Here is a 56,854-nt window from a genome sequence, read left to right as displayed (position 1 = left end):
ATTACCATAGCCTCTGCCAGAATTTCCGCTGTCTCGCCATCCTGCATCTGTTCGAGATAAAAGCTGTCATAAGCTATTGCCGCCTGAGTAAGTCCATCCTTTTGTAGTTGCTGGAATAAACTACCGAAGGCTTTCTTCAATTTGAGCTTTGTCAATTCTTTCTTTTTACCAAGCCCAAGAAAGTAAACACGTTTGGCTGGCACCTTTCCATAAGTAAGAATTTTGGACACGGCTTTATAATGATTAGAAATATCATTGCTTTTTACGTATGTATCCAGGTTTTCATCAAACTTGTCATTGAGCATCTGATAAATCGGCTGCTGGTTTTTATTTTCATGAAACAACCCTACTACCAATGCCTCGTCTTGCTCCAATAAAGATTTACGGACTTTGAACATTGTACAGCACCTCCAAATAATAGTATACATGAATTGTTCTTTCTCTTTTTTATTACTCCAGATACAAATAGAACTGCGGTAAACAGGGAAGCGAAGACCATTCATCACGGGCATCTTCTATTGGAAGTTGTGATATAATAGTCAAGCAATCATCTATATAAGAAATCACCTCATTTATCGCTATCCCCCAGTGGATACCATCATATCGTGACAGATATTGGCGGGCCGTCAGGAGCATAGACCTTGAACCTTTCAAATTGCCATAACTATAGTGATATAGTGCTACACAAAAGTGAAGCATTCCTTTAATGAAAAGATTACTGCGATCTGTCAGCCAAATATCTTCCAACAGATCATGGCACGTATAATAATCCCCTTCATTGAAGGAGATGAAAAACTCATAGTAAGCCATTGGATAGGAAATGCACATGGCCGGCCTCCATTGGTTGTAAAATTCATGTTACATCTATCATATCAAAGGGAACATTAAAATTTATAGTCTTACAAGCTGGAAAGGATGACTGGATAATATGGAGTTGTTTTATAACTTCCCATTATGGGCTGCTATCATAGCGATTTTATTCGCACAGGGTGTCAAAGTTCCCATCCGCATGATTGCTACAAGACATTTCAACCCCGGACTTGCTTTCAGTACAGGCGGTATGCCCAGCAGCCACTCTGCAGCAGTGACAGCATTAGCGACAGCTGTGGGGTTACAAGAAGGTTTCGATTCCTCTATATTCGGGGTAGCCGCTGTTTTTAGTATTATAGTCATGTTCGACTCGACTGGCGTTCGAAGACAAACCGGTGAACAGGCTATTGTATTGAATTTATTGATGAGCGATTTTCAACGATTTGTTGACGAAGCGAAAATATGGAATAAAAAGCAGGAATTCGAAAAACGGGAAGAACTGAGGGAACTGCTTGGTCATCAGCCAATTGAGGTGTTTTTCGGCGGCCTTACCGGAATTTTGCTGAGTATTATTTTATACTACACTATTATCTAATAAAAATTGCCCGTCTGTATCCGCACATACAGACGGGCTTTTACTTAATTTTTCAGTATATCTTCTCTGAAAACTTGTAATGCTTCATCATTATTCCAATCGTGAAATTGTTCTTCTGTCAATGTTCCGTCTCCTTCTTCAATCACATATACATCGACTGTCTGTTTTCCCCACTGATTATAAACATCATCGACAGTGTTGTAATAAAGGTCAATTTTATTTCCTTTGATCGCAGAGCCTTTATCAGCCACAACACCATAACCATATCCAGGTATAAACAAAATCGTGCCTATAGGAAACACATCCAAATCAGCAGCAATCGTAGAATATAAATCTCTTTTCACTTTAATGCCAGAATAAGTGATACCATAACCAGGATGGTCCGGATTTTTACCTGTAGATTCTACTCCTGCCGTGTAACCAGTAGCTACTACAGTGGTACTTGGATATTTTTCCAGGTCTACTGTATCCTCAAGGGTTTTCGGCATTCCAGTAGATGCATTGCTTATATACTGTTGATCTGGAAGTTTGTGTTTCAAAGATTTTTCATTTAACGCAGTATTTCTATGATCCAGCATATTGCTTTCTAATGAGACCATTTGATGTTTTTCAGTAAACCATAATTTCAAATCACTAGCTGAGACATTGGATATGTTCGTAGCCGTTGTATACAAGGCCCCCACAAATAATAAATTGAATACAACTCTGAATATCCATTTTTTCCATTTCATTGCTAACACCTCTCTCGGTGTCATCATGTCCAATGAATCCAGAATTTATTCATATGATTACAAGCAAAAGCGACAGTTCTTCGAATATAAAAACACCTCCCTGCTGTGATAAGCAAGAAGGTGAATAATCATCAAAACATTTGATAACCACTTTTTCTGAGCATTCGGATAACAATCCCCGCTGCAATTGTACCTGCGAAGCCACCGGATAAAATCAAAATATCAAATAGTTTCAATTCGCTAATCATACCAAGCACTTTCGGGAATGCCCAGGAAGGGTCTGTGAAATATTTTCCCATGGAAAAATCATCGACAATCAGAAAGATAATTACTGGATAAACGGCAGCCATGAACCATGTCGATCTCAACAACATGTTTAAAATGAAAGCTATCGAAAAAAACAACACAAAGTATAAAATTATTCCTATTACTAATTGAACAAAATCCAAAATGCTCCCCCTCTATGTAAGTACATAAGGCTATCTTAACGACCACCCAGGCTGAAAGATTTTACAAGCTGATTTCCAATCTACATTTTATTATGAGTTCAAGAAAAAAGCAAAGGCGGAATACCGCCTTTGCCTTGGATTAACGGAAAATATTGAACTTTCCTTTTTTAAGCAAGAGTCCGATTCCGCCAAGCTTTAGGAGGTAGCGGTTATCGATGACCTTTTTCATTACGGAAGCAGACCAGCCGAATAATTTCTTGTCATCAAATACTACGCCGATCGCATCGTCATGGCCCAAAGAAGCTACAGTCCCTTGAATGTTAGGCTCGAATGGTTCTAACTCTTTTTCACCTCTAGCCAGTACTTTGACGTTATGAGCAACTGTATCTGCCTGCTGAATGGCCATTTGAGCAGTAGGCGGGTATGGACGATCTGTTTCTTCGTTGATAATCAAGGCACAATCTCCTACTACAAATACATCATCATAATCAGGAGTACGCATGTCTTCGCGTACCTTGACACGACCGCGCATCGCTTCGAAACCAGACTCTTCCACAATGGAGTTGCCTCGTACGCCGGCAGCCCATACTACTGTATTAGAAGGAATTTCTACACGTTGTTCATCTTTCTCATACACGAGACCTTCCGGTGTCACTTCTTTGATCATGGCACCAATTTTAAATTCAACACCACGGGATTCTAATGAGTTCATCGCGTACTCTACCAGAGCAGGGTCAAAACCTGGAAGTGCTGTAGGGGCAGCCTCAACATTAATGATTCTCACTTTTTCACGCGGAATATCATATTCTTTACATAGTTCAGGCACACGATTTGCCAGCTCACCTACAAATTCAATACCGGTAAATCCAGCGCCGCCTACTACTATATTGAGAAGCTCTTCACCTGGATTCTTTAAATTATTATATTTTGCGAAGTTATATTCGATATGTTGACGGATAAGTCGGGAGCTATTGATATTTTTAATACCAAAGGCATGTTCTTTTAGACCAGGGATACCAAAAGTCTCTGCTTCAAAACCTAGTCCAATGACAAGGTAATCATAGTCGAGTGTTGTGTTCTCCAAGGTTACCTTTTTTTCATCTGGCTGGATAGAGATAACAGTATCCTGGATGAAATTAACCTTACTGGTATCAATGACGTCTTTTATCTGGATACGTGTGCGATCATGATGCAACGTACCTGCTGCATTTTCATGTAGCCAGGTAGTTTGATAATGATAGCTGTGTTTATTTACTAAAGAAATATTCGCCTCATTAACACCCATGCTTTTTTGTAATTTGACAGCAGTCATGATACCGCCATAACCTGCACCTAAGATGACAATATTAGGTTTCTTCATGATTATCACTTCCAATTAGTATTTTTCTGCATGATCTCCTACTCTGTTACGTAGAGATATACCATGTATGTGACTGTTTTCACACACGCTTCCATAAAAAAAGAACACAAATTCTATGATATATTGTCACAAAATCGTAATAACTTTTTTCTAGTCACCATCTTAGACCCTTTTAAAATAATTTTCAACCCTTTCTCAATTTATCCGAATCTTAAGAATTCTGATTCATAAACGACATAATCATCAGGGGAAATCACATAAGGTGTAATTTTATGATAAAATGGAAAAGGTTGCAACAATTTAGTTGGAATAGGGGGAAAAGTTATGAGCAATCAAGTACATGACATTACGGTCATCGGGGGAGGACCAGTCGGCTTGTTTACTGCTTTTTATGGCGGTATGAGGCAGGCAAGTGTCAATATCATTGAAAGTCTTCCAGAACTTGGCGGACAATTGACGGCTTTATATCCAGAGAAATACATCTATGATGTAGCAGGCTTTCCTAAAGTCAGAGCTCAGGAACTGGTTGATAATCTGAAGGAACAGGCAATGGCATTCAATCCAACTGTTTCTCTTGATCAATCTGTAGAAAAAATTGAACGTCTTGAAGATGACACGTTCAAACTGACCACAACAAAGGGAGAGCATTATTCCAGAACAATTATTATTACAGCTGGTAATGGCGCGTTCAGTCCGCGTAAACTGGAGCTTCCAAATTGTTCCGATTACGAGGGAGTCAACCTTCATTACCACGTGCCCGATATGAATAAATTCGCAGGCAAGAAAGTGATGGTCTGCGGAGGCGGAGATTCTGCTGTCGACTGGGCGTTAATGCTAGAACCGATTGCAGAGGAAGTAACGCTTGTACACCGACGTGATAAATTCCGCGCCCATGAACATAGCGTCGAAAAACTGATGGACTCTAAAGTCAATGTAAAAACACCATTTTCTCCACAAGAAGTGATCGGTGATGATTGCATCAGGCAGGTTGTGTTGAAAGAGACGAAAGGCGACCGTGTCGAAACAACAGATATTGATGACCTTATCATCAATTATGGTTTCATTTCTTCTTTAGGTCCGATCAAAGAATGGGATCTGGAAATAGAAAAAAACAGTATCGTAGTCAATTCTAAAATGGAAACGAACATTCCTGGCATTTATGCAGCTGGCGATATTTGCACCTATCCCGGTAAAGTCAAATTGATTGCATCAGGTTTCGGTGAAGGCCCAACGGCTATAAATAATGCCAAAGCGTATTTGGATCCAGACGCCCGGGTGCAACCGAAGCACTCTACGAGCATGTTTGGCCAATAGAACATAAACATATAAAAAGCCGCGACCTTATAGGCGCGGCTTTTACATGTTTCATTTATAGTTCATGTTCGAATAGCAGGGTCAGCAGTTTTCGTCAGGCGTACCTGCATTTGTAGCTGTCTTGAACGAAGAACCACAACCACAGGAAACAATAGCGTTCGGGTTATCGATCGTAAACCCTCCGCCCATCATGTTTTGTTTAAAATCAATGGTAGTGCCTTCAATAATCGGTACATCCTGACGATGGATGACAACAGGAATGCCATTATTATCTTCTATGACATCAAGCTCTTCATTGATATCCTCTTCAAATCCCATAGCGTAGGATAATCCACTGCAGCCTCCACCTTTGACACCGAAACGCAGACGAATGTTATCTGACTCTTCTTCCTTCATCATTTCCTGGATCTGCGAGCTGGCAGCATCCGTAATATTGAGAATCATCCGTGTCTCCCCTTTCTTATCGATATAATAAGTATACTAAATATCATCCGTATCATTCAAATATGCTGGATTAATAATAAAAAGTGCCTGTAGCTATTATGTCGGCAGGTCCTGTCATCCACACCCTGTCATCTTCATCCCAACGGATGACAAGGTCGCCTCCACTCAAATGTACAAGGATTTCTGTATTTTTATCAGAATAACCGTTCAACACCGAAGCCACTCCAGCAGCACATGCCCCCGTTCCACAGGCCTGAGTCACTCCAGACCCCCGTTCCCACACACGAAAATGCAACTCTTTTTTTGAAACCACTTCAACAAATTCTACATTGATTCCTTCTGGAAAACGTCGATCTTCTGTAATGATCGGTCCTAATTCATATAATGGAGCGGTATGAATATCTTCTACAAAGAAAACCGCGTGGGGATTTCCCATCGATACAGCTGTCAATTCAAGCGGATGATGACTGACTTGAAACGACTCTGCTACTACCTGATCCTTTTCCTCACCAGCCATAGGTATTTGCGAACGGGACAAAAAAGGTTTACCCATATCTATCGTGATACTGGAAACTTTTTTGTCTTCCACTGTCACGGAAGCATCTACCACACCAGACTTCGCTTCGATAGTAAAAGATCTATCTTTCACTAAGCCATAATCATAGGCATATTTAGCAACACATCGAAGTCCATTACCACAATTACGGCCTTCAGATCCATCTTTGTTAAAGATACGCATTCCCACTTCCGCTTGGTCGCTGGGGTGAATCAAGATAAGACCATCGGAGCCGATGCCGGTATAGACATCTGACACCTTTCTAGCGAGTGCAGGTAAGATTTCTTCTTCTAAATTAAATTCAAATGTATCCACGAATACGTAATTATTTCCTAGTCCGTGCATCTTAATAAACGGTATTTCCATAGCAGCCACTTCCTCATCTGATTATGATATAAAAATAAGCCGCACAGCTGGTGCACGGCTTTCTGATGCTTATCAAATAGTAGAACGGGCACTTAAAAAAGGGGATTCTCTTCTAGGTGCTGATAAATATTTTCCACAAGCTCGTCAGCACTATCTGCCGTTACCCGCTCTCCATTGACTAAAGCGAACAAACTTTGAGCGCAAAGCCCACAATGACTTAAGCACCCGTATTCTATAACATCAAGATCTGGATCTTTTTCCAGCTCTTCCATTGCCTTTTGAGAACCACTTGCTAAGTTGTTGATGCAAAATTCAATAATTGGATTCATCTTCGTCACCTCTTTAACCTAGATGAACCCCCCACTAACCATCAATATTAGCATATCCTGTTTTGATAGGACAACACTGAGGTATCAGGAAATAGGCTGAAACCCTTTTTCATCCAACGCCTGGTAAATGGTTTTTAACCGTGGATTCCCTTCCCCGACTATTTCACCATCCAATACGACAAGAGGGTAAAATAATTCATCCTCAAGTAACTGTTGAATATATGACTGGTGTGTTTCATCTTCCTGCTCGGAGTGAATATCGATATACTGGTAATCAATGCAATCTTCCCCATATTTTCGGGAAATAGCCGCCTGAAGCCATTCATACGTCTCTTTTGATCCAGGTGAGTTTACGCAGCTTGCACAAATCTGATCAGCTCCGTAGACAGTAAGCTGCACCGGGTCCTTCTTCATATAACCGCCTCCACAATTGTTCTGTACCTATATTTCCATTTTACAAAATAACCAAAAAAAGATAAAATGAAAATAGTTCTCAATACTAAGAAAAGCGAAAGCGCTTGTTTAGTGGCGTATGAACTGGACGGACCCTGACGAGATTAGATGAACTTGAGTTTTTGCCAATAAAGGCGAAACTCTAGAGAATCTTATGCTCGTAAGCGAAAAGGAAACACGATGAGCGAAGCGAATCGATGATGACTTATCGTAGGAAGGAGCCGGAAGTTCACTAGACACTAAGCGCTGCAGCTGGCCATTCAAAAGCGGAGGCGACCGCTTTGCGACGATTGGTGCGAGAACATGAAAAAGAGTATAGCCATAGAGAAATTAAAACCAATAGATAGATTTTTACATGAATACGATTTATAATGTGAGTATGAGAAAGGGGAAGATCGCTTATGCAATCTCAAGTTCAAGAAGTACTGAATAAGCTGCGTCCATTTTTACTTCGTGACGGTGGAGATGTGGAATTGGTAGATGTCGAAGAAGGAATCGTCCGTCTACGTCTAATGGGTGCATGCGGAAGCTGCCCAAGTTCTACCATCACTTTAAAAGCAGGTATCGAACGTGCACTAGTTGAAGAAGTGCCAGGTATTCGTGAAGTGGAACAGGTATTTTAATAACACTATACTAACATTACGGGGCTGTCCTTCCGGGACAGCCCCTTTCTTTGTTTAATTTTCATGGAATGAGATCCTAAGCCTCTAACTCAGTAGCATTCTGACTTAAATGCTGATATAGTCTTTTTTAACCTTCACTTCAGACGAATGCTACGCTCAATTTACAGGAGTTTTTGCTTTTTGCCCATTAAGCACGTGTTGGACGTTTTCTAAGCTGAGTTCCATCATCGCTTTTCGGGTTTCCACACTAGCTGAACCGATATGTGGAAGACAGAGTACTTGATCCAGCTTTAGTAATGGGTGCTGTTCATCAATAGGTTCTTTTTCAAATACATCTAATCCCGCAGCTTTCAACTCTCCGTTTATAAGGGCTTGATATAATGCATTCTCATTCACCAATGCTCCCCTGGAGGCATTGATGAAGATAGCACTGTTTTTCATCTTTTTGAATGCTTCTTCGTTAAATATCCCTTTTGTGTCTTCACTCAAAGGGGCTAAACAAACAATATAGTCTGCTGTCTCAATCAACGCATCAAAACTATAGTAAGAAGCTCCGAGCTCCTTCTCCGCTTCTTCCTTTCTTGAGCGGTTGTGGTATAATATATCCATCCCAAACCCTTTTGCTCTTCGGGCTACAGCTTCCCCAATTCTCCCCATTCCAACAATACCTATGGTCTTATGATGGACATCCGTACCGGCTAAAAATAATGGCGACCAGTTTTTCCAGTTGCCTTCTTTGATCACTTCGTTAGCCTCGATAAGCCTTCTGGCAGTTGCCATCATCAAGGCGAACGTTAAATCAGCAGTTGTTTCTGTTAACACATCAGGAGTATTGGTCACCTGGATGCCATATTCAGTTGCGGCTTGGACATCTACATTGTCATAACCCACAGCCATATTAGCTACGATTTTTAATCGCTCGCCCCGGGCCAACAATTCGTTATCGACTTGATCAGTAAGCATGGTGACTAACCCATCGCATCTCGCTGCTTCTTCTAACAACCTATCCCGATCAACAGGTTCATCAGTGTCTTCCCACATGGTAATATCCAGGGATTCTTTAAACTGATTCACTACTTCCTCTGAGAGTTTCCGTGCAATAAAAACTTTGGGTTTTGTCATAACCATTCCCCTTCCCTCGTTAAATATGTAGCTTACCCATGATTTTAGCACAAGCTTACCAGGGAAAGAAAAAACTTCCCCCGAAACCCATTACGGGTTACAAGGAAAGTCACTTTTCACCAATCAAGTACAGGAATTTTCAACTCTTTTGTATTGATACCTAATGCCTGATAGAAACGATGCAGCTGATGCTCATAACGCCTTTGCCGCTTGAACAGAAGTTTAGTTTCCTTAACTGATTTTTCATCAAATGGATTACTGTAAACTTCCTCATACTTATCAAGCAAGTGAACCGGGAAGAGCAATCTGGCATACAATAGTCGCAAACCGAATATGGATAAAGGTGATCTTGTATGATAATCATAAAAAAACGCGGTGAGCTCTTCGGTTGGCCGACCAGTTATCATTTTATACCGCAGAGCTTCTGCAAGGTCGCGCACAGGATGGTCATATCTAATTTGATCGAACCAGATCAGACGCTGGGAAAGTGATGGATATCTATCAAAAGTGAAGGTTGCCTGATCTTTTTGTTGATGACGTGTCTCTTGTTCACTCTCTTGTACGTATTGGATAGCATTTTCACCTAGACCAATAATATAAGGAGCTGTGTCGATCCACAGTCGATGCATGTCACCTACTGGCCGTTGCTTATGCCATTGTTGTATCAAATCTTCAAAATGGTCAATTCGATTTCCCCACAGTGTTTTCCATTGTCCATAACTGGAAAGGTTAGGCAGGTGATAGGGATAGTTGGCACCAAGCTCATGGAAACGCGCCAATTCATGAGCAGATGCCAGGTCACTTAAAGAAGAATCTGAAGCAGTTTTACCAATGACGTAACTGCGTTGGTTTTTGTTGATTTGGTAGCGACTTTCACTAACACGGATAGGGCAGACAATATTTTTCAATCCTGCTTGATACAAGAAATTACATGCATGCTGAAGTTCTTGATAAACTTCTTCCTTACCGTATGCAGGGAGGACAAAATACACTTCTCCCTGGTAAACATAGCCCCGCTTCTGATCATACTCCACAATGGATGTATTTTTGATATCGATATAATCGGATAAAATTTCTTCCACTACGCATGCACTCCTATTCATCATGCTATAATAGACCAATACACCAAAAGAATGAACCTTATGTTTTATCTTCCATACGTGAGGGAAGCTTATTTTATAAAAGGGAGGTCAATAGAGTATATATGAATGAAGATAGAAAAATGAGTCAATTAGAAAAAAAAGCACGTGAATGGTTAAATGAACGCGGAGTGACCATTAATGATATATCTGAATTGGTCTATTACTTACAGTCCAAGTATCATGACGATCTTACGATTGAAGAGTGCCGCTTTAATGTAGAAAAAGTACTCACAAAACGCGAGGTGCAAAATGCGATTCTGACCGGAATCCAACTGGATGTATTAGCGGAACAAAGAGGTCTCGAAGAACCATTGCAAAGTACCATTGATAAAGACGAAGGGCTTTATGGAGTCGATGAAATCATCGCCCTATCTATTGTAAACGTATATGGATCAATCGGTTTCACAAATTATGGTTATATCGATAAACAAAAACCTGGTATTTTGAAAAAACTGAATGATAAATCAACCAGGGAATGCCATACGTTCCTTGATGATATTGTCGGGGCCATCGCAGCTGCTGCATCAAGCCGTTTGGCACACAGCGCAGTCGGAGAAGAAGAAGCAGAGGACGACGAATAAAGATAAAGAAGCCGTTTATCCAAAAAGGATATACGGCTTCTTTACTTACAAACGAGTGATCCAGGTCTCTAATGAATCGATCGTATACGTCGGCTGCTCGTTATAACTTTTTAAATCTTCTTTTGAGGTGACTCCGGTAAATACCATCAAGGTATCTATACCCGCATTCATACCTGCTTTAATATCCGTATTGTAATTATCCCCAACCATCAATACTTCGTTTTTATCATATCCTAATGTCTGCATGGCTTGCTCCATGATAATCGGTTCAGGTTTACCGATAAATACCGGTTCGACACCGGTACTTACGGTAACGACAGATGTTAACGATCCATTTCCTGGCAACATGCCCTGTTCTGTCGGAATAGCAACGTCACCATTTGTAGATAAGAAAACTGCGCCATTACGGACATTCAGGCAAGCTGTCGCCAATTTTTCATAGGTGATGCCTCTATCAATACCAATTACCACATAATCAGCATTATCCTCTACCAGATTAAGCCCTGCTTCTTTTAAAGCTGTCAGCAGCCCTTCTTCACCAATCGCGTATACATCAGCACCGGGATGCTGATCTTTGATATACTGAGCGGTAGCCATACTAGTAGTGTAAACCTGTTCTTTTACAGCTGGAATATCCATATGAGTTAACTTCGCAGCGACTTGTTCGGGACGTCTGGAGGAATTATTAGTTACAAATAGATGAGGCAGCTTCTTCTCATTCAATTTTTTAACAAAGTCTGATGCAGCTTCAATACGTTCCGATCCTCGGTACATGGTCCCATCTAAATCAATCAGATAGGCTTGATAATTTTTCATTCTTCCACCTGCTTTCTAACTTAAAGGTTAATACATGCGTTATTAAAATGATCCATTTATTTCAACCACTTGATTCTAAAAAGAAAAATTCCCGCACCTATAGTGCGAGAAGAGATCATTGGCTTTTTTGGGTAATTTGAAAAGTGCAACAGGCTTCCCCTGATATCATCGTCTTTTCTGCCCTTACATCACTATCCGCTAAAACGTCAGAAAACAGTTTAACTTCATGTCCGCATATGCTCTTATAATGCTGCGCTATATTCCAAATAGGACAGTTATACTGTTTTAGGGTATAAGCTTTGTCGTTTTGCTTTTCTAATTCTACCATATACCCTTTCTGTTCCTGTATTTCCGCGAGCTCTTCTACCCGGGCCTGGAAGGACTCCGAGGTCATATGCCGCTTGTATTCTTCTTCTATCCGTTCAGAACGATGGTTGAACAACTCATATACCATCGTTTTTCCATAAAGCTTTTCGATATCATTCAACAGTTCGACGGAAAAGGATTCGTAATGGTTCGTAAAAGCTTCCTGGCCTTTCACACTCAGTTCATAATAGTTCACTGGTCGACCGATTGGCTGACGGACCACTCTTGCTTTGACAAGATTATTATGTTCTAAAAAATGAATATGCTTACGTACAGCTATTTCAGATATTGCAACTTTTTCAGCGAGTTCCGCTATTGTAAGACTTTTGTTTTTTTTCAACAAAAGCAGAATCATATCTTTGGTAGAGGATTGCTTCATTTACCCATCACCTCTTCTTTCTTCCATTATAAAGAATAGGGAGGAGAGAGTAAATTTATAATCCTATAATTTGTAATATTGTCACAGTTTATGAGTTAGAGAAAGCAGAAACCGGGCCAAGTTCCTCATCCAGATACCTTCTTACGGCTGCAGGGAATATTTCAATGACCTCTCTGGAATTTTCCCAAATAGAATGGATAGCCTCATGATTAATGTCCAGGTACTCTTGGACAAGCATTTTTCGAAGACGTATAAAAGACTTGAATTTTTCCTGATGAGCTTCAGGAATGACTTTTTCATCGGTAAGAATATCAATAATATCCTCATAGCTCCCCGGGTCACGCATAATGAATCCATCAATCATCATATTTCCTACATCAATGACCGATTCAATCGTCATATGTGTGATTCGCTCCAGGCTTAACTTTTCTAAAAACGAATCAAACGTATGATTTTGATATTCATTAGTGAGACCTTCCATATAAAGTAATGTACTTTCAATTTTTTTTCTGTCTACAAAATACATAACCGCACCTCCATCCAATTGCATCATAACCTAATTCATTCATCATGATATCACATTTACATACATAACAGGAAAAGGATGCATATTTACGTAGTTATACAAACTCTGCTATCATATATAAGGACTTTAACGTATCGGAGGAGAAATAATTGGATAGAGAACTTGCATTAGAATTAGTACGTGTAACCGAAGCAGCTGCCATAGCCTCAGCCCAATGGATGGGCCGTGGGGATAAGATCAATGCGGATGACGCAGCTACCTCAGCCATGAGAGCTATGTTTGATTCGGTTGCTATGGAAGGTGTCGTAGTGATCGGAGAAGGCGAATTAGATGAAGCACCGATGCTTTATATAGGTGAAGAACTAGGGAACAAGACAGGTCCTGCAGTAGATATTGCTGTCGACCCGCTGGAAGGAACAAATATTGTCGCAAAAGGCCATAATAATGCAATGGCTGTCATAGCAGCAGCAGAACGCGGTGCCCTTCTTCATGCCCCGGATATGTATATGGATAAAATTGCTGTTGGAAAAAATGCCAAAGGGCTTATTCATCTTGATGACCCGATCGAGCGTACCATTGATATCGTTGCCCGTGCCAATAACAAACGAGTAAGAGACCTGACTGTCATTATCCAGGAACGTGACCGACATGAAGACCTTATCCAGCGAGTAATTCAAAAAGGTGCCAGGGTCAAGTTATTTGGTGATGGTGATGTAGGTGCATCAATCGCCACATGCCTCCCTCATACAGGCGTAGACTTATTCGTAGGCAGAGGTGGAGCTCCAGAAGGAGTGATTTCCGCTGCGGCGATCAAGAGTTTAGATGGCGATATGCAGGCTAGGTTAGCACCTCAAAATGATGCCGAAAGTGAACGTTGTAAAACGATGGGGTTAGAGGATCCGCTTCAGCTATTGACGATGGACGATTTAGTCAAAAGCGACGACGCCATTTTTGCCGCTACAGGTGTGACAGAAGGTGAACTCTTAAACGGTGTAAAATTCCTGGGCGGTGATTTGACCGAAACAGATTCAATCGTCATGCGCGCCAAAACGAAGACCGTTCGTTTTGTAAAAGCTCACCATCACCTTTCACATAAACCTCACTTGGTGATGAATGAAGAATAAGGAGGAATCGGAAATGGAAGAGGAACGTTTCTTTCTCTATGATGAAAAAGAAAAAAGCGATACACGTTTCGTAAGCTTCATGGGAGCAACCCATCGTCATGATCTGGCACTTGTGAAAACAAGCCGCTATTATGGGAAGACTTTGGTTCTCGATATTCAAGGAAACCGCTTTGCAATTATCGGTCATGATGACATCGAAGAGCCAGGCTACCTGGAACATGCCTTCAACTTAAATGAAATTGACGCTGACGAACTTCGTGAATTTTTAAGAGAAGCCATTTAACACACATATAAAAACCCTTCTTTAGCCTCGAGCCAAAGAAGGGTTTTTTAATTGGTTTTTTTCAACAAAAAGTATGCACACCCGAAATTACAATACTCGTATAAATAATCCTCGAGTGTACTGATTTTTGTATCAAAGGTAGCTTTCGGATTCTGATCATCATAAAATCCCCGCAAACGAAGCTGACCATAACCCCAATCACCGACAATATAATCATACTTGCTCAAAATATCACTGAATCGTTGCTCTAAAGCTTCCGCCTGATAACCATTTCTATAATCTCTCACGATTTCATATTGTTTACCAAACAATTCAATCATTACCATCACCTCTTACAATTAACTAAATTTTATCATACTTTTCGCTTTGCCGTCACAGGGAATATTTAATTCGTATGAAATCTCCTGTTTCGCTAAAAAATAATCACATGGGGAGCATTTAAAACAAGGAGGAAATCCAGTGAATAAAACCTTTGCAGCTTCCATCTTGATCAGCGGTATATTGCTGGGAGGATGTGCAGCACAAGAAGATGAAAACGCGATGGATCGTTACGGCAACAAAGATAATAACCAAGGAGCATTGAACGGAAATGCTATGGATAACTACCAGTCACCTGCTGAACGGGATGGTGACGGAGATATGACTGATCAGTTAGGGTATGTCCGTTATGATAAAAGTCAGGTGGACCCACAGGGGGATTATTCTACAAGAGTGAACCGGGAAGAAACGGCGGATATGATAACGAAAATGATTTTAACCATGGATGAAATTACGAATGCAGGGACATTGGTAACAGATGATGAAGTGCTGATCGCTTATGAGAAAGCTGAAGAGGTAGACCGTAACCAGGCAGCTGATATGGTCAAAAAGACAGCACTCAGTCTTGTGCCCCGCTACTATGAAGTCTATGTCTCTGACCAGGAACAATCTTTCGGGGACATCCAAAGCTTAAGTAACTCAAGTATTAATGATGAAAATTATGACAACGTGCTTGAAAATGCCATTAAGCGGATGCGCCAGGCTCCCCAGGGTGAATCAACCTATAATGATGAAACAAAATCAAAAACAGACCCAAGAGACTCAAAAAATGGGATGATGGGGCGCTAAGTAATAGGCAGGAAAGTGAATGGCCACTTTCCTGTTTTTTTCTTTTTTCTGTTTCACTTATTTTCCATAAATAGTTGAGACCGGCATTTCACAAACTAAGGTTATCAATTGGTTGGAGTGACGAATGATGAAACGAACAACTATACTTCTCTTCCTGCTCTTAATGTTTGCAGGAAACCTCTTTTGCTCGATTACTTTTGGAGCAGAAAAAAGCGAAGAAGAGTTAAAAAAAGAAGAAAATCAAACCCGTATGGAATTATATAAAAAAACTGCTGCTACTACGCTCATACCCTGGTACTACCTGGCCGCAGTAGATCAATTTGAACGTCAGGTTAATGAAGACCTCCCTGAGGGCAGAGTAACCGCTATTCAGCCAGAAAATGTATTCTGGAATGGATTGGACAACCCAAACCAAACGGCGCAGCAATCTCCATTAATTACAGAAATGTTCAATGGTTGGGGCAATGACGGGAATGGTGATGGAATAGCAGATAAAAATAACGATGAGGATGTGTTATATAGCATCGCATCATACCTTTCTTCCTTTGGTCATACTCCTGACGATATTAAAATAGCTTTATGGCAGTATTACCATCGGGATTTGAGTGTCCAAACAATCATGAATAATGCACGTGTCTTTAAGCATTTTGGTACTATCCATCTAACTGACCGTAACTTTCCTGTGCCGCTCCATGCCAACTATAGCTACCGAAGCACATGGGGTGATGCACGAGGTTTCGGGGGAAGAAGGATTCATGAAGGTACAGATATCTTCGCTAATTATGGCGTACCTGTGCAATCCACCACTTATGGGGTCATTGAAATGAAAGGCTGGAATAGATATGGCGGATGGCGCATCGGAATCCGGGATATCTTTAACATCTATCACTACTATGCTCACTTGAATGGTTTTGAAGACGGGGTGAGTGTCGGTGATGTCGTCAAACCTGGGGATGTCATCGGTTCTGTTGGAGCCACAGGCTATGGGCCTCCAGGTACCTCAGGCAAGTTTCCACCTCATTTGCATTATGGTATGTATAAAGATAACGGCTATAGCGAATGGTCGTTCGACCCTTATCCATATTTGAGAAAGTGGGAACGGATGGCCAGGGATTAGGAACTGAAAAAATATTTCCCTATGTAAAATAGAGCGCCGTACAATCCAATGTACGGCGCTCTATACTTTATTATTTAGATTTACGGACAGCATTCATGATACTTGCCGTCAGGCCTCCCCATATAACAACCATGCCAATAACCATCATTATAATTGCACTGCCTGTCATATTAAACGACCTCCTCTTTGCTCTGTTTATCTTCCTTCAAAGAGCTCGCATGCCAACGCTTAAAGGAGAGCAAGATGCCAATTACCAGGGCACCTGCCGCTACTGACCATCCACCAAATGTAATGAAGGCATCTGTATATCCTTCATAGTTTCCTGTTTCAGTATCAAACTCTTTTAAAATATTTTGCTTAAACAAATCAAACATCATATAACCGAGCACGATCGGTGTAATAATTCCTAAGCTAACTTTCCACCAGCTGCCTAGGCGGATATCTGATATAGCGTTCGCATGATCCTGAAAATCGGTAAGCTTGCGAAGGAACCATGCAATAATAACTACTTCAACCAACCCTACAAACGCTACACCAAATTGGTTGATGAAATAGTCTGCGGCATCGAGGAAGAATAATCCACCCTGGGTAGCAAACAGGATAGAAATAAGAGCCGCTAAGCCACCACCAATTCCTACAGCGGCAGTACGGGAAATTCCAAGTTTTTCTTTTAGCCCGGCAATATAAGTCTCTGAAATTGAAATTAATGAGGAGAGACCAGCCAAAACTAATGACAAGAAGAATAAGAAACCAAATAATCCATTGAGAGCAGGCAACTCGTTAATAATTTGTGGAAAGACTACAAATGCAAGACCTACGCCGCCACTTACTACTTCAGAGACACCAACTCCACTTTGCTGTGCCATGAAACCAAGTGCACCGAAGACACCAATACCTGCAAGCAATTCAAAACTTGAGTTACCAAATCCGGTAATGAAGGCATTGTTTGTAATATCCGACTTTTTCGGAAGATAACTGGAATACGTAATCATGATTGCGAAGGCAATGGATAAACTGAAGAAAATCTGCCCGTAGGCTGCAACCCATACACTTCCATTCATGATCGTATCAAAATTTGGTGCAAAGAAAGTTTGTAAACCTTCTGCTGCTCCAGGCAAAGTAATAGCTCGAAGCACAATAATCAGGAATAGGACTACAAGAGTTGGTATGAAAATTTTGTTTGCAGCTTCAATACCTTTCTTGACACCCTTGAACAAAACACCCAGAGTAATCAGCCATACGATGATTAATGGGAAAAAGACACCAGGTACAAGGCTTCCTGTTTGACCAGGATCTACGGATAAGTTCAAATAATCACTAAATAAGAAAGCCTCTGTATCTTGTCCCCAGCTTAAGTTGAATGCAAAGTAGCTGTAAGAAATCGCCCATGCAATGATGACAGCATAATACGTAGAAATGACGAATGATACCAGTACTGCCCACCAGCCGAGCCATTCTGTTTTTTTATTCATTCGGAAGAATGAAAGCGGTGCTGAACCACGATATTTATGACCAATGGTAAACTCCATAACTAATAGCGGAATACCAGCAGTCAGTAGTGCGAATAAATATGGGATAAAGAATGCTCCCCCACCATTCTCATAAGCTACTGCGGGGAATCGCCAAATATTACCCAGGCCGATAGCAGAGCCCATGGCCGCTAATATAAAACCAGCCCGCGTCCCCCATTGTGAACGTTTTTCCATAATGCAAGACCTCCCTTTTGTTTTAATTCTCCCTCACTCTTCTATTATGCTTGTTTTTAAGAGAGAATGTTAGAAAAATTTACTTTTTTCAGATAATTAAGCTTATCTGCTTGTATTATACCGTGACTAAAGAAGGGTGTCAAAGAAATATTAAATTATTCAGATTTTTCTATTACAGGAAAAAACAAACAAAAAAAGCGCGTCATGACTTTGACGCGCTTCTTTCCTGTTATTGTTTATTTACTTTAAATGATGGTGAAATCAAATGAATCAAAAGACCTATGACAGCTACAATTACTAATGTCAAAATCAATGGAAGCAGAACTTGACCGCTGAATCCTAACACTAGATAACCAATACCTGCTGCGGAAGCAGCAATCAATGCATAAGGAAGCTGGGTGAGTACATGATCGATATGGTTGGAGCCTGCTCCGGTCGAGGACAAAATGGTTGTATCGGAAATCGGAGAACAATGATCTCCGAAAACTGATCCTGCCAGAACTGCTGATAATGCTGGTAGTATCAGGCTTACATCTGATATAGCAGCAATTTCACCGGCTATTGGCAGCATAATTCCGAATGTTCCCCAGGAAGTACCAGTTCCAAGGGCCATGAAGCCGGAGACCAAGAAAATCAAAAATGGCAGATATGCAGGGCTTATGGAAGCTTTTTCCACAAGGCCAGCTAAATATTCTCCTGTAGCTAATTGATCGATAACGGAACCGATGATCCAGGCAAAAACTAAAATATAAATAGCTGGAAGCATAGCTTTTGTCCCTTCCCACAGTACATTACCCATGTTCGATTTAGGAGCCGGCTGAAGCCCATAGAAAATTGCCGCAGTAATGACTGACAGTAATCCTCCTATGAATAATGAAATATTCACATTCGTATTTTCAAAAGTGGCCAACAAGGTGGCCGTTCCCTCTGTATTTTGAATACCTGTAACTACCATGGCCCCTATGGTTCCGATAATCAACACAGCAATCGGAACTAATAAATGATATATTCTGCCGTTATTATGTGGCTTGAATTCATCATTCAGGTCTCCCGGGATATCCCCGCGTGATGGGTCAGTTACTTCCCCTGTTTCCAATGCTCTTTTTTCATGTTTTCTCATTGGTCCAATATCAAGCTTCATATATGCTGCCATAAACACTAATAATAAAGCAGCAAATACGTAAAGGTTGGCAGGTATCATTTTAACGAAAGCTTCCAGAGGCTGAAAGTCAGATATTTCATTCGCCACGAGAATACTGCCGATTGTACCAATGATATAGGCGCCCCAACTGGAAATGGGAGAGATAACTGTAACCGGTGCAGAGGTAGAATCAATGAAATAAGCAAGTTTGGCGCGTGATATTTTATACCGGTCCGTTAATGGACGAGCTACCTGTCCCACTGCCAAAGCATTGAAGTAGTCATCAATGAAAATGATGATTCCCAAATATGCCGGTACCGCCTGTGCACCCGTGCGAGTTTTAATACGATTGATGGCCCATTCACCAAATGCCTTGCTGCCCCCAGAGGCTGTCATGAAAGCAGTTGCCATTCCAAGCAGGATTAAGAATAAGAAAAGATAAATATTGCCCATATTCCATCCTTCTAGGGATAAAAGATTTGTGGTGTCAACTATGAATATTTCATAAAACATTGTCCAAATTGCTGCCATTGTATCCATAATATTAAAATTATAAAGAAGCAAAGCACCTATAACGATTCCGATGCCGAGAGACAATATAACCTTGCGTGTAACAATAACCAATAAAAGCATTAAAATTGCAGGTATCAAAGAGTAGATTGTACCTTCCATGCTAGTTCCCCTCCATATCTGTGATTCTTAAGGTAGTCACATTCATTTGAATGTGGGGATGCCATGGGTATGTGGATATACTACTGGGGTAAATGAGGAATAAAAAAAGAACAATGAAAGAAAAATAATCCTTCATTGCTCTTTGACAGCAAGTTTGATTATCCTTCATTTCGATCAGTAGCGCACCATGCATCCATATCTTTAGTATGCATGACAGTGCCTTTCCTATTAGGAAAAGCACCAGCATTTCCGTATTTGACCATACTTCATGCTTCGGCAGACAGCCCTTTCACCAACCATCATCGTTGTCATTCTCCAGTTGATTACTCATGCAGCCTGCGCCTCTACCTCACCGATCTGATAAGGTCACGCAATATTAAAATTTCCTAACGTATTGTATCAATTGTTCATGAGTTATGCAAGATATTTTTAATGATTACTGGGATGGATCAACTTGAAAGCCGTCCATAGGGACAGAGAATGACGGTGATTTTTCTCCACCGGAACCATTATAAAAATCAGGAACTGGTCCCATGATCGTACTGTGGGCAACCGGTATATCCGCTGTAACGGTAGAGGTCTTTGTAGAAAAAGGAATCACAATCCTTACTTCTGCCTTGATATGAATTACCAGTTCAAACAGCGCTGAATTAATCCCGTATTCAGTAATATTATTCTCTACATTGGACTCTACATAACCGATTACCTGGAATCTTACTGGAACTTTTGGACCTAGATTGGCAAGCAATGTATTTTTAGTTGCCTGGCCGATAGGGATTCGCACCAGGATAGGTGATTCTTCAATTTCATCTACATCATTCTCTTCATCTAATGGAACATCCAAAGGAGCTCCAGGATCAGGCAAATTGCCCTTTTCTATTTGTCTTAAGTAATTCTGTACACGGAAAGTAGTATTCCTTAATACACGATTGACCACGACTGAATTCCAACCCATATACACGATGTTGCCGTTATTATCCTTTTGAATATCCATTAAATCTTCATAGGTAAGATCATCAGCGATTCGTTTTCCAACAGCATCCACAATCGCATCTCTTCCAAACTGCTTTGTTCTGGTTTCAGCGATTTCAATCAGTGTAGGGGTAATGCCTTTGTTGATGATCCATAGACCAAGAATAGTGAAGAATATAAAGAATATGAAAGTAACTAAGAATATTTTTCCCATCGATGGAGGTGCATGATTTTTAGAATACTTGCTCACCTGATTCCCCCCTTGGGACATCATATGTATCTTTTTCATTAATTAGTATAAGCTTCTTGAAGCATCTGAAATATAACCTACAGGAAATGCAGTAATATCAGGATAGTAACTGGTCAGTTGATTTTGAACGAACGAAAGTTTGGCATAAATTCAAATAGCTATTCTCTTTTTACACATAAAATAAAGCCGTCAAAGATGACGGCTTCTTTGTATATTATCTTATTCTCTTGAAACAAGCTTTAGAAGGGCTTCTTTACCTGTCATTCCAGGAGACCACCCTTTTTCTTTACTTGCGTCAGTCACTTTCTCAAGAGGTGCGTCAAGCAGCTGTTCAATGGTACGGACACCGACAGCCCGACCGGCAATCACCTTACGATCTGCTAACTTTTCACTTAATAAATCTACATCGAGAGCAGCACACATGATATAGCCCTCATCATTAGATACAATCAGCAAGTTGGTTTTAGGAAGTGCCACACTAATAGCAGTAAAGGGGTATTCTTCTATGAAAATCGGTTTCACATCAATGATGGTCCCCACATCCTTTTTGTTTTACCCTATGAGGAAGGACATAAAGGTGTGAAAAGAATTTAAAAAAACTCTAACGTTTGTTCAAACGTTAGAGCTTATATTAATTTTCGCGTTTCAATGTCGCTACAAGCAAATCCCTTAACAGTTCAGGCATATAATATTTTTTCTTCATTGCATACGCTACTTCAGGAAGCAGCCGCCCAAAGGTGAATGTATCTGCGGTAGCTACCTGATAAACAGCGTCATGTTCTAACGGTTCTCCTTTGAAAAGAACTTTTTCTACCCGTTCATTTCCATGGTCATCTTTTTTTGTATGGATTTCAATTCCGGAAAACACCATACGCCCAATGACTTCACCGCGAAAGCCAAACCCTTTCAACTTGATTTCAGTAAACTCTTTAGTATGTGCTGCCCGGATTACTTCAAGGAGCTCATCTCCAGTCAGTTCTACCTTACAAGGGTTCATCGGATGGGGGCAGATACGATGGACATCTTCATAACAAACTTCTCCGGCAGCCAAATGATCGAGTAATACGCCGGCATTAAGCATCGCGATATCCGCTTCCGTCCATTCTTGAAGCGTTTCTACCAGCTCTTTCATCAATTTTGTTTCATGAAACCAGCCTATTTCTTCAGGGGCAGGCAATTCCGTCACATGCTCTTTCAAATTAGCTATCGCTTCTTCCCTGATCGTTTGTAAAGTTTCGGCAGTGACCTGGTCTTTCGCCATATCTTCTGTAGGGATGGCATAGGCTTCTTTTCGTGTCAACTCCCCTATCTCATGATCCCACTCCATCATAACTTCTCCCAGGTGAGTACCATGCTTGCCTGCAGCAGTAAGTAACGTATTTCCAATAAACTCACCACTCCTGAACAGGTGGTGGGTATGACCTCCAATGATGATATCTATTTCTTTAAACCGGCGTGCGATTTCTTCATCATCATTGATGCCAAGATGGGACAGCAGCACGATGATATCTGTTTGTTCGGATAATGCCGACAGTTCTCGTTCTAAGGTCTCATACGGAGGTTCGACACTCCACCCAAGCATGCTATAAAACAATTGGAAGGGAGCAGTCAAACCGATGACCCCGATTTTCACTCCTTGCTTGCTCTCGACCACTTTATGGGTTTTAAGCCATGAGGGCTGTGGTTCCTTCTCTCTTTTCAAATTGGCACATAACACTTCGAAATCAGCTTCATCATATAATTCGTACAATCCTTCACGTGATAAGGTAATGCCTTCATTATTTCCAAGGTTGGCAAAATGGTATCCTGCCTGATTCAACAGCTCGACATTGCCTTTTCCCATCAATCCTTCAGCAATGGGATGGAACCTGTCTACATGATCCCCATTATCCAGCAGCCAATAACTCTGGCCCTGTCTTTCCCGTTTATCTTTTTGTTGATTAAAATATCCAATGATTTGTGGCCAATTTTCAAAATGGCTGTGAAGATCATTCGTATAATATAAGAATATTTTTTCCTTCATCATCAAATCTCCTTATCCTATACCCTTCAAGATCAATCGAATCGCTACAATTATCAACATCACTCTAAGAAACCATTCGACGTACTGTCCTTTCAACACTTTATTCACTTTTGCCCCTAACATGCCACCTAAATATGCTCCTGGAATAAACGCCAGTGTGTATAACCATTCTACATTACCTAATAGGATGTGGGTAACAGAATTGGATATGCTCATAAAGAAAATCATAAACATCGATGTGGCTGTTGCAACATGGGCGGGAAAACCAAATAATAAAATCATGGCCGGTACCATCAAGGAACCACCGCCGATTCCGAATAGTCCGGACATCATCCCCACTGAAAATGCCAACAAACCACCAGCAATCGAAGAATAAGCATACCGGTGTATCTCTCCATCGAGTTCCATTTCCCGTTGGATCCCACCCCGTTTTTTTTCTAACGGGGCCTTCTTACTTTTTCTGGGCAGGAAAAACACACCGAATACTAATAACATTAATATCCCAAATAATAGCGAAAATTTTCCGGCAGAAAAAAACTGATTCAAAAAGGACCCCAGGATCCCTCCAGGAACACTTCCTATAAGAAAAATCCATCCGCTTTTAAAATCTACCCGGTTACTTTTCATATAGGATAAAGCGGAGGACATACCTGTGAAAATCATCGTAATTATAGATATTCCTACTATTTTTTGAGGCGTCGCCCAACTGAACGCCTCGAAAGTCTGGCTTAAGAACAACATGACAGGGACGAGAATGATTCCTCCGCCAAGCCCGGCAATACTCCCGAAAAAAGCCGAAACCAATCCGATAAGTGCGGAGATGATTAAAACGAATACCATTTATTTCACATCCATATTTACATTCTCATACTAACATATCATTGTTTATGTATAGCATGGAAGAGATGATAAACTCTTTTCCATACCCATACCCGTTAAGAAATAAGAAAAACCGTGCTGCTGATTCATATCAACAGCACGGTTCATTTCAAATCGAAAGTGATCGGGGATTAACCGATGGAACCTTCCATTTCGAATTTGATAAGACGGTTCATTTCAACCGCATACTCCATTGGGAGCTCTTTAGTAAATGGCTCGATGAAGCCCATGACAATCATTTCTGTCGCTTCTTCTTCAGAAATACCACGGCTCATCAGATAAAAGAGCTGCTCTTCAGACACTTTAGATACTTTCGCTTCGTGCTCTAACGAAATATTCTCGTTCATGATTTCGTTATAAGGGATGGTATCAGAAGTTGACTGATTATCCATGATAAGTGTGTCACATTCAACGTTGGAACGTGCACCTTCTGCTTTACGTCCGAATTGGACGATACCACGGTACGTTACTTTTCCACCATGCTTAGAAATAGACTTAGAAACGATGGAAGAAGACGTATTCGGTGCCAGATGAATCATTTTCGCACCGGCATCCTGATGCTGTCCTTTACCTGCCAGGGCAATGGATAATGTCATTCCACGTGCGCCTTCGCCTTTCAAGATAACAGCAGGATATTTCATGGTTAATTTGGAACCAAGGTTCCCATCGACCCATTCCATTGTTGCATTGGCATCTGCAGTAGCACGCTTCGTAACCAGGTTATAGACGTTATTTGCCCAGTTTTGAATAGTGGTATAACGGCAATACGCATTTTTCTTAACGAAAATTTCAACGACTGCACTATGCAGGGAGTTTGTTGTATAGACAGGAGCTGTACAACCTTCTACATAGTGGACAGAAGCGTCTTCGTCTACGATGATCAGCGTACGCTCAAATTGTCCCATGTTTTCTGAATTGATACGGAAATAAGCTTGTAGTGGCGTATCCACTTTTACACCTTTTGGTACATAGATGAAAGAACCACCGGACCATACCGCAGAGTTCAATGCAGAAAACTTGTTATCAGATGGAGGAATTACTTTTCCGAAATACTCTCTGAAAAGTTCTTCGTCTTCTTTCAAAGCAGAGTCTGTGTCTTTAAAGATGATCCCCTGTTTTTCCAGGTCCTCTTGCATGTTGTGGTAGACTACTTCAGATTCATACTGAGCAGATACACCAGCAAGGTATTTCTGTTCTGCTTCAGGAATTCCTAATTTATCAAACGTATTTTTGATTTCCTCTGGGACTTCATCCCAGGAACGCTCAGAACGCTCAGATGGCTTAACGTAATAAGTGATTTCATCGAAATCAAGTTCAGCAAGATCTCCGCCCCACTGAGGCATCGGCATTTTATAAAAATGCTCCAATGACTTCAAGCGGAAGTCAAGCATCCATTCCGGTTCTTCTTTATAGCGGGAAATTTCTTCAACAATTTCTTTTGTCAGTCCTCTTTGAGTACGGAAAATGGAAATATCCTTCTCATGGAACCCATATTTATAATCTTCGATTTCTGGCGCCTTTTTGGCCATAATCAAAAACCTCCTTTTGGTGTTATACCGCGACTAAGACTGTCCTTGTTCGTCAACACCTTTTTCCATAGCCTTCCATGCCAATGTGGCACATTTGATTCTAGCCGGGAACTTCGATACACCTTGTAGTGCTTCGATATCCCCTAAATCAAATTCCTGCTCATCAATCTCTTTTCCTTGCATCATATCTGAAAAGAGCTTTGACATCGCCAAAGCATCTTCTACACGCTTTCCTTTGACGGCTTGCGTCATCATGGAAGCAGAAGACATACTGATGGAACATCCTTCTCCATCAAACTTAGCATCTTTGACCAGCCCATCTTCTACTTGCAGCTGCAACTGAATGCGATCCCCGCAGGTAGGATTGTTCATGTCGATGGACATGTGGTCGTCTCCTTCAATGGTTCCACGGTTTCGTGGGTTTTTATAGTGATCCATGATGACTTGTCTGTAAAGTGTATCCAGGTTATTAAAAGACATCGCCAAAATACTCCTTTGTTTTTTGTAATCCTTCGACAAGTCGATCAATATCTTCTTTTGTATTATACAAATAAAAGCTGGCACGGGCAGTAGCTGAAACATCCAGCCAACGCATCAATGGCTGTGCGCAATGATGGCCGGCACGGACCGCGATGCCTTCCGCGTCAAGTACGGTAGCAACATCATGCGGGTGTACATCATCCAGGTTAAAAGTGACCAGGCCTGCGCGTTCTTCAGGGCCATAAATCGTCAGGCCATCAATCTCCCTCATACGATCCATCGCATAGTCGACTAACATATGCTCATGAGCTTCAATCTCCTCAAGCCCAATTTCATTGATGAAATCAATCGCTGCTCCGAGACCGATAGCACCACCGATAATCGGCGTTCCACCTTCAAACTTCCAAGGTAACTCTTTCCACGTTGAGTCGTAGAGATTAACGAAATCAATCATCTCACCGCCGAATTCAAATGGTTCCATGTCATTCAATAAGGCGCGCTTGCCATAAAGTACGCCAATGCCTGTAGGTCCGCACATTTTGTGACCAGAAAAGGCATAAAAATCACAATCCAAATCTTGCACGTCTACTTTTAAATGGGGAGCGCTCTGCGCCCCATCGACAAGCATGACAGCCTGGTGCCGGTGGGCGATTTCCGTTATTTCTTTAACAGGGTTGATCGTACCCAATACATTAGATACATGCATGACTGCTACAATTTTAGTGTTATCCGTAACGGTTTCTTCCACATCTTTTAAATCAATGGTACCGTCTGCTTGAAGCGGGATATATTTTAAGGTTGCTCCAGTAGCTTTTGCCACTTGCTGCCAGGGGATGATGTTGCTGTGATGTTCCATCGGAGTGATGACGATTTCATCTCCCTCGCCAAGCTCTGCACGCCCATAGCTGGAAGCCACCGTGTTGATTGCGGTCGTTGTTCCACGAGTGAATATAACCTCTTGCGTACTGTTAGCATTGATGAAGCGGCGAACCTTCTCACGGGCTCCTTCATATTCATCTGTAGCTTTCGTGCCAAGAGTGTGGACACCACGATGAACATTGGAGTTGTAACCTCGATAATAGTCATCCAATTTTTTAATTACAGAAGCAGGCTTCTGTGAAGTGGCGGATGAATCCAAATATACAAGCGGATGTCCATTAACCTCTTGATCCAGAATCGGAAAGGATTGACGGACAGCTTTAATATCCATCAATTTACTTTCCCTTCAATCACTTGTGTCAACTGTTCTTTCACCGCTTCAATCGGCAGTTGATTGACTACAGGAGCCAGGAAGCCATGAATGACAAGACGTTCAGCTTCTTTTTGGGACATACCGCGGCTCATCAAATAGAATAGTTGCATTGGGTCGACACGGCCTACAGATGCTGCGTGACCGGCAGTTACATCATCTTCGTCAATCAGAAGAATTGGGTTTGCATCCCCACGGGCATCTTTACTTAGCATTAAGACACGTGATTCTTGTTCAGCGTTGGACTTAGAAGCACCATGTTCAATTTTACCAATTCCATTGAAGATGGCAGTCGCTTTATCCTTCATGACGCCGTGTTGCAGGATATACCCTTCGGAAGCTTTACCATAATGGACTATTCGTGCAGTGAAGTTCTGCTTTTGGTTTCCGCGTCCCACAGATACTGTTTTCGCATCACCAAGAGAATTTTCACCCATCAGGTAGGTGTAGTTTTCCGAGATAGTAGAGCCGTCATTCATCTGGCCAAGTGCCCATTCAATTTTTGCATCGCGGTCTGCAACCCCACGGCGATTTACATACGTAGTAGTGCCAGCGCCGAGGTTATCTACAGCTCCAAACGAAACTTTTGCATTATCGTGAGCAAATACTTCAGTAAGAATATTAGTTACTGCTTCTTCGTCTTCATTATTATGAGAAAGATAATTTTCCACATAAGTCACGGAACTGTTCTTATCCGCAACGACAATGACATGATTGAATAAAGCAGCTTCCGGATCTTCCTGCCAGAAAATCGCTTGAAGTGGTTCTTCCACTTGTACGTTCTCCGGAACATAAACGAATACTCCGCCATTCATCAACGCAGCATGCAACGCAGTCAGGCGATGTTCATCTACTTGAATCCCGTCTTTCATATAATATTTTTCTACAAGATCGCTGTGTTCATTAACCGCTGTTTTCATGTCTGTGAAGATGACACCTTTATCTTTCAAGGATTGAGATAAGGAAGCAAAAGCGGCACGTTGATCTCTTTGAATAATTAAGTTTTGTTCAGCTTTATCCTGGTCAATAAAGCTTTTGATTTGTTCTGGTAACTCCGCTAACGACTCCATTTTCTCCCCACGTAAATCATGTGTGAATTTGGTGAAGTTCCAGCGGTCGATTTTTGTTTTATCAGGCTTTGGCATTGGCAGGCGTTCCGCTTGCTGCAATGCATCCAGACGAAGGGTCTTCATCCATTCTGGTTCGTTCAAGCCTTCAGAAAATTTGGTGACATATTCTTTGTCGTACCCTAGTGAGATTTCTACTGTCATGGTATCCCTCCTATCTGTTTACGCTTTTTGACCTACAGTTTCATCTTCAATTCCAAGCTCCTGCTTGATCCAGTCGTAACCTTCATCTTCCAGGCGTTGCGCCAGTTCTGGTCCACCGGACTTCACAATACGGCCCTTCATCATGACGTGTACTTTATCAGGAGTGATATAGTTCAATAGACGTTGATAGTGAGTGATGATCAAGCAGCCGAAGTTGTCGTCACGCATCTGATTAATACCTTTAGAAACGACTTTCAAGGCATCAATATCCAATCCAGAGTCAATTTCATCCAAGATTGCGATAGCAGGCTTAAGCATCATCAATTGAAGGATCTCATTACGTTTTTTCTCACCGCCGGAGAACCCTTCGTTAAGATAACGTTGTGCCATGTTCTTATCCATCTCTAATAAGTCCATTGTTCCGTCCATCTCTTTAATGAATTTCATCAAGGAGATCTCATCGCCTTCTTCACGACGTGCATTGATAGAAGAACGAAGGAAGTCAGAGTTTGTTACACCACTGATTTCGCTTGGGTACTGCATTGCAAGGAATAGCCCCGCTTGCGCACGTTCATCTACTTCCATTTCCAATACGTCTTTCCCATCAATATAAACTTCACCCTCAGTAATTTCATATTTTGGGTGACCCATGATCGCTGATGCCAATGTGGATTTCCCTGTTCCGTTTGGTCCCATTACTGCGTGGAATTCTCCACCGTTTATAGTCAAGTTGACACCTGTTAAAATTTCTTCACCTTCGATCGCTACGTGAAGATTCTTAATTTCTAAAGTAGATCCTGCCATAACTAATACCTCCATATCTATTGTAAATCATTTTTTGATTAAGGATCATCATCCATTCTCAATCTATTCTCATTACAATCTTATATCATTTCGAAACTGTTATCAACTTTTTTCACTGTACGTACCAGACTTTCTAAACCATTTGGTTTAAAAAGTCTACCTTATTAGGATAACACGGACTTTCCTTATTATATAGATATAAACGGAAAAAATCAGGTGGTATGCTACCACCTGATTTTTTTAATTTATTATTTATGCAATTGACGATCTACTTCAGCCACTATTTTACGGCTTTCTTCGTAATCTTTTTGACGACGCTGTTCAACTTTTAATCGCTGATCTAACTTGTTGCTATATTCGGCATAGCCAATTCCGTGGGATTGCTGCATAGCTTTCTCCATTTCGGAAGTATAATTCAGCTTAAGTTGGTCGTTAATAATAAATCAATCCTTTCGGTTTTTGTATGCTATTAAGTGTAGCACAGGTATATTACCCCGACCAAAACGCATTTAAACCAAAATAACCGGATGGTATACTAATTGTATTTTTATACAACATTTAACAGGACACCAAGGATATATAATCAAATTTGCTCCTCGTTGCTCCGTTTTGCTCGAATTATACTTAATGTTGCAAATTTTGCAACTCTTGATACGCTTCTTGTACTAAAGTAACAGCCTGGCTCATTGCAGCCCCGCCCCCAAAGGCTGCAGAAACTCCACAAGCCTCCATAATTTCTTTTTCACTTGCCCCTTGATCAATACATCCCTTAGTGTGGTAAATCATACAATACTCGTCTTGGGCTACCACGCTGATTCCAAGTGCAATCAACTGCTTTTCTTTTTCAGAAAGCTCTCCAGCCTCAAAGGCTGCTTCTGTAAAGGCATTGAAGTGATGAGCGATCTTCGGCATTTTCTCTGTGAATGTTCCAATTCCATGCTTATATTCTTGAAGATACGCTTCTGTGAATGTCATTTTTTGTTCTTCCATAAAAAAACCTCCCAAGGATAATCATACTATTGCTAGTATAAGCAATAACACGAGCATTATCCCGGGAGGTCTTTGCTAAAAATGTTACTCTTTACCGTCTACTGGAACGACAGCACCATCATATTTTTCTTTCATAAATGTTTGAATCTCTTCTGAACGTAATACCTCTACCAGCTTTTGCAAGGATTCTGAATCCTTATCTTCGCTTTTGGCGGCAATGACATTTACGTAAGGTGATTCAGAACCTTCTAAGATAAGGGCATCTTCACTTGGGTTTAGTCCAGCTTCAATCGCATAATTGGTATTAATGGCAACTAAGGCATCTTCTTCCCGCTTATAGTTTGATGGTAAAAGCTCTGCGTTAATCCCATCATCGAACTTCAGGTTCTTAGGATTTTCTGTGATGTCTTTAATAGTAGCATCTACTTTCTTTACATCTTCATCCAGCTTGATAAGTCCTTCTCTTTCTAATAAGGAAAGAATCCGTCCATGATCTGCTACAGAACGACTCAAAAGTACATTGGTACCCTCTGGGACTTCATCAGCACTTTTGATATTTTTAGAATAGATCCCCATCGGCTCGATATGGATTCCACCAAGGTTTACGAAGTCATAGCCATTTTCAGCCTTTTGTGTTTCCAGGTAAGGGATATGCTGAAAGTAGTTCGCATCAATTCGGCCTTCCGCCAGGTCTTTGTTAGGTAACACATAATCCTGGTACTCTTCAATCTTCAATTCGATCCCTTCCTCTTTTAGAAGCGGTTTCGCCTCTTGGAGGACCTCCGCATGAGGGACTGAAGTAGCACCAACTTTTATTTCTTTCTTATCCGAAGAGGAGCTATCTGATCCACTTCCTTCATCTGCACTGCCACACGCGGCCAATACTGATATTAATAATCCTGCCAATATAACTGTTAACCATTTTTTCATAACCATTCTCCTTTTTTATCTTTTATCTAATGAACGTGTCAGGAAGTCTCCAATGAATTGGAATATAAACACAATGAGGACGATTAACACTGTACATACAAATACCACATCAAAATCACTCCGTTGGAAGCCATAAAAATAAGCGAAGTCTCCTAAACCACCTGCGCCAATCACACCTGCTACTGCAGTATAGCCAATCAGCGCAATGGCTGTCACCGTAAGACCTGATACAAGGGCTGGCATCGATTCTTTGAGCAGCACCTTGAAAATTATTGTGGAATTTTTAGCCCCCATGGATTTAGCTGCTTCAATTACTCCTTTATCAACTTCTCTTAAAGCTATTTCAACCAGTCTGCCGTAAAAAGGCGCAGCTCCGATGATCAAAGCCGGTAATGCAGCCTTAGGCCCACGAATTGTTCCCATTAAAAAATCAGTAAAAGGGAATAACAATAGTATCAAAATTATAAAAGGGATAGCACGGAACACATTTACAAACGCTGCCGTAATCCAATTGAGCACCTTGTTTTCCCATAACCCTCCCGGACGCGATAAATACAACAGCAGCCCAAGGATAATACCGAAAAATAAAGTTCCAATAACAGATATGATGGTCATGTAAAGTGTCTCATTGGTAGCAGTGATCATATCCTGTAATTCGACATTCGGAAATAACTTATTGAACATTCGGCATCACCTCCACTTCTACTGAAGTGTTCTGGATATAAGCTTGAGCTCTTTCAATTTCAACCTGATCACCTTCTACGTGGACGAACAATGTACCGTACGCACCTTTTTGAGTCTGCGTGATTTTCCCGTGCAAAATATTCAAGTCGATCTTAAACTCCCTGGAAAGTTCGCTTATCAATGCCTGATTCGTGCTTTCACCTATAAAATGAAGGCGCAGTACTTTACCAGACTTGTAATTCTCATGAATCAAATCAAGGGAGTGGTCTTGATCGGGATCTCCCATCACTTGATCAACAAACTTTTTTGTCACTGGTCGCTCGGGATGAAGGAAGACATCTAAAACGTCTCCTTGTTCTACTACTTTTCCATTTTCCATTACTGCGACGCGATGACATATCTTTCTGATTACATGCATTTCATGGGTGATCAATATAATTGTAAGTCCCAGCTTCTCATTGATATCAACCAATAAATCAAGAATCGAGTCCGTTGTTTCAGGATCCAGTGCAGATGTCGCTTCATCACATAATAGAACTTTCGGTTTATTAGCGAGTGCTCGAGCGATGCCGACTCGCTGCTTCTGCCCTCCGCTCAGTTGGGAAGGGTATGCATTCTCTCTCCCCTTCAAACCTACTAGCTCAACCAATTCTTTCACTCGAGCTTCTCTCTTTTCCTTCGGCATTTTAGCGATTTCTAACGGAAAAGCAATATTATCTTTGACTGTGCGCGACCAGAGCAGGTTGAAATGCTGGAAGATCATTCCGATTTCCTGCCGGGCGAGTCGTAAGTCATTCTTGTTCATACTGGTTATTTCCTGCTTATCGATCGTAACCGAACCCGATGTAGGGTCTTCGAGACGATTCAATAAACGAATGAATGTACTCTTTCCTGCACCGCTATACCCGATGACCCCATAAATCTCTCCAGATTTGATATTCAAATCAAGATGGTCTACTGCGGTGACATCTTGATCTTTTGTATGAAAAACTTTCGTAAGTTCTTTGATAGAAATCATTTCATGCCGCCTCCTACAAGCCTGACTTCATGCTCGTTAAATTAAAAAAACGCCTTTTCTGCTTACGAGAACAGAAAGGCGCTTATATATCAAGCTGCTCCGTTCTCTTATCTGTCAGAGTTAATTACTCTGCAGGAATTGGCACCTTTTCAAGCATAAATGCTTGACGGTTGCCGGGCTTCATCGGGCCAGTCCCTCCGCCTCTCTTAATAAGAGATACTATTTTATTGCTTTAATCCTTTTAAGTGTCACAAAAAGGATTGTAGCACGGCTCAAAAATAATTGTCAACAAAATTCGACTTATTTAGATTTTTATTTGAACTTCCTATGGAGAAACTTCCGTGGCCACCCTTGGGAGATGACCTGCATCGCATGCTTCTTCATTATTTTTTATGATAGGATTGGTAAAGAATAGTTACTTAAATAAGGAGGGGAAAACCATGGAAACAGCACCACTTTTTCAATTGCCGGAAATTCATTCCGGCTCCGTCTATGATGTGAAAGAAGACATCGGAAAAGTGATTGTACTGACTTTTTGGGTATCCTGGTGTCCTGACTGTGCCAGGGACTTGCCTATGAAAGAACAATTGAACCGCTCAATGGATTCAAATAAAGTCCGCATGCTTACTATTAACGTTGCTGGTCGGGAAAGAAGCAGCCAAGCTGGAGAGGATTTTGCAACAAAGTTCCTGACGCAGAAAACATTAGTTGATGAAGGAAGAAGCATATACGACCAGTATCAATGTACCAGTGTGCCCACAACCGTAATCATCGACCAAAAAGGATTTATAGCAGCGAAATTCGACGATCAGGCAAAATTCCTAGAAATAGTAGAAAAATTAGGGGAGTTAGTGGACTAGAAAAAGCCGGTAGCAATCGGCTTTTTTTGTTGGAGAAAACATCACCTAAACCCCTGTGTTGATTTTGAAGACTCAGTTTCGAGAACGATAAGAACGCTTAGTAGAGCTTGCAAATAAATATATTCGCTTGATACGTCCTATCGTGGAATCATCAAAAAACAGCCCCCCTGAAGTATCACGCCAGGTAAGGCTGCTGACTCTTTCGTTATTTCTCGGGAAATAATATTAAGAGTTGACGTATTTAGACACCACTCTCTGCATATAAGTCACCGAACGGAACGCATAGATTTTTTCCTTGATCTTACCGTCAGTAAGAATTAATAAACAAGGTACACTCTTGATTTGATATTCCTGCATAAAAGCAGGATGGATGGATGCATTCAATTCAAAAAACAAATCCTGCTTCCACATTGCCTCTATGGTATCTAACATCTTCCTGGCCATATGACATGTTCCACAAAACGGGCTATGAATGAAAATAAGTGCACGCTTCTCTTTTTGGAGTGTTTCACTTTTTGTTGCTAATTCAAGTTGTTCCATCCTAACCCCCTTCCCTTAAATGAGATAGATTGGTTTGACATTGAAATGCTGGCTTAACAGCGCTCTGGCCAGTTCGGGTTCAGGTGTAGTGGCGACTTCTCGATAAGCTTTATCAACATAAATATGCTCGGCATGGGGAAGCTCGTATGTCAATTGTTTACGTAATTTATGACCGGAATCATCTTCATCCACCAAAATGTATACGGAACGATCATCAAGGTTATAGTCTAAAATCATTTCCTCCATCCGTTCCACGCCTAACGTACCATGAGTGCATAGAATCTCTACCCGATCATCCAATATTTTATTGATATGTTTTTTATCTGTAATTCCCTCTACAATGAGAATGGGTAATTGGTTATCATATTCCATCTGGAATCCCACCCGGTTCACTTAGTAAAACAGACCATGCTTTATGATAGCATGGTCTGAGGTTAACTAACGGTTATTCAACACCAGCCGCCATCATCACAATCTACATATTGGCGGACTTTCGGCGCCTCTTGTTTTGTTGTTTTGTTTGCAAGCTGGCGCTGTCTGCCATTTTTTCCGGCAGCTTTTTTTGAAGTGAAATTATTAGTTTTACTCATTTTATCCATCAGGTCACCCCTTATGTATAGAGTTCCCATTGAGAATAAAATTAGTCTTCGGAGATCATTTCCTCATATTGTTCAGCAGTCATCAGTTCGTCCATTTCTGATTTATCAGAAGGTTCCACAATGACCATCCATGCTTTTTCGTATGGGGATTCATTGACAAATTCCGGACTGTCTTCGAGTTCCTCGTTCACTTCCACCACTTTACCACTCACTGGGGCATATAACTCAGAAACTGTCTTTACAGATTCTACACTGCCAAATGGCTCGTCCGCTTCCAACTCATCTCCGACTTCAGGCAATTCAACAAAAACAATATCCCCAAGCTCGGATTGTGCGAAGTCAGTAATCCCGATACGTACTTTTTCTCCCTCTGTTTTTACCCATTCGTGCTCTTCAGAATAACTTAGATCTTTTGGTAAACTCATGACTAATCCCTCCAAATTATAATTATTATAATTAAGCTGCATTATTAACATAAAAGCTTTTTGCCTTTAATGCCAATGATATGCTCATTCCCTATTGCATCATTTCCAAGTATTCTCGAAAACGGTCTCTTTAAAACCTACCGTCACCTGTTTTCCATCTGTAACGATCGGCCTTTTGATCAACATACCATCTGATGCTAACCACTCTACCATTTGAGGTTCACTTGCTTCCTTAAGCTTATCCTTCATTCCCAGCTCACGATATTTCTTTCCGCTTGTATTAAAAAACTTTTTCGCAGGAATGCCGCTTTTATCTATGTAATCCTGCAGTTGAGTTTGATTAGGCGGATTTTCAACGATATGTACGGTTTCATATTCTACGCCATTCTCATCCAGCCATTTTTTTGCTTTTTTACAAGTTCCACATTGTGGGTACCAATAAAAGGTTACTGCCAAAGCTATCTCCCCCTTATGATTTACCGTGCCTATATTCTATCACAAACTTGGAATACATTTCATTAAACAGGGAAAGCGTCATCACTATTTTTCTTAAATACTCTGTTAAATCCAGAGTTGATGTTACAGATAAGGCTCCCTTTACTTGAAGACTCAGTTTCGAGATAGTTCGGTCCGTTACCATGTGTGTAAGGGGATGGTCTTGGAAACGCCTCGCTTTCCAGCTTCATCGCCTAGACACTCGCGACATAAGCAGTCCATCAACGGGAAGAAAGAACACTTCCCTTTTGCTGTTCTGCTTATGCGTGTCGTGTCTCCCGAGGCGATTACGCATTCATTTCTTTCCTTCGGGGGATCTGGCAAGCTTCCTCGGGCTGCGCCCTGTGGGATCTCGCCTAGCCCCTTCTCCCGCGGGAGTCTCGACGTTTCCCTTCCCATCCAGCCAGTTTTGTATCAAACGGACCCTTCAAAAAGAGAAAGAATGTACAACTAAAAATTTCATCCTAAAAGCATTTATGAAGGATATAAAGAGGCAGAAGTCTTCTTCAAAGATGTTTTGCCATAAGTGTGATTTCGAGAACTTTCTACGTTAAGGTCCGGAGGGGAACGGCGAGACTCCTGCGGGATGAAAATGACAGATGAGACCCCGGAAGACGAAGTCTGAGGAGGCTCAGCGCATGCCCGCGGAAAGGGAGTCGTTCCCCACAGGACCTTTATTCAGATAAACATCTCGAAATCGAGTCTTCCATAATTCGGCCCTTTTGTTGAATAAACTTCTTATGAATTTTTAACAACAACGTTTAACAAAGCCTTCTTTATAGAGCAGCTCAGCTAAATGATGGAATTACATTCGTTTACCTTTATTATAGTTCGTTAAATAAATACAAGACCGGCTACTGTTGCAGCCGGTCTTGCTTAGTCCGTACGATTGGTGACCCCCTATACCTTGCGCAGCAGCTTAAACGATGTATTTTTCTTCTTTTATTAAGTTCGCTGCAATTTCACGTTTTTTCGCAATAACGTTTGTTGGTGTGTGACGGGTTAACTTCTTAAGTGCCCCAAGCATCATGCGCAAAGTATCTCCTGTTTCTGAAGCGATTAGTGTTTCCTTCGCATGCGCTTCAATACGGTTGAATGCTTCCTGCACATAAACTTGTGTGTAAAGAAGCTTTTGCTGAGCTTTTTCTGCAGATTTGTTCATTGCTTTTTCGGTACGAAGCAATGCTGATTCCATATTGTAAATTTCAGCAACGATATCTGAGATATTGACAAGTAATTCTTGCTCTTTTTCTAGTTTTTCGCCATACTTCTGAGCAGCCAGACCAGCCGCTACCAGAGCTATCTTCTTAGCATTTTTCACTAAATATTTTTCTTGCTCTAATGGCTCTGTACCTGGTTCTTCAGGCATCATCATCATTAATTCTTCTTGTAGGGACTGGGCTTTTTGCAATAAAGGAAGTTCACCTTTCATTGCTTTTTTCAACAATGTCCCAGGAACAATCATCCGGTTAATTTCATTGGTGCCTTCAAAAATACGGTTAATTCGGGAATCGCGGTAAATACGCTCCACTTCATACTCTTGCATGAACCCGTAGCCACCGTGGATCTGTACAGCTTCATCAGCTGTAAAGTCAAGCAATTCTGTACAGAACACTTTATTCAACGAACATTCAATGGCATATTCCGCAATTACTTTCGCAACTTCTTTACCATCTTTAAGTTGCTCATCAGAAAGTTTACCCATGCTTTGTTCAAAAAGACCGACAGTGCGGTATACAGAACTTTCATTAGCGTATGTGTTGACTGCCATTGAAGCAAGTTTTTCCTGGATTAATGAAAAGCTGGAAATCGGCGTTTGGAACTGTTTACGTTCATTTGCATATTTTACAGCAAGTTCGATCGCGCGTTTAGACCCACCAACACCGCCAATAGCAAGCTTGTAGCGACCTACATTTAAAATATTGAAAGCAATGACGTGACCGCGGCCGATTTCACCAAGTACATTCTCTACAGGAACTTCTGCGTCTTCCAAAACTAATGTACGTGTAGATGAACTCTTGATTCCCATCTTCTTTTCTTCAGGGCCTGTGGAGACACCTTTATAGTCCCTTTCTACGATGAAAGCTGTAAATTTGTCCCCATCGATCTTTGCGTATACAACGAAAACATCAGCAAAAGCGGAGTTTGTAATCCACTGTTTTTCCCCGTTCAATACATAATGTGTGCCAGCTTCATTCAATTTAGCTGTTGTTTTTGCGCCCAATGCATCGGAGCCGGAACCCGGTTCAGTCAATGCATATGCTGCAATCAGTTCCCCAGTCGCAAGCTTCGGTAAATATTTTTTCTTTTGTTCATCATTTCCAAAAAATACAATTGGCAAAGACCCGATTCCTACATGAGCCCCATGTGTTACCGAAAAGCCGCCAGCACGAGAAAACTTTTCTGTAATTAAAGAAGAACTGATTTTATCTAAACCAAGTCCACCGTATTCTTCCGGAACATCTACACCAAGCAAACCTAGTTCACCGGCTTTTTTCAAGAGATCCACAGAATGCTCGAATTCATGGTTTTCAAGGTTATCAATTTTTGGAACCACTTCTCCTAAAACAAAGTCTTCGGTTGTTTTGGCGATCATCCAGTGTTCATCGGTGAAATCTTCTGGGGTAATGACATCTTCTGCTGCAACATCCTCAATTAAAAATCCGCCGCCTTTAAACATCTTTTCTTTCGTTTCACTCATTTTGTTTTCCTCCTCTTATAATAATTCAAATACTCCAGCAGCACCCATTCCGCCACCGATACACATGGTTACGACACCAAACTGTTCGTTGCGGCGTTTCATCTCATGCATCAAGGTAAGTGTAAGTTTCGTTCCGGAACAGCCAAGTGGGTGTCCCAGCGCTATTGCACCTCCGTTGACATTGACTTTATCAGTATCTAGCCCCAGCTCACGAATGACGCGCAAGGATTGAGAAGCAAATGCTTCGTTCAGTTCAAATAGACCGATATCAGATTGATCCAGGCCTGCGAGTTTCAAAGCCTTTGGAATCGCAGCAATAGGACCGACACCCATGATTTCAGGCTCCACACCTGCAACAGCAAAAGACCGGAACTTAAGAAGAGGTTTCAGCCCTTCTGCTTCTGCTTTTTCCTTATCCATTACTAGAACAGATGCCGCGCCATCACTCATTTGTGAAGAATTACCTGCTGTTACTGTTCCCTTCAAGGAAAATGCTGGTTTCAGTTTTGCAAGTACCTCTTGTGTCGTCCCCGGGCGGACTCCCTCATCCTGGGTAAACAATTTGGTCATTTCTGTAACTTTATTATCTGAACCGAGATCACGGTCTGTCACTTCCACAGGGACGATTTCGTCTTCAAATCGACCTGCCTCAATAGCTGCTGCTGCACGACGATGACTCTCTACAGCAAAGGCGTCCTGATCTTCACGGGAAATCTGGAAACGGTTCGCTACTTCTTCTGCCGTATGCCCCATAGACATGTAATATCCCGGTGCATTTTCAACAATTTCTATGTTGGGTTTGATTACATGGCCGGGTACAGGAACCATACTCATGGATTCCGCTCCACCTGCAATAATAGAATTACTCTGTCCAAGCATGATTCTTTCTGAAGCATAAGCGATACTTTGCAATCCAGAAGAACAGTAACGGTTGATGGTAATCCCAGGAATGGTATGAGATAAACCCGCTAATGCCCCAATATTTCTCGCCATATTCATCCCTTGCTCTGCTTCAGGGATCGCACATCCTATAATGACGTCATCGATATCCCCTTCATAATTACCTGCCCTTTTCAACGTTTCTTTTATTGTTAATGCGGCTAAGTCATCTGGTCTTGTATTGGCGAGCGTCCCCTTTTTTGCTCTGCCAACCGGGGTGCGTGCCCCTGCGACAATTACTGCTTCTTTCACATTTCCTTCCCCCTTTGAGTAGATTGCTGATGATTAGTTACGTAGCGGCTTTCCTTTTAAGAGCATATGCTGCATACGCTGTTGTGTTTTAGGTTCACCGATCAGGCTTAAGAAGGCCTCCCGTTCTAGATCGAGCAAGTATTGCTCATCAACAAGCGTCCCTTCCTTTAGACGTCCTCCCGCTAAAACAAACGCAAGCTTTTCCGCAATTTTGAGATCATGCTCAGAAGCATAGCCTCCCAGACCTAGCGATTTCGCTCCCAGCATCATTGTGGAATACCCTTGCTCACCGACAACAGGGAACTTAGTACGTTTTGGCGCACGGTATCCTGACCTTGCAAGACCCAGAACTTTTTGCTTGGCGTCATGAAGCAAATGGTCTCCATTGACACTCACTGCATCCTGTTGATCCAGGAATCCATTTTCTCTCGCTTCTTCTCCAGAGGTAGATACTTTCGCCATTGCTATCTTTTCAAAAACAGCATTTGCCACTTTTTGTAAATCAAAGTCGATGCCCTGAGGAATATTACGCAGATGCTTCAAATAAAGCTCTTTATTTCCGCCGCCTCCCGGAATTAGTCCTACCCCAGCTTCCACAAGTCCCATATAGGTTTCTTGAGAGGCCTGAATAGCGTCAGAAGGGAGGCAAACTTCAGCTCCGCCGCCTAACGTCATTCCGAATGGAGCAGTAATGACAGGTTTATCGGAATACTTGATGTTCATCATCGCATCCTGGAATTTCTTAACGACTAACTCGATTTCAAAGAAATTGTAGTCCTGCGCTTCCATCAACATCATCCCTAAGTTGGCACCAACACAGAAGTTCTTGCCCTGATTTCCAATAACAAGCCCTTCAAAGTTTTGATCGACCTCTTCGATTGCATCATTGATCATTTGGATGATATCGAGCCCGATGGCGTTGCTTTGAGAATGGAACTCCAGACCGGCGACTCCATCTCCAAGGTCAATCAAGCTCGCACCGGCATTCTTCTTGATGACATCCTTTGTTTCTTTCAAACGCTTCAAATGGATTTCTTTTTTATTGAAATTCTTTTGCTTATAGTCACCATTATGGTAGTAGTAAACGTTTCCATTTTCTTGTTTATAAAAATGCTTATTACCAGATGCCAGCATTTCGTCAACCCAGCCAGGGACAGAAATACCTTCTTCTTTCATCCGTTCAACGGACTTCTCGACTCCTATGGCATCCCATATTTCAAATGGACCTATTTCCCATCCGAACCCCCATCGCATAGCTTCATCTATGGAAGTGATGTCATCGGCTATATCGCCAAGCAGCTCAGCTGAGTACACCAGTACCGGACTGACTATAGACCATATCAAGTCACCAGCACGGTCCCCTTTAGCTGACACAAGAGCTTTCAACTTTCGTTTTGGACCTTTTTCTTGTTTCGCCATCTCCGTTGCTTTCGTCTTTAATTTTTTTCGTTCTTCATACTCAAGTGATTCCGGATTTAACTCGTATATTTCGCTGCCTTTTTCTCCTTTTTTCTTAAGGAAGAACCCTTGCCCGCTCTTCGATCCTAGCCATCCTTTTTCCTGCATCTTACTCATGAACTCAGGAACTTCAAAAACCTTCTTTTCTTCCCCTTCAACTTTTTCATATACATTCTTTGCTACATGAATAAAAGTATCGAGGCCGACTACATCAAGCGTACGGAATGTTGCGCTTTTCGGACGCCCGATCATCGGTCCGGTAACAGAATCAACTTCACCGACAGTGTAACCTTTTTCGAGCATTTCACGGACTGTGATGAGCAATCCATAAGTACCGATCCGGTTAGCGATAAAGTTAGGTGTATCTTTTGCTTCGACTACACCTTTACCCAGTACATCCTCTCCGAATTTCTTCATGAATGCCACGACAGCAGCATCTGTCTTTTTGGTCGGGATTACTTCCAGCAATTTTAAATATCTTGGTGGATTAAAGAAATGAGTTCCTAAAAAGTGCTTTTGGAAATCTTCCGAACATCCTTCTGCCATTGCTTCAATAGAAATCCCGGAGGTATTCGAGCTGATAATTGAACCAGGCTTACGATATTCATCGACCTGTGTATACACTTTCTTTTTAATATCCAGGTTCTCGACAACAACTTCGATTACCCAATCCACTTCTGATAATTTTTCCATATCATCTTCCATATTACCGACGTCGATCATATCCAGGTTCTTTTTACTTGTTAATGGGGAAGGTTTCTGTTTCAACAATCCCTGCTTATTCATTGCTGCGATCCGGTTTCGTACAGCAGTATCTTCTAATGTCAATCCTTGTTTCTTTTCCTTATCCGTAAGTTCACGTGGCACAATATCCAACATTAAAGTTGGAATTCCTACATTGGCCAAATGAGCAGCAATACCGGCCCCCATAACACCAGAACCTAATACGGCTGCGCGCCTGATTTTACGATTCATTGAATTTCCCCCTATCTTTTTTGAATGAATACTCATTCATTTTAGAGCTAAAAAAATAAGATAGTCACCTATCAACATCTATCCTTACTATAAATTATTTTCAGATATTTCGCAATCGTTTTTATGAAACTGAGGAAAATTTTTCTTTTAAAATTAACAGAAAAGGCATACCACTTACTGCTTACCTGGTTTTCTTTGAATCATAAGCGAAATGAAGAGGAAAACGACCCGCATGGTGAATGCGTCCTTGCGGGTCTTTCCAAAAAGTCCACTAATTTACTTACCGTCATTTCTTCAATATGCCTTTCAATACGAAAGCTACGTTGGCAGGTCGTTCAGCAAGACGACGCATATAAAAACCATACCAATCGTTTCCGTATGGTACATAGATACGCATTTTGTAGCCTTCATCGACTAATTCTTCCTGACGCTCAACCCTTATACCGTAAAGCATCTGGAACTCGAATTGGTCTTTTGGGATATTGTGTTCTTTCACTATTTCTTTCGTGTATTCAATCATAGCCTCATCATGTGTGGCTACTGCAGTATAGTGGCCATTCAATAAATGTTTTTTAATAATTTTTTTGAAGTTATCATCCACGTCTTTTTTCTCCGGAAAAGCCACCTTGGGAGACTCCTTGTACGCCCCTTTGACCAGTCGTAAGTTAGGGCTGTATTGATCAAGGTCTTCGATATCCTCTACTGTACGGTATAAATAAGCTTGCAGCACGGTACCGACATTGTCATATTCTTTACGGAGCTCCTTGAATATATCGATTGTTTTTTGGCAGCGCTCGAAATCTTCCATATCGATGGTCACAAAAACATCATGTTCTGTACCTGCCTGGAGAATTCGTCGCATATTTTCCATTACCAATTCATGGGAGATGTCCAACCCCATCGATGTCATTTTCAAGGATACCTGGGAATCCAGCCCGTTGCTGGAGATAGCTTTGATTGCTTCGATGCACTCATCCGCAGCAGCTCGTGCTTCTTCCTTACTGTCAATGAATTCTCCTAAATGATCCACGGTGACGGCCATTCCTTTTGCGTTCAACTTTCGTATGGACTCAACCACATCAGGAATAGTCTCTCCTGCAACAAATCGTGCTGCTCCGAATCGTAAACCATACCGTTTAGCCAATTTAGTAAAAAATTTATTTTTTGATAAAAATAGAAAGAAATTACGCAACAATTGCTCCACGATGCATCCCCCTACACCAGACTTTTCATCTAATTATGTGAAAATTTCAACTTGTAATCGTTATCACATTATTATTCTATCATTTTTCTCAGAAAGTGGGTAATATTTCGCAAAAATAATCGAAAATGCGGAAAAATTATTAGTTAATGTAAATATTACTCGTTTGCTCCTGTATTTCCTCATAGTTAAAGCTGCTTTGGGCAAAATAACCCCGATAATCAACAAGGAGGTAATGTTATGCAACAACAAAATCAGCCTGGTATGCAGCAGGCACAGCCTATGCCACAACCGCCAAATATGGTAAGTGGAAAAGATCAACTTTATATTACGGATATGCTCTCCTGGAACTTGATCGCCTGCAAAAAAGCTCACTTTTACGCACAGCAGTGTCAGGACCCTGAACTTCAGGCAGCTTTAGAGCAATCAGGCCAGATGCATCAACGTCATTATGATAAAATTCTGGAGCATTTGAACGATCAATCTCAACCATTAAACTAAAAGGAGTTGACAAAAATTGAACCCACAAAGCCAAAAAATTCAAAACCCTGAAACAAACGTTCCTAAAACACCCCAAATGAATGAACGCGACTTCGTCAACGATCAATTGGCGACGGAAAAATACATGACGGATGCCTACAATGTAGCATTAAATGAAGCAAGCAACCAAAACCTATATAATGACTTAGCTACCATTTTTAAAGAAACACAAGATTGTCAACGTGATATGTACAACCTCATGTTCAAAAAGGGCTGGTATAGCTTAGAAGCTGCTGATCAACAAAAACTTCAGCAGTCATACCAGCAGTTCAGCGGGTATAAAAACCAGCTTCCTTATGAAGGGTAAAAAAAATAAGGCTGTCGTTTGGCAGGAAACTCCCTCCAAACGACAGCCTTTCTGTACATTAACCAACTACATCGTAGCCCTGGTCTTCAATAGCATCTTTCATTTTTTCTTTCGTTACGAAAGCTTCGTCGTATTTGACATCTACTTTCCCGGCATCAAGATGGACTTCAACACCGTGTACACCTTCTAATTCTTCCAGTGCACCTTTCACAGCCTTTTCACAATGGCCGCAAGTCATTCCATTTACTTCTAAAGTCATTTCCATATTCCAACACCTCTCCTCATAAAAACTATGATTTATAATTTAACTCGCTTCAATCGAAGTGAGTTAGAAACAACACTTACAGAACTGAATGCCATAGCCGCTCCTGCAATCCAGGGAGCAAGCAAACCAGCAGCTGCAATCGGGATACCGGCAGAATTATAAGCAAGTGCCCAGAATAGATTTTGACGTATATTTTTCATTGTCTTTTGACTCAACTGGACTGCCTTTGGAATTAATGTCAATTCGCCGCCCAATATTGTAAGGTCAGCTGCCTCGATAGCGACATCTGTACCTGTACCGATAGCAATACCCACATCAGCAATAGCAAGTGCAGGAGCATCATTAATGCCATCCCCGACCATGGCCACTTTTTTATTCTGCAGCTGTAATTCTTTTACTCGTTCTGCTTTTTCTTCTGGTACTACCTCTGCAATGACCCGGTCAATACCCAGCTGGCGGGCAATCGCTTGAGCTGTTCTTTCATTATCCCCTGTCAGCATGACCAATTCGATACCAGCTTCCTTCAGCTGTCTTAAAGCTTCCGGTGCCGATTCTTTAATAGTGTCCGCTACGGCAATGACACCTTCTACTTTATTGTCTACTGCTATCAGCATAGCAGTTTTTCCTTCATTCTCCCATTGTTCCATAGTTGCTTCATATGCTTCATATTCCACATCAAGCTTACGAATTAACTTCCTAGTGCCGATTTGTACTTCTTTTCCATCCAATACAGCTTTAATACCATGACCCGGTACAGCTTCAAAGCTGCTTGGTTCCATCAGCTCAATTCCTTGTTGATCTGCATAGTTGACGATTGCATCCGCTAATGGATGTTCTGAACTTTTTTCTGCGCTGGCAACCAGCTGCAGAATGTCAGATGAACCTTCATAGTTTGTCACTTCCGGTGTGCCTTTCGTTAAGGTACCCGTTTTATCAAAAACTACTGTATCAATTTTATGGGTGTTCTCCAGATGTTCTCCGCCTTTGAATAAGATGCCTTGTTCTGCACCTTTACCAGTACCCACCATGATGGAAGTGGGTGTCGCCAGACCAAGGGCACATGGGCACGCGATTACTAAAACAGCAATAGAAGCAACTAACGCGGATGTGAAATCACCTGGAGAAACAATCGTCATCCAAATAATAAAGGTAATGATAGAAATTGCTACAACGATGGGAACAAAATACCCTGAAATGACATCAGCCATCCGCTGTATCGGAGCCTTTGAACCCTGAGCTTCTTCAACAACTTTGATGATACCTGCAAGTGCGGTATCTTTTCCTACCTTAGTTGCTTTCATTTGAATATTACCATTCTTATTGATGGTTGCTCCTATCAGTTTATCACCAGGGTCTTTCTCTACCGGAATGGATTCTCCGGTAATCATCGACTCATCCACCGATGTATTCCCTTTGATGATTTCCCCATCGACTGGAATTTTTTCACCTGGTTTAACGATTAGAGTATCACCAACCGTGACACTTTCCAGCGGAACTTTTACTTCTTCACCATTTCGTAACACAGTCGCTTCTTTCGCTTGCAAATTCAACAGGCTGGAAATAGCTGCTGTGGTTCGCCCTTTCGCTACAGCCTCAAAATATTTGCCTACAAGAATCAAAGTTATAAGGATTGCACTTGTTTCAAAGTAAAGATGTGGTTCCATAGCAGGGTTTCCGAGCGACCGTAACGCTTCAGCCAGACTATAAAAATAAGCGGCACTGGTACCCAACGCAACAAGCACATCCATATTGGCACTTTTATTCCTTAGGCTCTTAAAAGCCCCCACATAAAACTGCCAGCCGATGATGAACTGCACTGGAGTCGCTAATGCAAACTGGAACCAAGGATTCATCAATAAATCCGGTATCGGCAGTCCGAGCAGATGATCGAACATAGTCAATAGCAACGGTAAAGAAAGAATAGCTGAAATATATAGTTTGATCCGTTTCTTTTTCAATTCTTCTTCTTTTTGTGAAGCTCTTTCTTCACGGTCGGCTCTTAGAGTAGCATCATAGCCGAGTTTCTGAATGCGAGCGATAATGTCGTTTTCGTTGATATCCCCGCTATATTCAACCGTAGCCGTTTCGTTGGTAAGGTTAACCGTTGCTTGTTGGACACCTTCCGTTTTGTTCAACACTTTTTCGATTCGTGCAGAACAAGCAGAACAAGTCATGCCTGTAATATCAAACTCTGCTTTTTCGGTCTTTACCCCATAACCCAATTTTTCAATTCGTTCTGAAACATCTTCTGGGGTAACCTTGTCTGGATCATAAGTGACCCGTGCGTTTTCCATTGTCAAATTGACATTCGCATCTACTCCATCCATTTTGTTCAGTACTTTTTCAATTCTTGAGGAACAGGCAGAACAGGTCATACCCGTAATATCGACGGAAAGATTTTTTTGCTCGCCCATTTGGAAACCTCCTTTCTATTTTGCGAATTGTTTCATCACTTTCATCAGTTCTTCAATTGATTCATCACCATTACCAGCCTTAATAGCATGGCTGACACAATGTTTGGTATGACGTTCCATCAGTGAAAAACCGACCTGGTTCAATGCTTTATCTATGGCTGAAATTTGTACCAATATATCAACACAATACCGATCATCTTCCACCATTTTCTGAATTCCTCTTACTTGACCTTCTATTCGCTTCAAACGATTCAGGACCTTTTGTTTTTCACCTTCTGTTCGTGGCTTGACCGGTTGCTTCCCACTATTCTCAGGTAAAGAGTTAGTCAATTTTTCCACCTCCAACAAGTCATACTCACACTATACCCCCGTATAGTATTTAAGTCAAATAAAAAAGAGCAGCAATTTTGCTGCCCTTATTATTACCTATTTCGCTTCATTGATTGCACTTACCATTCGCTCTTCTATATCTTGTGCGATTTGATTCAATTCTTCATCTTCAACAAATTCAATCAGTTTCGTGGGTTTTGGCATCCCGATTTTTGTCTTGCCTTCACTTTCATGTACGACGATTTTACATGGAAGAAAATAACTTACCAATTCATTTTTTTCTAAAACTTTTTTTGCTTCAGTCGGGTTGCAAACTTCCAGAATCCGCACAGGTTTTTCAAAATCCAGACCTTTGTTATTCAATGTCGCTTTAACATCAAAGTCCCAAAGCACGCCAAACTTATCATTTTTCAATTCTGCTTCTAGAGCTTGTACCGCTTCATCGATTCCTTTGTTTGTCTCTACTGTGTAATGGAACAAATTAATTACCTCCTTCAAGTTCTTTTCACTTACACATTATACCCTATTTGGTATAATTAAAACGAGTGATACACTTTCAATGCTGCATACTAATAAAAAAGCAAATATTTGAAAGCGTGTCTATTCTGACCTAAGATGACAGTGTAAAGAGGGGTGAAAATGATGCAGATTACAGATGAAGCTAAAACTGATATTATTCAAATTTTAGAAGATAATGACGCTGAAGGGATCCGACTGTTCTTAGCAGGAATTGGCTGAGGTGGCCCACAATTAGGATTGTCCCTGGATGGGGCAGAAAAAGATGATAAGCTGGAAGTGATCAATGGAGTCAACGTGGCCATTGACCCTCATATTAAAGATATGACTAATTCTCTCCGATTGGAAAAGCGGCCTCATGGCCTGGTCCTGGCAGGCATTCCAGCAGGAGATTGCTAAGCATCAATCCAAATATCTTCTGCTGTAAATTAAAAAAACGTGGTACGTCAATGGATGACGACCACGTTTTTTATTGACAATACTTTTGGACAGCCTGATGCAGGGAACTGATAAACCGGAGACCAAGTTTTAATTGCAGTTGATTAATTCTTTGAGCATGATCCGGTTTGACACCGATGACTACAATTTCTATCCCCATGTAAGATAACGATTGGACAATATTCTGAAAAACAATCATTCCATCATGTTCGATTTCCCCGACAGCAGTTAAATCCACAAGAATAGTTTCTTTATCAGCCTTTTGCGCAGATTCAAGCAGATTCTCACTTACGGTATACATTTTTTCATCATTGAGATCCCCAAATAATGGAACTAAAGCAGTAGTTGAAGAAAGTTCGATAAAGGGAGCAGAAAGACGATTATTTTCATCAATTGCTTCCTGAAGTTTTTCTTTTTCCTCTAACAATTCAAAATTGGTGTTATTCAAGCGGGAGCGAAGCTTTCCTAACGATACTGTTATATCTGAAACCCGTTGATCTTTGGGGAGAATCATTAGTTCTGCCTGAAGGTCATTTTTCCAATTGACATAAAGGTCTACTAAGAGTGGATCAAGCTCTCGTTCCCGTTGATATATATTGATTTCCATTTTATTTTTGATTTTTGCCGGAACCACTTCTTCCTGCACCTTAGAAATACTTCCTTCGTCTACTAACTCTAAGAAATTACTGGTTGAAGCAGAGAGTTCTTCCATTTCTTTGGTAATGGAAAGTATTTCATATTGTTTGTTTATCACAAGGTATGGAACAGAGAAAAAATTTTCAGCTAGTTTCATCCATGACGCCCGCTTTCCCTTTAATGTGCAGTTCTTCTAATTCACCAAGCCCTTTTATTACATGCGTACGCTCTGATTCAAAGCTGGATAAATCGTATTTTTTAACAATTCTGCCGCCGATGATAATAGTAGGAGCCCAATTCAGTTGAATAAAAGCTTCTGTCATTTTTTTCACCATTGGTAACCGGTAAGATAACGCAGCAGATACTCCTATTACATCGGGCTTCCATTGATTGATTTGGTCTAATGCATGGTCAATTGGTAAATTGGGCCCGAGATACCGTACGCGCCAACCTCTTTCGCGATAAAAACTGGCAACCATTTTCAGCCCTAAATAATGCTGTTCTTCTTCAACCCCTAATAAGATTACCTTCTTACGTTTTTGTTTTTTTGCTTTATCAACATAAACCCCTGCATCGAGTCTGGATAGAACAAAATCGCACACTGCAGTAGCTAAATGCTCATCTGCCACTGTGATTTCATTTTTCTCCCATAATACCCCAATATGGTACATGGCAGGAGTTATAATATCTTCAAAAAGATACAGCCTGGGATAATTAGTAAGGAGTTCATCCACAAATGCCACTGCTGCATCTTCCTTACCTTCCAGTAGATACGCTGCCAGTTCCTCATCATATTTTTTGTTCATTTTAACTCACCTCGTTTAGGACGGGGAATCCAGTTCTTTTATACCAGCGTGCAAATAATCCCGGTATGCTTCACGCTCTTCAGACTGCTCAAATGAAACTTTTTCCATCCATTTAAGTAGTCTTTCGTAGTTATCGATAATCAGCTGTGTACCTACTCCTCTTGAAGTTAATACGGTGTTCAGCCAATTCGTGTAATCAAGAAAGAACGTGCTGTTCCCCATCTGAAATGCCGTATCCAAATGATCCAAATGGTGATGGTTATCCTCCAAGGTTCGTAATCTTCCTGATTCCCCGAACCTCTCAATCAGTTCTGGATAAGCCTGATATATATCATCAACTACCAATTCCACTAATTTTTGTTTTTCGGATACTTTCATGTGGCCACCACTTTATACCGTGACACCGTTGGTACAATACCAGCAAGCTCTTGATCAGGGTAGTTCTTTTCTAAATCATGAATTCGTTTAAAGTCTTCACTGCGCACCCATTTCAAGTAGGCTTCCTTTGTCTCCCATTCCATATGGACGGTAAGCTCTCCGGCACGCTTATCATTTTGCAGCAATTGAAAGGAAAGGAAACCGTCTGCCTGATCCACGGACTTACTTCTATTATTGTAAATTTCTATTAATTCATCAGCTTTATGCTCAGGTACTGTTACAGTTGAATCTACTATATACATTGCAAAACTCCTTTACGTCCACGCTTAGAAAAGTTTATTATGACAATCGTATCATATCTGCAAACCTCTGTATAACTTAGGGTTTTGCGACTAAAACATACTTACACATTCCAGAACATGAAACCGTTATCATTATTTCTGAATTAATTGAACATTTCTATTTTTTCCAAACGTATTTAAATTATTTTTTTATGCTTATATACTAGTATTCGACAAAAAATACTATGCCAAAAACTTAAAAAACTTTCAGAATTTTGGTTTTTTTGGTAAAGAAAGGAGTGCTTAAGATTGGCGACTAAAAGAAAGGGAATGTTCCAACGATTTTTGGACGGAATCGAAGTTGTTGGTAATAAGCTTCCCCATCCAGTCACCTTATTTGCTATTTTAGCATTAGTAGTCATATTTGTTTCAGCTATCGTTTCCAGCTTCGGGATCAGCGTAGAGCATCCGGGAGAAGAAGGGAAAATGGTAGAAGTAAAAAACCTGTTGAGTGAAGAAGGTATTCAGTATCTCTTCTCCAGTATGACAGAGAACTTTATCGGCTTTGCTCCATTAGGCGTGGTCCTGGTTACTATGCTTGGTATCGGTATTGCTGAACGTACAGGTCTTATCAGTGCCCTGTTACGTGGTTTTGTTTTATCCGTGCCGCAACGTTTGATCACATTCGGACTAGTTTTTGCCGGGGTTATGTCCAGCGTCGCTTCCGATGCAGGTTATGTCGTGCTTCCACCGTTAGGAGCTGTTATTTTTGCAGCAATTGGCCGACATCCTTTAGCAGGTATCGCAGCTGCCTTTGCCGGGGTATCAGCAGGCTTTAGTGCCAACTTGTTCTTATCCGCAACTGACGCAATGCTTGGTGAAATGACGATTGACGCTGCAGCAATCATCGATCCGGCTTATGCAGAAACAATGAATATTGCAATGAACTATTACTTTATTATTGTGTCTGTATTCCTATTGTCCATTGTTGGCGCCTGGGTAACAGAAAAAATTGTGGAACCCCGCTTAGGCGAATATAAAGGCGAATACAGAGAAGATTTGAAAGGGCTGAATGCTTTAGAAAAGAAAGGTTTGAAATGGGCAAGTATTTCAGTCATTGTGACGGTAGTTCTTATGGCGCTGCTAATCGTACCTGAAGGCGCACCATTACGTGGGGAAAATGGAGAAATCATCCAGTCTCCATTTATGGGCTCATTGGTACCGATTATTACCATTTTATTCTTCATCCCCGGTTTATTTTATGGAATCGCAACAAAAGAAATCCGTAATGATAAAGACGTAGCAAACCAGCTCTCTGATACGATGGCTACTATGGGGATGTTTATTGTTCTTGCTTTTACAGCAGGTCAATTCGTTGCATATTTCTCAGAAACTAACATGGGGCTTGTCATTGGTGTCTATGGGGCAGAATTCCTGGAGGCAGCCAACTTGTCAGGTATCCCATTGATATTAGGTTTTATCCTGGTATCTGCGACGATCAACTTATTCATTGGTAGTGCTTCCGCCAAATGGGCGATGATGGCTCCTATCTTCGTACCAATCATGATGCAGCTTGGGTATTCACCGGAACTCACTCAGATGGCGTACCGTGTAGCTGATTCAACTACTAATATCATCACTCCATTGATGACATATTTTGCAATCATCATTGCATTTGCGCAAAAGTATGATAAGAAAATGGGCATTGGTACTATGATTTCTGTGATGTTCCCATATAGCATCGTCTTCTTGATTGCATGGACACTTATGCTTATCGTATGGATGATGTTCGGAATCGATCTTGGCCCTGGTTCCCCAATCAAGTATTAGAAAACTTGGCTTAATTCCAATTCCTAAAGTGTTTCTTTTACTCTAATGATTTGGACAGGTTAAACTTTGTTAAAGCATTAAAAAATGCTTGCAGGAAATCCTGCAAGCATTTTTTTTTATTGACTTACTACTTCATTGATAACTTTCATCTCTTCATGGTCGAGCATATTTTTATTAACAACATCGTTAATTTCTTTATTCATATTTTCTGTCAGGTCGGCCGCTTCCTCTTTATCACCGACGACATAAATACGCTCCCATTGATTATCCTTAGCAAGCTTGTCCAATTTAGGTGCAAGGCTCTTGTACCAACGATAGCGGTTAGCTTCGAAGCGCTCCTGGAATTGTTCCTGCTTGGTACTCTTTCCACCTGAACCCATAGATGGCTGTGCACGATGCGGGCCAGTGTGCTGTTTCCAATCTTCCGTATCAAGGTCCAATTCAAACAATTGTGTTTCCTTCAAAGTCCCCAGTTCTGTATCCAAAATCTTGATTGCTTCTTTTTGAGTCAAAATAATTCCTGTTTTAGGGAACTGATCATACATCTTTTTCAACTGATCCAATTTCGCTGTCTCTTCCCAATGGAACTCAGTTTCGACTGGCATCTGAAAACGTTCAGCAAACCATACTGTATCATCCGCAGTAGCGAAGATGACCAGACTCTTAGCAAAATTTTGTTCATTTTCATGGACATAATTTTCTACTTTTTCTTTTACTGCCCAGAAATTTCGTTTTTCATCTGAATCCCCATCTTCCTTTAAATAACTTTCGAAATTATTCAAGCCATTTTTCAAGTGGATTTTCCATTCTCCGCCTTGTTGATCAGGATCAGACGGATCTGTATTTAAATACATGCTGAATACACGCTGTGGTTTTTCTAAATAAACACTTTCCAACTTTTTGATTTCTTTATTCATATCCATAAGGCTACATCTACTCCTTTGTTAAATACTGATTATCTATTACGTATGTAACCGCGATAACTTATACTCAAACCTGCTCCCTTAAATTTCCCATAAAAAAGTACCCCTTGAGAGGAAGGGGTATTAAGATTAGAGCTGTATACTTTCCTATTTATACCGTTGGAAATGATGGAACGATTAAATTTCCTTCATTTTGTTCTCCCCCCTTAACATATAGTTGAGCAGGGCATTTCTTCTAACAAAAAACCTGCTCCCTCATTAGGAAACAGGTCTTCAGCCTGGCTATTACTCAGTACCGCCAGTCCATTCTTTAATTAAATCACGATGGTCTTCAATCCATGTCTTTGCGCCTTCTTCAGCGGATTCAGCTTCATTAATTTCTGCCATCAAACTTCCTAACTGATCGTCATTAAGCATAAATTTATCAAACCATTCCACTACTTGTGGCTGATCTTCTTCCAGCCCTAGACGAGCTGCGTAAGAAATGTTTTCAGAGTCGCCATAAATATTTTTAGGATCCTCTAAAATTTTCAAATCCATTTCAGAAAAGGTCCAGTGCGGCTTCCAAAGCGTCACAACAATAGGCTTTTCATCTTCCATACTATTTTTTAATTCGGATATCATGGTAGGTTCCGATGATGCCTGTAAAGAATAGTCCAAATCGTATTCCTTGATGACCTGGTCGGTTAAATTCATGATACTGGCTCCTGCATCAATTCCTACAATTCGTGAATCAAACTTCTCTTTATGAGCGTTCAGATCTTCAATGGTATTTACATCTTCTACATAGGATGGAACGACCAAAGCTAAATCGGTACCTTCATACCACGTTTCCCGCCAATCGATTTCATCTTCGAATTTTTCATAGAAAGGCTTATCGGTATTCGGAAGCCAAATTTCCATACCGATATCAAGATCACCGGCAGATAAAGCTTCATATAGTGCCCCTTTTTCCACATTCTTTAATTCCACATCGTATCCTTTTTCTTCCAATATAATTTTCCACATGTTAGAAACCGCGACATTTTCAGCCCAGTTATTCATACCAATTGAGATTGTACCTTTTTCTTCTCCATCACCGCTGGTACCACCACCGTCTTCGCTACCCGAATCATTCCCACCGCAAGCAGCTAATATAAGGACCAGAGACAATAATAAAACAGATAAGTATTTACGTAGGTTCTTCATATTTTTCCTCCTTTTAATATTATTGTGATATAAATCTTCTAAAATAAACCAACTAACAAAATTTTCATCTAATGTTTCACACGTTTATTGATTGTAACACAAAATTTATACAGTTTAAACTATATAAAGTGTACAGAACGGGTTAAGGATTACAAAAATATTTCTTTGACTAAATTTTTATTACAATTGCTGATGAAATCAATAGAAAGAGATAAAATAAGGAGAGGAATTCAATGTAGGAGTTTGAAGGGTGGTGAATTTGTCTATACAATAGTAATACATTCACCCACGAACCATGAAGGAGATACATGCGCATGAAAGCAGCTGAACTACTCAAAAACATCGAACATCATATTGCAACCAGCTCATCAGCAATGTCTGCAGACATTGTTGATATTTCCTGCGATTCACGTAAAGTAGGACCAGGAACGTTATTCGTAGCGATTCCAGGCCATAATACCGATGGTCATAATTACATACAAAGTGCTGTAGATGGAGGAGCATCTCTCGTCATTGGTGAAAAAGAAAATACTGACACTTCCATCCCCTATATTAAGGTTGAAAACAGCAGAAAAGCATTGGCTCAAGTAGCTAAAAGCTTTTATATGAAAGACAAGCCTTTTCCTAAACTGATTGGAATTACTGGTACGAATGGAAAAACAACCACCACTTATATGTTGAAAAGTATTTTCGAACAGGCTGGATACTCGTGCGCTACCTTTGGGACAGTCTCTTATATCGTAAATAGTGAAGCCCATGAATCAGGTAATTCCACGCCTGATCCTTTGACGTTTTATAAACTTCTATCACAAAGTAAGGATGACGTCGCTATACTGGAAGCATCTTCCCATGGAATTAGACAGGGTAGGGTTCATGGTCTCTTCTTCGATCATCTAGTATTTACAAACTTGGCACATGACCATCTGGATTACCATTCAAGCATGGAAGATTATTTTGAAACAAAAGCCAGCTTGTTCCAACAATTGAAGTCTGACGGGACAGCAGTCATCTATACCGGTCAAGAATGGGGAAAAAAACTGGCAGCAAGATTGAAACATGAGGGAAAACAGGTTTATACAGTGGATTCATCCGAATCGGATGATGTGATTGTAGAGCCTGAAGCAGGACAACTGATCATTGATGATAAGCGAATATCCCTTTCCCTGCAAATGCCAGGGGTGCATAACTTCCATAATGCTACTTTTGCAGCTTATACTTCCTATTTAGCAGGAATAGCGTGGGATTCCATCACAGAGACACTGGCATTGAAACTACACGTTCCAGGTCGATTTGAGGAATATAAACACCCTAAAGGTGCAACCATAATCGTCGATTACGCCCATACAGCTGACGCGCTGGAAAACATTTTCCACACAGCTAGAAAGGAAGGAGCACAACGTATCATACACGTGTTCGGATTCCGAGGCGGGAGAGATCGGACCAAGCGACAAGAAATGTTGAGTGTGAGTGCTTCGACTGCTACACGTTATATATTGACCGGAGATGATTTATACGGGGAAAAACCTGAAGCAATGGAAAAAGAATTAAAAGACTTGCACTACACCCATGGCACTAGTTCAGGGAAAGTCATTTATGATCGAACCAAGGCAATTAAACACGCTTGGGATAATGCCAAACCAGGTGATTGGATTATTATAACAGGAAAAGGCCATGAAACTTACGAACAAACTTATAAATATCCGGTTGATTCTGATATTCATTGTGTTGAATTCCTCGATAGATTTTCAAGGAATCCTCAAAAGAAACTAATACAGAGTTGACGTGATATTGTCAACTCTGCCATTCCAATATTTCTATCCTGTTACCGAAAGGGTCTTCTAAGTATATACGTTTTGCATTTGGCAGCTTATCATCTTTTTGGTACGCTGCCTCTTTTTTGCTCAAGTGGCTCATCAGTTGATCGATATTTTTAACGACCAAGGCTGGATGAGCTTTTTTGGCAGGGCTGAAGTCTTTTTCTATCCCAATATGTATCTGCTGATTTCCACACTGGAACCATACTCCTCCCCTTTTCTTTAATGCTTCAGGCTTTTCGACCTCCTCCATTCCCAATAATTCTGCAAAAAACTTCCTAGCCTGATTTTCACTACCCTCTGGAGCTGCTAGTTGGACATGGTCTACTCCTTCAAATACAAATGCCATTAAATCACCTCATTTTCTCTTTAGGCTTTGTTAAACGCTGTTAGATTTTTTATAAAAGGCTTATTCCACAATAGGGCCGAAAAGTCGAAGACTTGATTTCGAGATATTTCGTGTCCGTTACCGAGTCAGGAGTAAGGGCGGCTGGGAAACGATTCGCTTTCCTGTGGGGGAGCTGGCAAGCCTCCTCGGTCGTTTCACGACCT

66 protein-coding genes and 2 riboswitches (1 of these 68 cut by a window edge) are annotated in these 56,854 nt (G+C 41.0%); of the genes, 14 read left to right on the top strand and 52 right to left on the bottom strand.

The features are described from left to right. Together ACGTN9_RS17890 and ACGTN9_RS17885 are read right to left on the bottom strand one after the other, a co-directional pair. Nucleotides 1-398: the start of a leucyl aminopeptidase gene (locus ACGTN9_RS17890; protein WP_499595361.1), read on the bottom strand. The gene continues 1,087 nt to the left of window position 1, outside the view; the window shows 398 of its 1,485 coding nt (coding positions 1-398); the start codon lies at nt 396-398; its stop codon lies off the left edge, out of view. A gap of 52 nt (nt 399-450) precedes the next feature. Further along, nucleotides 451-828, bottom strand: coding sequence for a DUF309 domain-containing protein (locus ACGTN9_RS17885; RefSeq protein WP_499595358.1), 378 nt, complete (start codon nt 826-828; stop codon nt 451-453). Between the two features lie 100 nt (nt 829-928). Between ACGTN9_RS17885 and ACGTN9_RS17880 the strand changes: the two genes are divergently transcribed. After that, nucleotides 929-1,405 (top strand): divergent PAP2 family protein, encoded by a 477-nt coding sequence (locus ACGTN9_RS17880; RefSeq protein WP_499595356.1) that lies wholly within the window; start codon nt 929-931, stop codon nt 1,403-1,405. Nucleotides 1,406-1,449: 44 nt separating this feature from the next. Here the strand turns inward: ACGTN9_RS17880 and spsC are convergent, their stop codons facing one another. The 3 genes from spsC to ACGTN9_RS17865 all read right to left on the bottom strand — a co-directional run bounded on the left by spsC (nt 1,450) and on the right by ACGTN9_RS17865 (nt 3,945). Further along, nucleotides 1,450-2,136 carry a stationary phase survival protein SpsC gene (spsC, locus tag ACGTN9_RS17875; RefSeq protein ID WP_499595353.1) on the bottom strand — a complete coding sequence of 229 codons (687 nt, stop codon included), beginning with the start codon at nt 2,134-2,136 and terminating at the stop codon, nt 1,450-1,452. Nucleotides 2,137-2,267: 131 nt separating this feature from the next. Beyond that, nucleotides 2,268-2,585, bottom strand: a complete 318-nt coding sequence (locus ACGTN9_RS17870; RefSeq protein WP_499595350.1) for a YuiB family protein — start codon at nt 2,583-2,585, stop codon at nt 2,268-2,270. Nucleotides 2,586-2,724: 139 nt separating this feature from the next. Next, nucleotides 2,725-3,945 carry an NAD(P)/FAD-dependent oxidoreductase gene (locus ACGTN9_RS17865; protein ID WP_499595347.1) on the bottom strand — a complete coding sequence of 407 codons (1,221 nt, stop codon included), beginning with the start codon at nt 3,943-3,945 and terminating at the stop codon, nt 2,725-2,727. A 324-nt stretch (nt 3,946-4,269) separates the two neighbouring features. On the opposite strand from ACGTN9_RS17865, the gene ACGTN9_RS17860 reads away from it, so the two are divergent. Beyond that, the gene (locus ACGTN9_RS17860; protein WP_499595344.1) at nt 4,270-5,259 is read left to right on the top strand and encodes an NAD(P)/FAD-dependent oxidoreductase; all 990 of its coding nucleotides are present in this window, start codon (nt 4,270-4,272) and stop codon (nt 5,257-5,259) included. An 81-nt stretch (nt 5,260-5,340) separates the two neighbouring features. Here the strand turns inward: ACGTN9_RS17860 and ACGTN9_RS17855 are convergent, their stop codons facing one another. From ACGTN9_RS17855 to ACGTN9_RS17840, 4 genes are all read right to left on the bottom strand, one after another. Then, nucleotides 5,341-5,703, bottom strand: a complete 363-nt coding sequence (locus ACGTN9_RS17855) for a HesB/IscA family protein (protein ID WP_499595341.1) — start codon at nt 5,701-5,703, stop codon at nt 5,341-5,343. Between the two features lie 70 nt (nt 5,704-5,773). After that, a complete protein-coding gene (dapF, locus tag ACGTN9_RS17850) occupies nt 5,774-6,625 on the bottom strand; it encodes a diaminopimelate epimerase (protein ID WP_499595338.1) in 852 nt (283 codons plus the stop codon). 92 nt (nt 6,626-6,717) lie between these two features. Further along, nucleotides 6,718-6,954: a YuzB family protein gene (locus ACGTN9_RS17845; RefSeq protein WP_028783580.1), complete on the bottom strand. Its 237-nt coding sequence runs from the start codon at nt 6,952-6,954 to the stop codon at nt 6,718-6,720. A gap of 84 nt (nt 6,955-7,038) precedes the next feature. Then, nucleotides 7,039-7,368: a YuzD family protein gene (locus ACGTN9_RS17840; RefSeq protein WP_499595335.1), complete on the bottom strand. Its 330-nt coding sequence runs from the start codon at nt 7,366-7,368 to the stop codon at nt 7,039-7,041. A 440-nt stretch (nt 7,369-7,808) separates the two neighbouring features. On the opposite strand from ACGTN9_RS17840, the gene ACGTN9_RS17835 reads away from it, so the two are divergent. Next, a complete protein-coding gene (locus ACGTN9_RS17835; RefSeq protein WP_028783582.1) occupies nt 7,809-8,030 on the top strand; it encodes a NifU family protein in 222 nt (73 codons plus the stop codon). 156 nt (nt 8,031-8,186) lie between these two features. On the opposite strand, the gene ACGTN9_RS17830 is transcribed toward ACGTN9_RS17835, so the two are convergent. Together ACGTN9_RS17830 and ACGTN9_RS17825 are read right to left on the bottom strand one after the other, a co-directional pair. After that, entirely contained in the window at nt 8,187-9,152 is a 966-nt protein-coding gene (locus ACGTN9_RS17830) for a 2-hydroxyacid dehydrogenase (RefSeq protein WP_499595333.1), read from the bottom strand. Nucleotides 9,153-9,268: 116 nt separating this feature from the next. Continuing rightward, nucleotides 9,269-10,234, bottom strand: coding sequence for a YutH/CotS family kinase-like spore coat protein (locus ACGTN9_RS17825; RefSeq protein WP_499595330.1), 966 nt, complete (start codon nt 10,232-10,234; stop codon nt 9,269-9,271). Between the two features lie 122 nt (nt 10,235-10,356). On the opposite strand from ACGTN9_RS17825, the gene ACGTN9_RS17820 reads away from it, so the two are divergent. Next, complete coding sequence (locus ACGTN9_RS17820; RefSeq protein WP_499595328.1) at nt 10,357-10,875, top strand: phosphatidylglycerophosphatase A family protein; 519 nt, start codon at nt 10,357-10,359, stop codon at nt 10,873-10,875. A 45-nt stretch (nt 10,876-10,920) separates the two neighbouring features. On the opposite strand, the gene ACGTN9_RS17815 is transcribed toward ACGTN9_RS17820, so the two are convergent. The 3 genes from ACGTN9_RS17815 to ACGTN9_RS17805 all read right to left on the bottom strand — a co-directional run bounded on the left by ACGTN9_RS17815 (nt 10,921) and on the right by ACGTN9_RS17805 (nt 12,962). After that, nucleotides 10,921-11,691: a TIGR01457 family HAD-type hydrolase gene (locus ACGTN9_RS17815; RefSeq protein ID WP_499595325.1), complete on the bottom strand. Its 771-nt coding sequence runs from the start codon at nt 11,689-11,691 to the stop codon at nt 10,921-10,923. Between the two features lie 115 nt (nt 11,692-11,806). Next, a complete protein-coding gene (locus ACGTN9_RS17810; RefSeq protein WP_499595322.1) occupies nt 11,807-12,436 on the bottom strand; it encodes a helix-turn-helix transcriptional regulator in 630 nt (209 codons plus the stop codon). A gap of 88 nt (nt 12,437-12,524) precedes the next feature. Then, complete coding sequence (locus tag ACGTN9_RS17805; protein WP_499595319.1) at nt 12,525-12,962, bottom strand: DUF86 domain-containing protein; 438 nt, start codon at nt 12,960-12,962, stop codon at nt 12,525-12,527. A 149-nt stretch (nt 12,963-13,111) separates the two neighbouring features. Here ACGTN9_RS17805 and glpX point away from each other — a divergent pair, with 149 nt between their 5' ends. Then, nucleotides 13,112-14,086, top strand: a complete 975-nt coding sequence (gene glpX / locus ACGTN9_RS17800; protein WP_499595317.1) for a class II fructose-bisphosphatase — start codon at nt 13,112-13,114, stop codon at nt 14,084-14,086. Between the two features lie 13 nt (nt 14,087-14,099). Then, on the top strand, nt 14,100-14,369 hold the full coding sequence (locus ACGTN9_RS17795) for a DUF3055 domain-containing protein (protein ID WP_093046015.1): 270 nt from the start codon (nt 14,100-14,102) through the stop codon (nt 14,367-14,369). 47 nt (nt 14,370-14,416) lie between these two features. Here ACGTN9_RS17795 and ACGTN9_RS17790 read toward each other — a convergent pair whose 3' ends face one another. Beyond that, the gene (locus ACGTN9_RS17790; protein ID WP_499595315.1) at nt 14,417-14,689 is read right to left on the bottom strand and encodes a YutD family protein; all 273 of its coding nucleotides are present in this window, start codon (nt 14,687-14,689) and stop codon (nt 14,417-14,419) included. A 139-nt stretch (nt 14,690-14,828) separates the two neighbouring features. Between ACGTN9_RS17790 and ACGTN9_RS17785 the strand changes: the two genes are divergently transcribed. Beyond that, nucleotides 14,829-15,476 (top strand): YhcN/YlaJ family sporulation lipoprotein, encoded by a 648-nt coding sequence (locus ACGTN9_RS17785; protein ID WP_499595313.1) that lies wholly within the window; start codon nt 14,829-14,831, stop codon nt 15,474-15,476. Between the two features lie 127 nt (nt 15,477-15,603). After that, on the top strand, nt 15,604-16,593 hold the full coding sequence (locus ACGTN9_RS17780; RefSeq protein WP_499595311.1) for a M23 family metallopeptidase: 990 nt from the start codon (nt 15,604-15,606) through the stop codon (nt 16,591-16,593). Between the two features lie 70 nt (nt 16,594-16,663). Here ACGTN9_RS17780 and ACGTN9_RS17775 read toward each other — a convergent pair whose 3' ends face one another. From ACGTN9_RS17775 to ACGTN9_RS17695, 17 genes are all read right to left on the bottom strand, one after another. Beyond that, on the bottom strand, nt 16,664-16,762 hold the full coding sequence (locus tag ACGTN9_RS17775; protein ID WP_499595309.1) for a methionine/alanine import family NSS transporter small subunit: 99 nt from the start codon (nt 16,760-16,762) through the stop codon (nt 16,664-16,666). Nucleotide 16,763: 1 nt separating this feature from the next. After that, nucleotides 16,764-18,299 carry a sodium-dependent transporter gene (locus ACGTN9_RS17770; RefSeq protein ID WP_499595307.1) on the bottom strand — a complete coding sequence of 512 codons (1,536 nt, stop codon included), beginning with the start codon at nt 18,297-18,299 and terminating at the stop codon, nt 16,764-16,766. 229 nt (nt 18,300-18,528) lie between these two features. Further along, nucleotides 18,529-20,112, bottom strand: a complete 1,584-nt coding sequence (locus tag ACGTN9_RS17765; RefSeq protein ID WP_499595305.1) for a Na+/H+ antiporter NhaC family protein — start codon at nt 20,110-20,112, stop codon at nt 18,529-18,531. 170 nt (nt 20,113-20,282) lie between these two features. Then, a riboswitch (Lysine riboswitch) is annotated at nt 20,283-20,467 on the bottom strand. Nucleotides 20,468-20,548: 81 nt separating this feature from the next. Continuing rightward, nucleotides 20,549-21,334: a sporulation protein YunB gene (gene yunB / locus ACGTN9_RS17760; protein ID WP_254901714.1), complete on the bottom strand. Its 786-nt coding sequence runs from the start codon at nt 21,332-21,334 to the stop codon at nt 20,549-20,551. Nucleotides 21,335-21,553: 219 nt separating this feature from the next. Then, nucleotides 21,554-21,865, bottom strand: a complete 312-nt coding sequence (locus ACGTN9_RS17755) for a YunC family protein (RefSeq protein WP_085506696.1) — start codon at nt 21,863-21,865, stop codon at nt 21,554-21,556. A gap of 100 nt (nt 21,866-21,965) precedes the next feature. Further along, complete coding sequence (locus ACGTN9_RS17750) at nt 21,966-23,357, bottom strand: bifunctional metallophosphatase/5'-nucleotidase (RefSeq protein ID WP_499595302.1); 1,392 nt, start codon at nt 23,355-23,357, stop codon at nt 21,966-21,968. A gap of 12 nt (nt 23,358-23,369) precedes the next feature. Beyond that, nucleotides 23,370-24,197 (bottom strand): sulfite exporter TauE/SafE family protein, encoded by an 828-nt coding sequence (locus ACGTN9_RS17745; protein ID WP_499595299.1) that lies wholly within the window; start codon nt 24,195-24,197, stop codon nt 23,370-23,372. Between the two features lie 170 nt (nt 24,198-24,367). Beyond that, entirely contained in the window at nt 24,368-25,765 is a 1,398-nt protein-coding gene (gene sufB / locus ACGTN9_RS17740; protein WP_499595297.1) for a Fe-S cluster assembly protein SufB, read from the bottom strand. A gap of 33 nt (nt 25,766-25,798) precedes the next feature. Beyond that, nucleotides 25,799-26,245, bottom strand: coding sequence for a Fe-S cluster assembly sulfur transfer protein SufU (gene sufU / locus ACGTN9_RS17735; RefSeq protein ID WP_028783598.1), 447 nt, complete (start codon nt 26,243-26,245; stop codon nt 25,799-25,801). Next, nucleotides 26,235-27,455 (bottom strand): cysteine desulfurase, encoded by a 1,221-nt coding sequence (locus tag ACGTN9_RS17730; protein WP_499595295.1) that lies wholly within the window; start codon nt 27,453-27,455, stop codon nt 26,235-26,237. Before ACGTN9_RS17730 ends, sufU begins: the two co-directional genes overlap by 11 nt. After that, nucleotides 27,455-28,765 (bottom strand): Fe-S cluster assembly protein SufD, encoded by a 1,311-nt coding sequence (sufD, locus tag ACGTN9_RS17725; protein ID WP_499595292.1) that lies wholly within the window; start codon nt 28,763-28,765, stop codon nt 27,455-27,457. The genes ACGTN9_RS17730 and sufD overlap by 1 nt, the downstream gene beginning before the upstream one ends. 18 nt (nt 28,766-28,783) lie before the next feature. Further along, nucleotides 28,784-29,569 (bottom strand): Fe-S cluster assembly ATPase SufC, encoded by a 786-nt coding sequence (gene sufC, locus ACGTN9_RS17720; protein ID WP_028783601.1) that lies wholly within the window; start codon nt 29,567-29,569, stop codon nt 28,784-28,786. Between the two features lie 248 nt (nt 29,570-29,817). Continuing rightward, complete coding sequence (locus tag ACGTN9_RS17715; RefSeq protein ID WP_499595289.1) at nt 29,818-29,958, bottom strand: YuzK family famiily protein; 141 nt, start codon at nt 29,956-29,958, stop codon at nt 29,818-29,820. Between the two features lie 235 nt (nt 29,959-30,193). Beyond that, nucleotides 30,194-30,559 carry a carboxymuconolactone decarboxylase family protein gene (locus ACGTN9_RS17710; protein WP_093046003.1) on the bottom strand — a complete coding sequence of 122 codons (366 nt, stop codon included), beginning with the start codon at nt 30,557-30,559 and terminating at the stop codon, nt 30,194-30,196. 84 nt (nt 30,560-30,643) lie between these two features. Further along, entirely contained in the window at nt 30,644-31,489 is an 846-nt protein-coding gene (locus ACGTN9_RS17705; protein ID WP_499595287.1) for a MetQ/NlpA family ABC transporter substrate-binding protein, read from the bottom strand. A gap of 15 nt (nt 31,490-31,504) precedes the next feature. After that, a complete protein-coding gene (locus tag ACGTN9_RS17700; RefSeq protein WP_499595285.1) occupies nt 31,505-32,173 on the bottom strand; it encodes a methionine ABC transporter permease in 669 nt (222 codons plus the stop codon). Then, a complete protein-coding gene (locus ACGTN9_RS17695; RefSeq protein ID WP_499595283.1) occupies nt 32,163-33,191 on the bottom strand; it encodes a methionine ABC transporter ATP-binding protein in 1,029 nt (342 codons plus the stop codon). Before ACGTN9_RS17695 ends, ACGTN9_RS17700 begins: the two co-directional genes overlap by 11 nt. Nucleotides 33,192-33,295: 104 nt before the next feature. Continuing rightward, nucleotides 33,296-33,407: riboswitch (SAM riboswitch) on the bottom strand. 224 nt (nt 33,408-33,631) lie between these two features. Here ACGTN9_RS17695 and ACGTN9_RS17690 point away from each other — a divergent pair. Continuing rightward, nucleotides 33,632-34,051, top strand: coding sequence for a TlpA disulfide reductase family protein (locus ACGTN9_RS17690; RefSeq protein WP_499595280.1), 420 nt, complete (start codon nt 33,632-33,634; stop codon nt 34,049-34,051). 225 nt (nt 34,052-34,276) lie between these two features. On the opposite strand, the gene ACGTN9_RS17685 is transcribed toward ACGTN9_RS17690, so the two are convergent. From ACGTN9_RS17685 to ACGTN9_RS17645, 9 genes are all read right to left on the bottom strand, one after another. Then, on the bottom strand, nt 34,277-34,591 hold the full coding sequence (locus tag ACGTN9_RS17685) for a thioredoxin family protein (RefSeq protein WP_499595277.1): 315 nt from the start codon (nt 34,589-34,591) through the stop codon (nt 34,277-34,279). Nucleotides 34,592-34,606: 15 nt separating this feature from the next. Further along, nucleotides 34,607-34,963, bottom strand: a complete 357-nt coding sequence (locus tag ACGTN9_RS17680; RefSeq protein WP_499595274.1) for a toprim domain-containing protein — start codon at nt 34,961-34,963, stop codon at nt 34,607-34,609. Between the two features lie 77 nt (nt 34,964-35,040). Continuing rightward, complete coding sequence (locus tag ACGTN9_RS17675) at nt 35,041-35,190, bottom strand: hypothetical protein (RefSeq protein ID WP_499595272.1); 150 nt, start codon at nt 35,188-35,190, stop codon at nt 35,041-35,043. 41 nt (nt 35,191-35,231) lie between these two features. Further along, entirely contained in the window at nt 35,232-35,615 is a 384-nt protein-coding gene (gene gcvH / locus ACGTN9_RS17670) for a glycine cleavage system protein GcvH (RefSeq protein WP_093045996.1), read from the bottom strand. A 99-nt stretch (nt 35,616-35,714) separates the two neighbouring features. Then, nucleotides 35,715-36,071 carry an arsenate reductase family protein gene (locus ACGTN9_RS17665; protein ID WP_499595269.1) on the bottom strand — a complete coding sequence of 119 codons (357 nt, stop codon included), beginning with the start codon at nt 36,069-36,071 and terminating at the stop codon, nt 35,715-35,717. 958 nt (nt 36,072-37,029) lie between these two features. After that, a complete protein-coding gene (locus tag ACGTN9_RS17660) occupies nt 37,030-38,811 on the bottom strand; it encodes an acyl-CoA dehydrogenase FadE (RefSeq protein ID WP_499595267.1) in 1,782 nt (593 codons plus the stop codon). Between the two features lie 15 nt (nt 38,812-38,826). After that, a complete protein-coding gene (locus ACGTN9_RS17655) occupies nt 38,827-40,002 on the bottom strand; it encodes an acetyl-CoA C-acetyltransferase (protein WP_499595265.1) in 1,176 nt (391 codons plus the stop codon). Between the two features lie 33 nt (nt 40,003-40,035). Continuing rightward, nucleotides 40,036-42,435, bottom strand: coding sequence for a 3-hydroxyacyl-CoA dehydrogenase/enoyl-CoA hydratase family protein (locus ACGTN9_RS17650; protein ID WP_499595262.1), 2,400 nt, complete (start codon nt 42,433-42,435; stop codon nt 40,036-40,038). Between the two features lie 286 nt (nt 42,436-42,721). Then, complete coding sequence (locus tag ACGTN9_RS17645; RefSeq protein WP_499595259.1) at nt 42,722-43,639, bottom strand: proline dehydrogenase family protein; 918 nt, start codon at nt 43,637-43,639, stop codon at nt 42,722-42,724. A gap of 237 nt (nt 43,640-43,876) precedes the next feature. Here ACGTN9_RS17645 and ACGTN9_RS17640 point away from each other — a divergent pair, with 237 nt between their 5' ends. After that, the gene (locus ACGTN9_RS17640) at nt 43,877-44,137 is read left to right on the top strand and encodes a hypothetical protein (RefSeq protein WP_499595256.1); all 261 of its coding nucleotides are present in this window, start codon (nt 43,877-43,879) and stop codon (nt 44,135-44,137) included. 76 nt (nt 44,138-44,213) lie between these two features. Then, nucleotides 44,214-44,483, top strand: coding sequence for a spore coat protein (locus tag ACGTN9_RS17635; RefSeq protein ID WP_499595254.1), 270 nt, complete (start codon nt 44,214-44,216; stop codon nt 44,481-44,483). A 58-nt stretch (nt 44,484-44,541) separates the two neighbouring features. Here the strand turns inward: ACGTN9_RS17635 and copZ are convergent, their stop codons facing one another. From copZ to ACGTN9_RS17615, 4 genes are all read right to left on the bottom strand, one after another. Continuing rightward, nucleotides 44,542-44,748, bottom strand: coding sequence for a copper chaperone CopZ (copZ, locus tag ACGTN9_RS17630; protein ID WP_028783617.1), 207 nt, complete (start codon nt 44,746-44,748; stop codon nt 44,542-44,544). 32 nt (nt 44,749-44,780) lie between these two features. Beyond that, nucleotides 44,781-47,162 (bottom strand): heavy metal translocating P-type ATPase, encoded by a 2,382-nt coding sequence (locus ACGTN9_RS17625; RefSeq protein ID WP_499595252.1) that lies wholly within the window; start codon nt 47,160-47,162, stop codon nt 44,781-44,783. 15 nt (nt 47,163-47,177) lie between these two features. Beyond that, complete coding sequence (locus ACGTN9_RS17620; RefSeq protein WP_499595250.1) at nt 47,178-47,492, bottom strand: metal-sensing transcriptional repressor; 315 nt, start codon at nt 47,490-47,492, stop codon at nt 47,178-47,180. A gap of 96 nt (nt 47,493-47,588) precedes the next feature. Then, nucleotides 47,589-47,972, bottom strand: a complete 384-nt coding sequence (locus ACGTN9_RS17615; RefSeq protein WP_499595248.1) for a DUF302 domain-containing protein — start codon at nt 47,970-47,972, stop codon at nt 47,589-47,591. A gap of 276 nt (nt 47,973-48,248) precedes the next feature. Between ACGTN9_RS17615 and ACGTN9_RS17610 the strand changes: the two genes are divergently transcribed. Continuing rightward, the gene (locus ACGTN9_RS17610) at nt 48,249-48,407 is read left to right on the top strand and encodes a hypothetical protein (protein ID WP_499595246.1); all 159 of its coding nucleotides are present in this window, start codon (nt 48,249-48,251) and stop codon (nt 48,405-48,407) included. A 70-nt stretch (nt 48,408-48,477) separates the two neighbouring features. Here the strand turns inward: ACGTN9_RS17610 and ACGTN9_RS17605 are convergent, their stop codons facing one another. Genes ACGTN9_RS17605 through ACGTN9_RS17590 form a run of 4 tightly spaced genes read right to left on the bottom strand, consistent with a single transcriptional unit; the run spans nt 48,478 to nt 50,568 of the window. After that, nucleotides 48,478-49,200: an STAS domain-containing protein gene (locus ACGTN9_RS17605; RefSeq protein WP_499595244.1), complete on the bottom strand. Its 723-nt coding sequence runs from the start codon at nt 49,198-49,200 to the stop codon at nt 48,478-48,480. 25 nt (nt 49,201-49,225) lie between these two features. After that, entirely contained in the window at nt 49,226-49,888 is a 663-nt protein-coding gene (locus tag ACGTN9_RS17600; protein ID WP_499595242.1) for a cobalamin B12-binding domain-containing protein, read from the bottom strand. Between the two features lie 15 nt (nt 49,889-49,903). Further along, complete coding sequence (locus tag ACGTN9_RS17595) at nt 49,904-50,266, bottom strand: hypothetical protein (RefSeq protein WP_499595238.1); 363 nt, start codon at nt 50,264-50,266, stop codon at nt 49,904-49,906. Continuing rightward, nucleotides 50,263-50,568 (bottom strand): antibiotic biosynthesis monooxygenase family protein, encoded by a 306-nt coding sequence (locus ACGTN9_RS17590; RefSeq protein ID WP_499595236.1) that lies wholly within the window; start codon nt 50,566-50,568, stop codon nt 50,263-50,265. Before ACGTN9_RS17590 ends, ACGTN9_RS17595 begins: the two co-directional genes overlap by 4 nt. A gap of 288 nt (nt 50,569-50,856) precedes the next feature. Here ACGTN9_RS17590 and ACGTN9_RS17585 point away from each other — a divergent pair, with 288 nt between their 5' ends. Further along, nucleotides 50,857-52,377 carry an AbgT family transporter gene (locus ACGTN9_RS17585; protein WP_499595234.1) on the top strand — a complete coding sequence of 507 codons (1,521 nt, stop codon included), beginning with the start codon at nt 50,857-50,859 and terminating at the stop codon, nt 52,375-52,377. 116 nt (nt 52,378-52,493) lie between these two features. Here ACGTN9_RS17585 and ACGTN9_RS17580 read toward each other — a convergent pair whose 3' ends face one another. Further along, complete coding sequence (locus ACGTN9_RS17580) at nt 52,494-53,300, bottom strand: VLRF1 family aeRF1-type release factor (RefSeq protein WP_499595231.1); 807 nt, start codon at nt 53,298-53,300, stop codon at nt 52,494-52,496. A 285-nt stretch (nt 53,301-53,585) separates the two neighbouring features. Continuing rightward, complete coding sequence (locus ACGTN9_RS17575; protein ID WP_499595229.1) at nt 53,586-54,488, bottom strand: glycine betaine ABC transporter substrate-binding protein; 903 nt, start codon at nt 54,486-54,488, stop codon at nt 53,586-53,588. A 314-nt stretch (nt 54,489-54,802) separates the two neighbouring features. On the opposite strand from ACGTN9_RS17575, the gene ACGTN9_RS17570 reads away from it, so the two are divergent. Then, complete coding sequence (locus tag ACGTN9_RS17570) at nt 54,803-56,269, top strand: UDP-N-acetylmuramoyl-L-alanyl-D-glutamate--2,6-diaminopimelate ligase (protein ID WP_499595226.1); 1,467 nt, start codon at nt 54,803-54,805, stop codon at nt 56,267-56,269. A 10-nt stretch (nt 56,270-56,279) separates the two neighbouring features. On the opposite strand, the gene ACGTN9_RS17565 is transcribed toward ACGTN9_RS17570, so the two are convergent. Then, a complete protein-coding gene (locus ACGTN9_RS17565) occupies nt 56,280-56,651 on the bottom strand; it encodes a VOC family protein (RefSeq protein ID WP_499595223.1) in 372 nt (123 codons plus the stop codon). Between the last annotated feature and the right edge of the window lie 203 nt (nt 56,652-56,854).

This window comes from Halobacillus sp. B23F22_5, from assembly GCF_043497085.1.
Lineage (GTDB): Bacteria > Bacillota > Bacilli > Bacillales > Halobacillaceae > Thalassobacillus.
Note: the sequence above shows the minus strand (reverse complement) of the source record. Positions and strands in the feature narration are given on the sequence as shown.

Bases quoted from the DNA above. Each gene is read 5' to 3' on its own strand.
- ACGTN9_RS17675 (WP_499595272.1), bottom strand. From the start codon at position 35,190: ATGGATAAAATGAGTAAAACTAATAATTTCACTTCAAAAAAAGCTGCC.
- ACGTN9_RS17750 (WP_499595302.1), bottom strand. From the start codon at position 23,357: ATGAAGGAAAAAATATTCTTATATTATACGAATGATCTTCACAGCCAT.
- ACGTN9_RS17835 (WP_028783582.1), top strand. From the start codon at position 7,809: ATGCAATCTCAAGTTCAAGAAGTACTGAATAAGCTGCGTCCATTTTTA.
- ACGTN9_RS17840 (WP_499595335.1), bottom strand. From the start codon at position 7,368: ATGAAGAAGGACCCGGTGCAGCTTACTGTCTACGGAGCTGATCAGATT.
- sufU (WP_028783598.1), bottom strand. From the start codon at position 26,245: ATGTCTTTTAATAACCTGGATACACTTTACAGACAAGTCATCATGGAT.
- ACGTN9_RS17710 (WP_093046003.1), bottom strand. From the start codon at position 30,559: ATGGAAGAACAAAAAATGACATTCACAGAAGCGTATCTTCAAGAATAT.
- ACGTN9_RS17845 (WP_028783580.1), bottom strand. From the start codon at position 6,954: ATGAATCCAATTATTGAATTTTGCATCAACAACTTAGCAAGTGGTTCT.
- ACGTN9_RS17795 (WP_093046015.1), top strand. From the start codon at position 14,100: ATGGAAGAGGAACGTTTCTTTCTCTATGATGAAAAAGAAAAAAGCGAT.
- ACGTN9_RS17705 (WP_499595287.1), bottom strand. From the start codon at position 31,489: ATGAAAAAATGGTTAACAGTTATATTGGCAGGATTATTAATATCAGTA.
- ACGTN9_RS17880 (WP_499595356.1), top strand. From the start codon at position 929: ATGGAGTTGTTTTATAACTTCCCATTATGGGCTGCTATCATAGCGATT.
- ACGTN9_RS17685 (WP_499595277.1), bottom strand. From the start codon at position 34,591: ATGGAACAACTTGAATTAGCAACAAAAAGTGAAACACTCCAAAAAGAG.
- ACGTN9_RS17635 (WP_499595254.1), top strand. From the start codon at position 44,214: ATGAATGAACGCGACTTCGTCAACGATCAATTGGCGACGGAAAAATAC.
- ACGTN9_RS17600 (WP_499595242.1), bottom strand. From the start codon at position 49,888: ATGAACAAAAAATATGATGAGGAACTGGCAGCGTATCTACTGGAAGGT.
- ACGTN9_RS17830 (WP_499595333.1), bottom strand. From the start codon at position 9,152: ATGACAAAACCCAAAGTTTTTATTGCACGGAAACTCTCAGAGGAAGTA.
- sufD (WP_499595292.1), bottom strand. From the start codon at position 28,765: ATGACAGTAGAAATCTCACTAGGGTACGACAAAGAATATGTCACCAAA.
- ACGTN9_RS17745 (WP_499595299.1), bottom strand. From the start codon at position 24,197: ATGGTATTCGTTTTAATCATCTCCGCACTTATCGGATTGGTTTCGGCT.
- ACGTN9_RS17575 (WP_499595229.1), bottom strand. From the start codon at position 54,488: ATGAAGAACCTACGTAAATACTTATCTGTTTTATTATTGTCTCTGGTC.
- ACGTN9_RS17625 (WP_499595252.1), bottom strand. From the start codon at position 47,162: ATGGGCGAGCAAAAAAATCTTTCCGTCGATATTACGGGTATGACCTGT.
- ACGTN9_RS17815 (WP_499595325.1), bottom strand. From the start codon at position 11,691: ATGAAAAATTATCAAGCCTATCTGATTGATTTAGATGGGACCATGTAC.
- dapF (WP_499595338.1), bottom strand. From the start codon at position 6,625: ATGGAAATACCGTTTATTAAGATGCACGGACTAGGAAATAATTACGTA.
- ACGTN9_RS17650 (WP_499595262.1), bottom strand. From the start codon at position 42,435: ATGAATCGTAAAATCAGGCGCGCAGCCGTATTAGGTTCTGGTGTTATG.
- spsC (WP_499595353.1), bottom strand. From the start codon at position 2,136: ATGAAATGGAAAAAATGGATATTCAGAGTTGTATTCAATTTATTATTT.
- ACGTN9_RS17680 (WP_499595274.1), bottom strand. From the start codon at position 34,963: ATGGAATATGATAACCAATTACCCATTCTCATTGTAGAGGGAATTACA.
- ACGTN9_RS17565 (WP_499595223.1), bottom strand. From the start codon at position 56,651: ATGGCATTTGTATTTGAAGGAGTAGACCATGTCCAACTAGCAGCTCCA.
- ACGTN9_RS17640 (WP_499595256.1), top strand. From the start codon at position 43,877: ATGCAACAACAAAATCAGCCTGGTATGCAGCAGGCACAGCCTATGCCA.
- ACGTN9_RS17860 (WP_499595344.1), top strand. From the start codon at position 4,270: ATGAGCAATCAAGTACATGACATTACGGTCATCGGGGGAGGACCAGTC.
- ACGTN9_RS17820 (WP_499595328.1), top strand. From the start codon at position 10,357: ATGAATGAAGATAGAAAAATGAGTCAATTAGAAAAAAAAGCACGTGAA.
- gcvH (WP_093045996.1), bottom strand. From the start codon at position 35,615: ATGAGTTTACCAAAAGATCTAAGTTATTCTGAAGAGCACGAATGGGTA.
- ACGTN9_RS17885 (WP_499595358.1), bottom strand. From the start codon at position 828: ATGTGCATTTCCTATCCAATGGCTTACTATGAGTTTTTCATCTCCTTC.
- ACGTN9_RS17570 (WP_499595226.1), top strand. From the start codon at position 54,803: ATGAAAGCAGCTGAACTACTCAAAAACATCGAACATCATATTGCAACC.
- ACGTN9_RS17790 (WP_499595315.1), bottom strand. From the start codon at position 14,689: ATGATTGAATTGTTTGGTAAACAATATGAAATCGTGAGAGATTATAGA.
- ACGTN9_RS17805 (WP_499595319.1), bottom strand. From the start codon at position 12,962: ATGTATTTTGTAGACAGAAAAAAAATTGAAAGTACATTACTTTATATG.
- ACGTN9_RS17700 (WP_499595285.1), bottom strand. From the start codon at position 32,173: ATGTTCAATAAGTTATTTCCGAATGTCGAATTACAGGATATGATCACT.
- ACGTN9_RS17770 (WP_499595307.1), bottom strand. From the start codon at position 18,299: ATGGAAAAACGTTCACAATGGGGGACGCGGGCTGGTTTTATATTAGCG.
- ACGTN9_RS17590 (WP_499595236.1), bottom strand. From the start codon at position 50,568: ATGTATATAGTAGATTCAACTGTAACAGTACCTGAGCATAAAGCTGAT.
- sufC (WP_028783601.1), bottom strand. From the start codon at position 29,569: ATGGCAGGATCTACTTTAGAAATTAAGAATCTTCACGTAGCGATCGAA.
- ACGTN9_RS17865 (WP_499595347.1), bottom strand. From the start codon at position 3,945: ATGAAGAAACCTAATATTGTCATCTTAGGTGCAGGTTATGGCGGTATC.
- ACGTN9_RS17690 (WP_499595280.1), top strand. From the start codon at position 33,632: ATGGAAACAGCACCACTTTTTCAATTGCCGGAAATTCATTCCGGCTCC.
- ACGTN9_RS17595 (WP_499595238.1), bottom strand. From the start codon at position 50,266: ATGAAAGTATCCGAAAAACAAAAATTAGTGGAATTGGTAGTTGATGAT.
- sufB (WP_499595297.1), bottom strand. From the start codon at position 25,765: ATGGCCAAAAAGGCGCCAGAAATCGAAGATTATAAATATGGGTTCCAT.
- ACGTN9_RS17810 (WP_499595322.1), bottom strand. From the start codon at position 12,436: ATGAAGCAATCCTCTACCAAAGATATGATTCTGCTTTTGTTGAAAAAA.
- ACGTN9_RS17580 (WP_499595231.1), bottom strand. From the start codon at position 53,300: ATGGATATGAATAAAGAAATCAAAAAGTTGGAAAGTGTTTATTTAGAA.
- ACGTN9_RS17730 (WP_499595295.1), bottom strand. From the start codon at position 27,455: ATGGATATTAAAGCTGTCCGTCAATCCTTTCCGATTCTGGATCAAGAG.
- ACGTN9_RS17780 (WP_499595311.1), top strand. From the start codon at position 15,604: ATGAAACGAACAACTATACTTCTCTTCCTGCTCTTAATGTTTGCAGGA.
- ACGTN9_RS17855 (WP_499595341.1), bottom strand. From the start codon at position 5,703: ATGATTCTCAATATTACGGATGCTGCCAGCTCGCAGATCCAGGAAATG.
- ACGTN9_RS17660 (WP_499595267.1), bottom strand. From the start codon at position 38,811: ATGAGTGAAACGAAAGAAAAGATGTTTAAAGGCGGCGGATTTTTAATT.
- ACGTN9_RS17775 (WP_499595309.1), bottom strand. From the start codon at position 16,762: ATGACAGGCAGTGCAATTATAATGATGGTTATTGGCATGGTTGTTATA.
- ACGTN9_RS17765 (WP_499595305.1), bottom strand. From the start codon at position 20,112: ATGGAAGGTACAATCTACTCTTTGATACCTGCAATTTTAATGCTTTTA.
- ACGTN9_RS17715 (WP_499595289.1), bottom strand. From the start codon at position 29,958: ATGCAGCAATCCCACGGAATTGGCTATGCCGAATATAGCAACAAGTTA.
- copZ (WP_028783617.1), bottom strand. From the start codon at position 44,748: ATGGAAATGACTTTAGAAGTAAATGGAATGACTTGCGGCCATTGTGAA.
- ACGTN9_RS17695 (WP_499595283.1), bottom strand. From the start codon at position 33,191: ATGATTTCTATCAAAGAACTTACGAAAGTTTTTCATACAAAAGATCAA.